The sequence below is a fragment of the Xylanibacter ruminicola Ga6B6 genome (genome assembly GCF_000687715.1).
GTDB classification, from domain to species: domain Bacteria; phylum Bacteroidota; class Bacteroidia; order Bacteroidales; family Bacteroidaceae; genus Prevotella; species Prevotella ruminicola_B.
Genome location: NZ_JHXD01000012.1, coordinates 57,672 through 99,672, shown reverse-complemented (window position 1 = coordinate 99,672; position 42,001 = coordinate 57,672). Strand labels below are relative to the sequence as shown.

General features: G+C 45.0%; 31 protein-coding genes and 2 pseudogenes (1 of these 33 running past the window's edge). 23 read left to right on the top strand and 10 right to left on the bottom strand.

What is annotated here, in order from left to right:
* The first annotated feature begins 281 nt into the window (after positions 1-281).
* The 16 genes from T500_RS0108870 to T500_RS0108790 all read left to right on the top strand — a co-directional run bounded on the left by T500_RS0108870 (position 282) and on the right by T500_RS0108790 (position 22,882).
* Entirely contained in the window at positions 282-1,457 is a 1,176-nt protein-coding gene (locus T500_RS0108870; protein ID WP_028907822.1) for a glycoside hydrolase family 3 protein, read from the top strand.
* Positions 1,458-1,626: 169 nt separating this feature from the next.
* Positions 1,627-3,675, top strand: coding sequence for a hypothetical protein (locus T500_RS0108865; protein WP_028907821.1), 2,049 nt, complete (start codon positions 1,627-1,629; stop codon positions 3,673-3,675).
* 133 nt (positions 3,676-3,808) lie between these two features.
* Positions 3,809-5,479 (top strand): putative transporter, encoded by a 1,671-nt coding sequence (locus tag T500_RS0108860; protein WP_028907820.1) that lies wholly within the window; start codon positions 3,809-3,811, stop codon positions 5,477-5,479.
* A 1,036-nt stretch (positions 5,480-6,515) separates the two neighbouring features.
* Positions 6,516-8,987, top strand: coding sequence for an AIPR family protein (locus tag T500_RS16425; RefSeq protein WP_080694843.1), 2,472 nt, complete (start codon positions 6,516-6,518; stop codon positions 8,985-8,987).
* Positions 8,980-10,644, top strand: coding sequence for a DEAD/DEAH box helicase family protein (locus tag T500_RS15625; protein WP_051611976.1), 1,665 nt, complete (start codon positions 8,980-8,982; stop codon positions 10,642-10,644). The genes T500_RS16425 and T500_RS15625 overlap by 8 nt, the downstream gene beginning before the upstream one ends.
* The gene (locus tag T500_RS0108840) at positions 10,637-11,791 is read left to right on the top strand and encodes a DNA cytosine methyltransferase (protein ID WP_028907818.1); all 1,155 of its coding nucleotides are present in this window, start codon (positions 10,637-10,639) and stop codon (positions 11,789-11,791) included. Before T500_RS15625 ends, T500_RS0108840 begins: the two co-directional genes overlap by 8 nt.
* Positions 11,781-12,956, top strand: coding sequence for a DNA cytosine methyltransferase (locus T500_RS0108835; protein ID WP_028907817.1), 1,176 nt, complete (start codon positions 11,781-11,783; stop codon positions 12,954-12,956). The genes T500_RS0108840 and T500_RS0108835 overlap by 11 nt, the downstream gene beginning before the upstream one ends.
* The gene (locus tag T500_RS0108830; RefSeq protein ID WP_028907816.1) at positions 12,946-13,503 is read left to right on the top strand and encodes a hypothetical protein; all 558 of its coding nucleotides are present in this window, start codon (positions 12,946-12,948) and stop codon (positions 13,501-13,503) included. The genes T500_RS0108835 and T500_RS0108830 overlap by 11 nt, the downstream gene beginning before the upstream one ends.
* 3 nt (positions 13,504-13,506) lie before the next feature.
* A complete protein-coding gene (locus T500_RS16420; protein ID WP_051611975.1) occupies positions 13,507-16,071 on the top strand; it encodes an McrB family protein in 2,565 nt (854 codons plus the stop codon).
* A gap of 21 nt (positions 16,072-16,092) precedes the next feature.
* The gene (locus T500_RS0108820; protein WP_028907815.1) at positions 16,093-16,584 is read left to right on the top strand and encodes a hypothetical protein; all 492 of its coding nucleotides are present in this window, start codon (positions 16,093-16,095) and stop codon (positions 16,582-16,584) included.
* Positions 16,578-18,905: a DUF2357 domain-containing protein gene (locus tag T500_RS0108815; protein ID WP_028907814.1), complete on the top strand. Its 2,328-nt coding sequence runs from the start codon at positions 16,578-16,580 to the stop codon at positions 18,903-18,905. Before T500_RS0108820 ends, T500_RS0108815 begins: the two co-directional genes overlap by 7 nt.
* Before the next feature lie 22 nt (positions 18,906-18,927).
* On the top strand, positions 18,928-19,869 hold the full coding sequence (locus T500_RS0108810) for a hypothetical protein (RefSeq protein WP_028907813.1): 942 nt from the start codon (positions 18,928-18,930) through the stop codon (positions 19,867-19,869).
* A gap of 23 nt (positions 19,870-19,892) precedes the next feature.
* Positions 19,893-20,285: a hypothetical protein gene (locus T500_RS0108805; protein ID WP_028907812.1), complete on the top strand. Its 393-nt coding sequence runs from the start codon at positions 19,893-19,895 to the stop codon at positions 20,283-20,285.
* A 378-nt stretch (positions 20,286-20,663) separates the two neighbouring features.
* Positions 20,664-21,296: an 8-oxo-dGTP diphosphatase MutT gene (mutT, locus tag T500_RS0108800; RefSeq protein WP_230580881.1), complete on the top strand. Its 633-nt coding sequence runs from the start codon at positions 20,664-20,666 to the stop codon at positions 21,294-21,296.
* Between the two features lie 9 nt (positions 21,297-21,305).
* Positions 21,306-21,845 carry a very short patch repair endonuclease gene (locus T500_RS0108795; protein ID WP_028907810.1) on the top strand — a complete coding sequence of 180 codons (540 nt, stop codon included), beginning with the start codon at positions 21,306-21,308 and terminating at the stop codon, positions 21,843-21,845.
* A 233-nt stretch (positions 21,846-22,078) separates the two neighbouring features.
* Positions 22,079-22,882, top strand: a complete 804-nt coding sequence (locus tag T500_RS0108790; protein ID WP_155267493.1) for a hypothetical protein — start codon at positions 22,079-22,081, stop codon at positions 22,880-22,882.
* A 21-nt stretch (positions 22,883-22,903) separates the two neighbouring features.
* Here T500_RS0108790 and T500_RS0108785 read toward each other — a convergent pair whose 3' ends face one another.
* Positions 22,904-23,326 carry a hypothetical protein gene (locus tag T500_RS0108785; protein WP_028907808.1) on the bottom strand — a complete coding sequence of 141 codons (423 nt, stop codon included), beginning with the start codon at positions 23,324-23,326 and terminating at the stop codon, positions 22,904-22,906.
* 141 nt (positions 23,327-23,467) lie between these two features.
* On the opposite strand from T500_RS0108785, the gene T500_RS0108780 reads away from it, so the two are divergent.
* Together T500_RS0108780 and glgP are read left to right on the top strand one after the other, a co-directional pair.
* Positions 23,468-25,132, top strand: a complete 1,665-nt coding sequence (locus T500_RS0108780; RefSeq protein WP_028907807.1) for a glycogen/starch synthase — start codon at positions 23,468-23,470, stop codon at positions 25,130-25,132.
* Between the two features lie 42 nt (positions 25,133-25,174).
* The gene (glgP, locus tag T500_RS0108775; protein WP_028907806.1) at positions 25,175-27,754 is read left to right on the top strand and encodes an alpha-glucan family phosphorylase; all 2,580 of its coding nucleotides are present in this window, start codon (positions 25,175-25,177) and stop codon (positions 27,752-27,754) included.
* 39 nt (positions 27,755-27,793) lie between these two features.
* Here glgP and T500_RS0108770 read toward each other — a convergent pair whose 3' ends face one another.
* The 3 genes from T500_RS0108770 to T500_RS0108760 are packed head-to-tail and all read right to left on the bottom strand — an operon-like array spanning position 27,794 to position 29,952.
* Positions 27,794-28,363 carry a DUF4369 domain-containing protein gene (locus T500_RS0108770; RefSeq protein ID WP_028907805.1) on the bottom strand — a complete coding sequence of 190 codons (570 nt, stop codon included), beginning with the start codon at positions 28,361-28,363 and terminating at the stop codon, positions 27,794-27,796.
* Positions 28,363-29,301 carry a ribose-phosphate pyrophosphokinase gene (locus tag T500_RS0108765; RefSeq protein ID WP_028907804.1) on the bottom strand — a complete coding sequence of 313 codons (939 nt, stop codon included), beginning with the start codon at positions 29,299-29,301 and terminating at the stop codon, positions 28,363-28,365. Before T500_RS0108765 ends, T500_RS0108770 begins: the two co-directional genes overlap by 1 nt.
* A gap of 42 nt (positions 29,302-29,343) precedes the next feature.
* Entirely contained in the window at positions 29,344-29,952 is a 609-nt protein-coding gene (locus T500_RS0108760) for a thiamine phosphate synthase (RefSeq protein ID WP_028907803.1), read from the bottom strand.
* 200 nt (positions 29,953-30,152) lie between these two features.
* Here T500_RS0108760 and fabD point away from each other — a divergent pair, with 200 nt between their 5' ends.
* Positions 30,153-31,043, top strand: a complete 891-nt coding sequence (fabD, locus tag T500_RS0108755) for an ACP S-malonyltransferase (protein WP_028907802.1) — start codon at positions 30,153-30,155, stop codon at positions 31,041-31,043.
* Between the two features lies 1 nt (position 31,044).
* Positions 31,045-32,676 (top strand): annotated as a pseudogene (locus T500_RS0108750) (alpha-amylase family glycosyl hydrolase); the annotation flags it as partial.
* A 50-nt stretch (positions 32,677-32,726) separates the two neighbouring features.
* On the opposite strand, the gene T500_RS16415 reads toward T500_RS0108750, so the two are convergent.
* A complete protein-coding gene (locus T500_RS16415) occupies positions 32,727-33,392 on the bottom strand; it encodes a GIN domain-containing protein (RefSeq protein ID WP_196243494.1) in 666 nt (221 codons plus the stop codon).
* Positions 33,393-33,518: 126 nt separating this feature from the next.
* Here T500_RS16415 and T500_RS0108740 point away from each other — a divergent pair.
* Positions 33,519-33,980 (top strand): annotated as a pseudogene (locus T500_RS0108740) (hypothetical protein); the annotation flags it as partial.
* A 38-nt stretch (positions 33,981-34,018) separates the two neighbouring features.
* Here the strand turns inward: T500_RS0108740 and T500_RS0108735 are convergent.
* The 5 genes from T500_RS0108735 to T500_RS0108710 all read right to left on the bottom strand — a co-directional run bounded on the left by T500_RS0108735 (position 34,019) and on the right by T500_RS0108710 (position 39,778).
* Positions 34,019-35,092: an endonuclease/exonuclease/phosphatase family protein gene (locus T500_RS0108735; protein ID WP_080694842.1), complete on the bottom strand. Its 1,074-nt coding sequence runs from the start codon at positions 35,090-35,092 to the stop codon at positions 34,019-34,021.
* A gap of 35 nt (positions 35,093-35,127) precedes the next feature.
* Positions 35,128-36,357, bottom strand: coding sequence for an ATP-binding protein (locus T500_RS15610; protein WP_196243493.1), 1,230 nt, complete (start codon positions 36,355-36,357; stop codon positions 35,128-35,130).
* Positions 36,358-36,466: 109 nt separating this feature from the next.
* Complete coding sequence (locus T500_RS0108725) at positions 36,467-37,651, bottom strand: glycosyltransferase family 2 protein (RefSeq protein ID WP_028907797.1); 1,185 nt, start codon at positions 37,649-37,651, stop codon at positions 36,467-36,469.
* Positions 37,652-37,674: 23 nt separating this feature from the next.
* On the bottom strand, positions 37,675-39,249 hold the full coding sequence (locus T500_RS0108720) for a ribonuclease E/G (protein ID WP_028907796.1): 1,575 nt from the start codon (positions 39,247-39,249) through the stop codon (positions 37,675-37,677).
* A 253-nt stretch (positions 39,250-39,502) separates the two neighbouring features.
* Positions 39,503-39,778: an HU family DNA-binding protein gene (locus T500_RS0108710; RefSeq protein ID WP_028907795.1), complete on the bottom strand. Its 276-nt coding sequence runs from the start codon at positions 39,776-39,778 to the stop codon at positions 39,503-39,505.
* Positions 39,779-39,971: 193 nt separating this feature from the next.
* On the opposite strand from T500_RS0108710, the gene pyk reads away from it, so the two are divergent.
* Positions 39,972-41,417 (top strand): pyruvate kinase, encoded by a 1,446-nt coding sequence (pyk, locus tag T500_RS0108705; protein WP_028907794.1) that lies wholly within the window; start codon positions 39,972-39,974, stop codon positions 41,415-41,417.
* A 22-nt stretch (positions 41,418-41,439) separates the two neighbouring features.
* Positions 41,440-42,001, top strand: the start of a protein-coding gene (locus T500_RS0108700) for a M3 family metallopeptidase (RefSeq protein WP_028907793.1). Its footprint extends 1,529 nt past the window's final position; the window shows 562 of its 2,091 coding nt (coding positions 1-562); its start codon is at positions 41,440-41,442; its stop codon lies off the right edge, out of view.

Genomic DNA, 42,001 nt, shown 5'->3' with positions numbered 1-42,001 from the left:
GCCAAGTAGACTAAAAATATCGAGAGGGATGAGCTTTGCGGCTCAACCCTCTCTTTGTTTTCGTTGGTATAGAGTTAGTAGAAGTAAAAGTTGTAGTTCCCAATTATTGGTAAAATCATCTTTTCGCCGCAAATGTACGCAATAGTTGCTAATATTTATCGATTAATGTCTAATATTTAACATCTTTTTACCATTTTGTGCCCTATTATTTTGTCGGCTGCCAAAAAATGTTGTATCTTTGCACCCATCTAATTAATCTTTTTGCAATTAAAACTATAGGTATGAAAACTTTTAAAACATGGATTACCGCCGCAGTGCTTTTGGGCGGATTGCTGTTAACAGCTTGTACAAACGATGATAACCCCAGCAGCAGCTCGGCCGGCAGCGTCGAGGAGCAGCTACGAAAGATGACCCTTCGCGAAAAAGTTGGTCAGATGTTCTACGTGCGCCCCGAGGCCCTCGACACCACGATACACTGGAGCAGTTTCGAAGAACTTTCGCCCTACAAACTGCAGCAGATTAACGATTGCATGGCAGGTGTGGTTAAGAACTATCCCATAGGTGGCATGATACTCTATGCCTGGAACATCGAAGACGAAAACCAGCTCTCTGCTTTCATCTCGCAGATACGTGCTCTCAATGGTAGTCCGCTACTGTGTATCGACGAGGAGGGCGGTCGCGTGTCGCGCCTGGCCAACCATCCCAACTTCAATCTGCCCAAATATGCGTCGATGGAGTCGATTGGCGAAACCGGCGATCCTGCCAATGCTTACGAGTGCGCTAACACCATCGGCACCTATCTTACCCGTTATGGTTTCGATATCGATTTTGCCCCAGTGGCCGATGTCAACACCAATCCCGACAATGTTGTGATTGGTCAGCGTGCCTTCAGTAGCGATCCCGCTGTGGCAGCACCCATGGTAACCAGCTATCTGCAGGGTCTGAAAGATGCTGGCATTACAGGTTGTATCAAGCATTTCCCCGGACATGGCGACACCACCGCCGACACCCATTACGGCTATGCCAAATCGATGAAAACCTGGGCAGAGATGATGGATTGCGAGATGGTAACCTTCCGTGCCGGTATCGCCTGGGGCTGTCAGCTGATTATGACTGCCCATATTGCAACCCCCAACGTTACCGGTACTGATGAGCCCGCCACCATGTCGTCCGTCATCCTTAAGGATAAGCTGCGCGGCGAGTTAGGCTATCGTAACATCATCGTTACCGATGCCATCAGCATGGGCGCCATCACCAAGCAGTACACCAATGCCGAGGCCGCTGTGGGCTGTATCAAGGCCGGTGCAGATATCGTGCTCGATCCCCGCAATCTGGTCGAGGCCTTCGATGCCGTGATAGCCGCCGTTAACGATGGCACCCTCAGCGAGGCCCGCATCAACCAGAGCGTCCGCCGCATCCTAACCCTCAAGCAGCAAATCCGCAACCGTACTAAGTAACTTTGGAAATCACATAAAACGAGAAAGAGGAATGAGCATCGCTGCTGATTCCTCTTTATGTTTTTTACAAACCACCAAAATATTTATTATCAAAATTTTGCTGGTTGCGAAAAAAAGTGCTACTTTTGTGGCCGAATTAAACTGAACAGAAAAATTGCAATAAAAAACTATGCTCGAATATACATATAATTATAAGTTGCATATTGCGTTTCAAAAACTGATGGAGGATTATCGCGTGGATGCCTGGAGTGGAATATATAAATTATTCAGCTCTTATAGAGATGTGTTGCCTTGGATATACCGCGATAAGCGTCGTTATAAATTTGAAAACGTTGGTATCAGTTGCCCGGCAGATGTGAGCGATTTTCTACATCAGTTCGGAAAAAAATATAAAGCGTATATCAGCCAACATGCTGTAGATTTTGAAGCCCAATCCGAAAAGGAACTCATCGAAACTGTTAGTATTTTGTTTAGGAATGAGCTCGAAAAGCAACAGCTGTACGACGCTGACGTAATCGATGCACTGCGTGCCATTTACCCAGATTACACCTTGTTTGCACGCGACTTGCTGTACTATCCTTATCAAGTGTGTAATATTATATTTGTATATAACGAGAAATACGCATTAGCCTGTTTGGATATGATATTAAACATCTGTTCAAAGATTAAGGAAACTTTAAAGGATCGTGCCTTATTTCATGGGAATTACGATGATTTTGTTGATGCCGTAAAATGGCTTTCTTATTATCGGAATAATAATAATGTGCGTTTGGTTCATTTTGCCAATATCACCCCCGATAAGGATTCTTTGCTGAGACATGCGTTCGAGGAAACACTGTCTCGATATGATAACAAAACCCAAAGTGTGATTGTAAAAGGTGAGATTGATTATCTTGAGTTCATGTGTTTTCTAAAGAACGAAAATGAATTATTCCGTTTGCCTCGTGTGGGAATAGAGCGTTTTCAGCAATTAAAAAAGTTGTTGGCCGATTTCGAACCTATATATCATAAGATACTCTTTGATAATACAGATAACGTACGTTACAATCTCTGCAAGTACCAGTTCCACTTTCTTAGTAACGATGATGTCGAATTTGTTAGTCAGTTCTACGACAAACATCATCATTATCCTATGTTCTACATCTTGTGTAGGTATTTTAATACCACTACCAATAATAATGCCAAGATTTTTGCATCGTACTGTGGCTTGGGTGATGAGGCTACGCTGGCAGCAGCTCGCAGTAAGTTATCAAGAGAGAGAATTCGACAAATTATTGGAATTAAATCGTTTGCCGACCAGGATTATAAAAACGTGATGAATCCCCAATGGTGGCAGCCGTATAACCTGTCGTTTACTGGTGTGCTAACCCCCAGAATGTCGCAGTTTAAAAATATTTCCCGCCGTGAGCATTTGTCTATCTCGTTTAATACCTATGCCTGCTTGGCTAACCTATTTCAGGATTCGCGAGTATTGCATTTTACAACCCGATATACTGATATAGGTATAGGCAAAATCTCTGCATATATCAATGGGAACCAGCCATTCCATACTTGTATTTACGATGCTAAGTATTTAAACTATAAATTCTTTTCGGCTTTTGAAGATTTCGATATCATGGTACGCAAGTTCCGTAAAAATACCGATAAGATATCATTACGCCCCTTTGTAAGCAATCCCAAATATTGGAGGGAGGGTAAAGTGATTAGTGCCGATAGTGTTGAGCATTTTTTGTATGTGTTCGAGTGTATCATCAAGGATTTCTGGGGTCTCTGTGTCCAGGATCATTATGTGCAGTTGCCTGCCAACCGCATTGATTACGCGGAGATATTCTATAACATTATCAAGGATAACGGTAAGGGAATGTTTGTTAAAGATATCTTTGCCCGCTATAAACAGCTTTATCCCCGAAGTAAATATAAAACCCCTTTACAAATCAAACCCTATCTGTTCAAGGATGAAAGGTTGATAAATATCGGTAAAACAACCATCTACTCGCTGGTCGAGTGGGGCGTTTTTCCTGGTTCATTGTTCGACTTGGTTATAGATGTGGTGGCCCAGTCCGATAGTCCTGTCCGCGTGCGCGATTTGATTAACCAGGTACTCGAGCGCCGCCCCTCATCCACTAAACGTAGTGTAGAAAATGTAATCTATCTTTGTGTAAAAGATGGACGTCTGGTTAGAGTTGGTAAGGCATTGATTGATATTCCTAATAGATAGCAATCGCACCAAATAACTTTGGAAATCACCCTAAATTCCGCGTCACAATCTGATGTAAAAGGAGGTTAAAAAACAAAAAGCACTCGGTCATTCGACATAAAATGACTACCTTTGTAGCCAAATCGTGTGAGACATGGAGTGGATAAACAATCTGCTTTTTAATCCATCGGCTATGCAGACCGTAGTGGTACTGTCGCTGATTTGTGCCTTGGGGCTTGCCTTGGGCAAGATTCGGGTCATGGGTATAAGCCTTGGCGTGGCATTCGTATTTTTTGTTGGTATCCTAGCAGGTCATTTCGGTTTTGAAGTAGATTCCAGGATGCTTGACTATGCCCAAAGTTTCGGTTTGATTCTGTTTGTCTATTGTCTCGGCCTGAGCGTGGGTCCCGGTTTCTTCGGTTCGCTGGCCCACGAGGGTGTTACACTCAACCTGTGGGGGCTGGCCGTCATTCTCATCGGCACGGCGATGGCAGTCTGTCTCTGTCCGCTTACAGGCATCAGTATGCCTGACATGGCGGGACTGCTCTGTGGAGCTACCACCAATACACCTGCACTAGGTGCTGCCCAGCAGACACTGTCACAGCTGGGCATCCCCCACAGTGGGACGGCCCTCGGTTGTGCCGTCACCTATCCGTTGGGTGTGGTAGGTGTCATCCTCGCCATCCTGTTTATGCGCAAATTTTTCGTACGCCCTGCCGACCTGATGCCCAGAAGTATCAGTGAAGAGAACGAGACCTACATTGCCCGGTTCAACGTGGTTAATCCCGCCATCGTTGGCAAGAGTCTGGAAGAGATTGCGACGATGACTCACTTGCGGTTTATCATCTCGCGTATCTGGCGCGGTGACGAAGTCATCGTGCCCAAGTCGACAACCCAACTACAGTTGGACGACCGCCTAATGGTAGTCACCAAAAAGGAAGATGCCTCAATGCTCGAAATCCTAATAGGCCTGCATGTGGAAGAGCCGGAAGACTGGAACAGCGAGAAGGTGGACTGGAATGCACTCGATAACAAGATGGAGAGCCGCGTGGTAGTGCTCACCAAACCGATACTCAACGGCAGGCGACTTGGCAGTCTGAAGATACGCCACACTTACCGTGTCAACATTAGCCGTATCACACGTGGTGACATCAAGTTGCTGGCCACGCCAGACCTGCGGTTGCAGTATGGTGACCGTCTTCACATCGTGGGTGACCCCAAGTCCGTCGATGCCGTTGAGGCTTTCTTCGGCAACAGCGTTCAGAGCCTAAACGAGCCCAACCTGGCCGCTATTTTCATTGGCATCATCCTCGGTCTTGCCCTGGGCAGTCTCCCGCTCCAGTTGCCTGGCATGAGCATTCCGGTCAGGCTGGGCATCGCAGGAGGCCCCATCGTGGTAGGTATCATCGTGGGAGCTTTTGGGCCGCGGTTTCACCTCATCACCTACACTACCCGCAGTGCCTCGCTGATGCTCCGTAAGTTGGGGCTCTCGCTCTATCTGGCCTCTCTTGGTCTGGATAGTGGCGCACAGTTTTTCGAGACGGTCATAAGACCAGAAGGTATCCTCTGGATTTGCATAGGCTTTGCACTCACTGTTGTGCCTGTGCTATTGGTGGGCATGGCTGCCCTGCGGAGCCACAAGTTCGACTACGGCACCATCTGCGGCATCCTTAGCGGAAGTATGGCCAATCCGATGGCTTTGGCATATGTCAACGACACCATTGAGGGCAACAGTCCTTCCGTCAGTTATGCCACGGTCTATCCTTTGGGCATGTTCGCCAGAGTTATTCTCGTGCAGATGTTACTTATGATTGCGGGCGGCTGAATTAAAAGATAGACTCTTCGGTCTCAGAGGTCAGCAGTTCCAGTGCCTTCATGCCCATGACGGAGCTTCCGTGTATAATGTTCGAAACCTAACGACAGAGATAAAAAGATATTTCGAGATGTCATCAGATGCTTCTGAGGTTTTGATATTTACGGGAAGAAAAACAATATCTTTGGGAAGAGCTGGAAACAAAAATCACAGTGGAGCGGTTGGTTAAAACCGTAGAGTGGGATTATCCTAAGTTTCATTTAACTATGCATTGCTTCTGGTGTAGTGTAGTGAGTGGAGCCCTGACGCTTAAAGAGCACGAGGCAGCCCGCTGGCTAACTATAGATCAACTTGATTGTGTAGATTGGTTACCAGCCGATTTGGTGGTAGTTGAGGACATCAAAAAAGGGGAATGAGCAGTCGCTGCTGATTCCTCTCACTATGATTATATAAATTATGAAAAACTAATTTGGCAGCAAAAGTACACGGATTTTTGCAAACCACCAAAAATAATCGTTGTTTTGTTTTGCAGGATGCGAAATTTGTTGTACTTTTGCAGTGCAATCGTTCCGTCTGTGCTTGTGTAAAAAGCAGCACACAGCGGTTCTGGAGTGAACAGGGCTGATACGGCGCGGTGCATATTTTGCTGATTATAAGATACATATCTTATGACTAAGGTTTAAAGTTCAAAATGTCGACCAAACATTGAAGCAAGCCTTGGGAGTAAGGTGTGCCGTTATGGCATACCCTTCCCAATTGTTTTCGCTTCTGGGTCTTCTTGGTCGACTACCCGAACTTTGGAACACGAGGGAATCGGGTATGCTTTTTTATGTTTTGGCGAATAACTAAGAAACAAGAGTAATAATTTCATAAAGTCGACCAACAATATGAGGAATAATATTAGAAATGTAATATAGGCTTTCGAGTCTTGAACATCCTTGATTAGGCTGAAGAAGCAGAATTAGGACCTCGGCAAACGCATCAGTCAGACAAGGCAATGGATGTTCGCGCTCTCAAAATAGGGCGTGGACTGTAGGATTGTTGTCTGATGTGGGTAGTCCTAAACCTTGCTTCATTCAATCGTTCATCTCCACGCCCTTCTCTTCCAAGCGAAGAGGAGGGCATTTTTCGTTTCTCAATGAATAACAAACAAAAAACGAATAAAGGTATGAATCCAAACGAAGAACAATTTGATGATTTCAAAGTTCAAGAAACAGCGCCTTATGTTAACGAAGCTATTGGTAGGGTTTTTGAGAAAGAGCTGACAGAAGTTGAGCAATTTAAAGAGGATCTTGATGACCAACTTTTGATGGCTGATAATCCTAAGGATGAGCTGACAGAAATGGTTATTGGTTATATACAAGGAGCAGGTGATGTAAATCAAGTAAACATCTGTTCATATCGTGCAAAGAACGGTGTGGGTATTGACGCTTGGGGGTTCAACGGTGATGAGGACTTGACAACAGTCGATCTGTTCCTTACGCTTTATGTTGATCCAGATGAAAATATAAAGATATCGGCTAACGAACTTGATCGACGCTTCAACTGGTTGAACCGTTTTTATGACCAGTCAAAAGCTGGAACTATCTATTCCAAAATAAGTGAAGATAAGAGCGACCTTTATCAAGTTGCCCAACTTATTAACGAAACATCCGATATTGACCGTATTCGTTTGTTCTTGCTGACAAATGCAATTATGCCATCCAGTTATGACAAACCAAGTACGGAGTTGGAGTCTGGTACCAGTTGTGAGTTCTATGTATGGGATGCAAAGCGTATTATGCAACAGGATCATATTATTTCTGGCAAAAGTCCAATTATAGTAGATTTCGAAGGTGACTATAATTGTACGCTACCTTGTATTAAAATGCCGGATGTTTCTGATAAGGTGTCATGTTACCTCTGTATTATTCCTGGCATTATATTGCAGTCGGTGTATCATAAATACCATCAGCAGATACTTGAAATGAATGTTCGAACTTTCTTACAGTTCAAGGGTGCATCGAACAAAGGCATTCGTGACACTTTAATTGGTCATAAAGCGACAGCAAGGGAAAAGTTGAAAGGCATTGAGGATTCTGATCCGGAACCCGATATGTTTTTTGCCTATAATAACGGCATTTCCGCAACAGCGTCAGAAATAAAGTTGAATGAAGATGGTAATGCCATTACTCGTATAAAATCATGGCAGATTGTTAATGGTGGTCAGACCACAGCTGCCATTCATGCAGTGATGAGCATGAAAGATGTAGATGTTACCGAGCTGACCAAGGTTTATGTCGCCATGAAAATATCTGTAGTAAAAGATAAAGACGAATTGCCTGTAGTTGTTCCAAGAATATCGCGATTTGCTAATACGCAGTCAGCGGTCAAGAAGTCAGACTTCAATATCAACGAACAATTCCTTGTTGAACTTGAACAGCGTTCTCGTGAGGAGTGGGTTATGGACGTTACAGGTAAGCCTGTTTCAAAATGGTTCTTTGAGCGTACCCGTGGCCAATATCTCGACAAAGCAAAACGAGGTGGTACGAAGGCTGAAAAGGAGTTTTATGCCGAATATCCAAAGACACAGATGTTTGATAAGACGATGTTATCGAAATTTATGATGGCATGGGATCAAAATCCTGCAAGTGTTTGTAAGGGTGGAGAAAACAATTATGGTGTATTCTTTAATCGTATGAAACAGCAAGGCGTACGTTTTGATGCTACCCGATACCATAGAACCATAGCAAAAGCTATACTGTTTAAAGCTGTTGATGCATTATATGGTAAAGATGGTTTAGCATTACCTGGTTATAAATCAAATATGGTAGCATATACTGTATCATTGTTGTCCTATCTGTCAGGTAAAGCGTTGAATTTGGATACCATTTGGAAGGAGCAATGTGTTATTACACCATCAGTCTATAATGAATTGACCATCGACATCTATAGTGTTTATGCAAAATTGTTAGTTGGTGCCGAGCATGTTACTTATAAAGTAAAAGAGAGCTATACCACGACTGAAGGTAAACGAAGAAATAAATATGTTCCCAAGAGTATCCCCGATGAAGACATAAAACTTATAAAAGAAACGATGCTCTTTAAAGTTCTTCAGTATGTTAAGAAGATTGAACCTATTGTTTATAGTCACATCTTCAATATCAACGAAGGAGAAAATGTTAATGAATGGACCAAGAAAACCCAGTGTTGGGATTCTCTTAAGATCAAGGCTTCAAATCAGGGGGATGTTAATATCCCACAAAACTTGTGTTCAGCCACTGGTGATATGGATGTTGAGGTAACAGAAGGTCAACAAAAGTTTATCAATGAAGCGGCCGAGATTGATTCTGAAATATGGTTCAGCATAAATAATTGGTCTAAAGAAAACCCAGGAGAACTCACTCCTAAGGAACAAGCATTCGTTGGTCAGGTTGCTTGGAATATGAAACGCAACAAGCCATTGTCGTATAAGCAGTCAAAGTGGGCATTAGATATATTTGAAAAAGCTAAGGACGCAGGTTGGACCGGAAATGAATGAAAAACTGATACTCGAGTCATATTTGGACCAAGAGGTTGAAATTGTCAAGCCCTTTGATGGTCCTACTATTCGCTTCTCACATATAGAGGCGAATGATGATGGCTTGCGACCGTATCAGTCGGAAATGAAGCACCAAGTCTATAGCCTGTGGGATCGCATTAATAATGTTATGCTACAAATGCCTACAGGAACAGGAAAGACTGTTGTTTTCACTTCCATTGTTCGTGACATCCGCAAATGGTGTCAGTGCAATAGTAAAGAGTCGAAAATCCTGATAATAGCCCACAGAAAAGAATTGATTGAGCAGGCCAGCAATAAGTTGAGAAACTTGCCGCATGGAATCATTCAAAGCGGAAAGCCACAGCAGTTGTTACTTCCTGTTCAGGTTGCTTCTATTCAAACATTCATGAGTCGCAGAAACTATGAAACCATGCGTCTTCAACGCTTTGATTTCATAATTATTGATGAAGCTCATCACTCTATGGCTCCTGGATATCAGAAGTTGTGGGATATGTTCCCAAATAGTAAGAAACTCGGAGTAACTGCCACGCCGTGGCGAATGAGCCATTCTGGGTTTACATCTTTGTTTGGTGACATTGTACTTTCACGAAGTATAGAGTGGTTCGTAAACAACGGCTACCTCTCAAATTACGATTATATCTCTATTGCTCGCAATTCTGAGATACAACATAAGATTAACTCGATTGATCGATATGGTGCTGATGGCGACTACTTGGAGGCAGAATTGAGCAATTTGTTTGATAAAGATAAAATACGTGCGGAACTCTACAAGAGCTATAAGCAATATGCCAAAGGCAAGAAAGGAATCATTTATGCTATCGATCGTAAACATGCAGCAAACATTGCAGAACTATATTCTGTAAATGGAGTAAAAGCATGCATGATTGATGGTACTACACCAGCTAATGAGCGTCAAGAATTAATTGAATCATTCAAGGCTGGTGTTATTGAGGTGATTGTCAATGTAAACATCTTCTCTGAAGGATTTGATTGTCCTGACATCGAATTTATACAGTTGGCGCGCCCTACAAAATCGTTGGCTTTATATTTACAGCAAGTTGGTCGTGCTTTGCGCATATCACCAAATAAAACTAGCTCTATCATCCTTGATAATGTGGGGCTTTACAACCGTTTTGGAACTCCTATGGCAAATCGCCGATGGCATTATCACTTTGTAGGACACGATGAGGGCGAAGGATTCAATGATGGTTCTGGTATTACTCGCGATATCGTTTTCGACCCACAGGAACGTATACCTGATTATAGCGAAGGCAACGAGGCTATGGTGTTGGTAGAGCATACTAATGGTGGAAAGCAGATACGAACAGAAGAGGCAAATAATGCTGTAGCGCTAGGAGAGTATAATATTTTCCGTAAAAATGGCCTTTATGGAATATGCGACCATAAAAACCGAACTTTAGTTCCTCCTGTATACGAGGATATGCATCCTTATTACAGTGGGTATATTCCTTTTAAGCAGAATGGAAAATGGGGCATTATGCTGAAAAATGGAACCATTAAAGTAAAACCGAAGTACTTTTATATAGGTCCATTCATAGAAGGAATTGCAGAAGTACAAAATAGGGAAAACGACCCCATATATCATATTAACGATAAATTAGAAAGAATTGAATAAGAATATACAGGAAACACCTTTAGATTTAGAAGGTTTAAATTGGTCTTTACGGCACTTTTCTTTGCCAAATAAGACGATTCGTCTGGCCACAACATTTAGTGGAATAGGCGCTATTGAGTATGCTTTTAAACGTTTAGGAATAAAGCATAAAATTGTATTTGCTGGCGATATTAATGATAATTGCAAAACGTCATATCTTGCAAATTACGATATTTCTCCAGAAGTATGGCATAGTGATATTCATCAATTGGATGCAAAACCATTTAGGAATAAAGTGGATTTGCTGGTTGGTGGAGCTCCTTGCCAGGCATTTTCAATTGTAGGTAATAGAAAAGGATTTGATGATACAAGAGGAACTCTATTTAGAGAATTTGCCCGCATTATAAGAGAATGTAATCCAAAAGTCTTCATTTTTGAAAACGTCCAAGGGCTTTATAATCACGACAATGGCCAAACTTGGGAGGTTATTAGAAATACATTTAAAGATTATTGTGGGTATCATATTTTCTTCAGGAGATTAAATAGTAAAAATTACGGTATTCCTCAGCATCGAGAAAGATTATATTGTGTTGGTTTTAGAAAACAAACAAAGTTTCTTTTTCCTGCTCCTATAGAATGCCCATATGTCATGTATGATTTTATGGAAGATTATCGTGGTGGAGATTATTATGTGAAGGAATATGATTGTAAAGTTCTTACACCAAATAAGGAACGTCGTGAAATGTTGGCAAAGGGCATTGTTCTGCCAGATTATAACGAATTCGTATTTAGGTGCTCAGATGTAGAAGACAAACACTATTTGTCCCAATCTGTGGCAGACTATGTATTGGCAGGTGGGTCTAAAGGATTTAGAACATCTACAAAAACAGACCTCAAAATAGCAAGGCCTTTGCTTCAGACTATGCACAAAATGCATAGGGCTGGGGTAGACAACTATGTTTCCTATAATAAAAGCAAAGGTATTAACGGTTTGAGAAGACTCACTCCGAAAGAATGCCTTCGTCTAATGGGATTTACAGATGATTTTCACGAAGTGGTATCGAATACATCTTTATATATGCAGGCAGGGAACAGTATCGTTGTTGATGTTTTGATTGCTTTGCTTAAACAGATGGATATAACGAAATACGGAATAGATGAGAAATAAGTACGAATTAATTCAAAATACGCCATATAATATTGATATGGAGAATGATTGGAGGGAGATGGAATTCTCTAATCCATCAAAAGTTCTTCATATTGGCACCTCCTTCAGTGGTATTGGTGCCATTGAACAGGCGCTCAAGCAATTAGGATTGAATTTTAAAATAGAATTTGCAGGTGACATAGATAATGATTGCAAAAAGGCATACTTCGCCAATTATTCTATAAAAGAGGAACAGTGGCACTCTGATGTTCATGACTTTGATGCCTCAAAGTATAAGGGGAAAATTGACTTGTTTGTAGGGGGAGCACCATGCCAGGCATTCTCGCTTAGAGGTAAACATGGAGGCTTTGAGGATACAAGAGGAACTTTGTTCAGAGAGTTCGCGCGTATCGTAAAGGAATGTCAGCCCAAAGTTTTTATCTTTGAAAATGTTAAGGGGATGTTGAGTCATGATAGAGGAAGAACATGGCGCGTAATAAAAAAGACTTTTGAAGATTATTGTGGATATAATGTATATTACCAAGTTCTCAATGGTAAAGATTATGGTATTCCTCAAAGTAGAGAACGAATTTTCTGTATTGGTTTTAGGGAAGAAACTGGTTTTAAATATCCAGCGCCCATACCTCTAGAGAAGACGATTTATGACTTTATGCAAAAAACGTTTGATGTCAAATATCTTTTGAAACAGAAGGGAGTTAATTTCATAACAAGGAGTATTAATTTTCAGAAGAGTTATACTCAGATAAATGGTGATATAATGCTGTGCCAGAAGCGAAACCAACAATTCAATTGGCATGGTGATTTTGTTTATCACCCAAAGTTAAAGACAGATACTTCTACACCCGGGACAGACGTTTTTTTGCATAAAGTATCTGATTATGAAGAAAGCTATTATACGCAAAAACACCCGGAAAAATATGCACTTGTTTACGATGCCGACGAGAAGGCTTGTATGAGGAAGGTGTCAATTAATGATGTTGATGTTAATTATGGTCGATTCAGAAAATTTACTCCGCGAGAATGTCTAAGGCTCATGGGGTTTGATGATTCTTTCAATATAGTTGTTTCTGATACAGAAACCTATAAACAAGCAGGTAATAGTATTATTGTGAATGTGCTTATTGCTATTCTCAAAGAAATGGATATTACGAAATATGCAGAATAACAACTTCCGATATATAAATGACTGGGCCGTTATTAGGCTTGCAGACAGCTTTGTAAAAATAAACAAGGCTGGCACAGGTAATGGTGAGGCCGCTTTATATCTCGGTAGTAAATATGATCCCGACATATTTAGATTTTTTGAGCGCGAGGATTTTGATGCTCATTGTATTATGCTAAGAGAAGATGTTTTAGATTATCTACAGCAGGTAAAAATAGAATATGCCCAAAATTGTCGGTTCTACAGAAACGAAGTAAGTTTAAGAACTTGGAATAAAAACTATGAGGAAGTAAGTTCTCTTCCAGAAGAGCTCTTCTTTGATTTAACCCGAAAAAGGCAATTTGACAAACATGGGAGAGTATATGCTCAAGAACTAACATATAGACGGGCAAAATCCTATTCTCTTGCAACTGAGCACAAAGCATATGTGTATGATTTAATAAGAAGGATTTCAATTCCTGAAGTCTCATTCCTTATGTTGACGAAAATTGAAGATGAAGATCCTGTTGGATTTCATGCAAAACTATATTATGATCCAAATTTTGAATAGCCTATGGCAGATTTGATTTGTAGATGGCGCAACGGAACCCCAAAAAATGTAGTGGAGCTTGCAAACTCTTTACCTCATAAAAAAATGAAGGTAGAAGAGTTTAGAATTCACATGGAATCAAAATGGACAGACTTCTTTACCTCTCCATATCAACTTGCTTGTCAACTGGGATTGTATTGCGAAGCTGATGACGGCTATTATTATCCTAGATTTGATCATGATATAGATGAGAGGGAGGCTACTACCTATCTATACCACTGGTTGCCGAGGTATTATGTACCAAATCCATACGTTGGGAAAGATGGCTTTAAAGATATTGTATGTCCAACATTCGTACTAAAATCATTGTTTGATTACACAAAGGCAAATCCTGGTACAGATTATGCGACAGCCTATAAGGCGATCTTCAAAGAAGATTCCAAAAACAATGATGATATTGTACGAAACTACATTAACAGATATTCTCAAGTCATGGAAATGACCAAGGATGGAAAATTAAAAATAAACGAAAACAAATCACAAAACATATTTGGCTTTATGAACAGAAACGACAAGAAAGCATTCTTTGATAATTTTGCATCAAAGGAAGTTGACCCAATGAAGATGTACCAAGAAGGTAATTTAGACCAACGAAAGGCTATGTTCCGTAAATATTTGGAATCGCTGGGGTTGGCTGTAAGTACAATCAAACAGTATATTCAGTATCATTTAATTTGTGAACCTGTATTGGATGTAATCAAAAGGGAATCTGGAAAAGATAATCTGTACGAAGTCGTTGATTTATTCCAAATAGAAAAAATTTATAAAGGTTGTACTGAATTGGAAGAGAACAAAACTCGTAATAACGTCTATACTGCTTCGGTAACAAATTACAAAAATTTTATAGATTTTTTGGAAACAGATGAAGCTATTTCCTTATACAGCAATGATATTCATTCAAGGCAGTTTAATGATCCATCTAGTACCATGCCTAATCCTCGAGTATGGATTTATGCTCCAGGTGAACAGGCTATGCTTTGGGATGAATGTCAGCAGCAAGGCTTGCTACGATTAGGATGGGATGAATTAGGTGATTACCATCAGTTCGACTCTCGTCAAGCTGTAATAGCAAAGATGAAGGAGGTTTATGAGGTTGACAACAAAAGCAATGATGCATTGGCCGTTTGGCAATTCCTCAATGATATGCAAATTGGAGATGTCATATATGCTAAGAAAGGAACTTATCATATTATAGGTCGTGGCGTTGTTGAAGGAGAATATGTTTATGATGATAGCATAGATGAATATAAGAACGTTCGACGCATAAAATGGACTGATGTTGGTGATTGGGAAGCTCCTTATCGTCTGCCTCAAAAAACTCTGACTCGACTCTATGTTGATGCTCCAGAGATTAAAATGCTGGAACAAACCATAGAGGGAACTTTTAAAGTGGAAATTCCGACAGAACCATTTTCTATTAAAAAGATGATTGATTATATAAAGGGAACGGGGTTGCTATATACTGATTCTTTGGTTAAGCGTTTTGCCTTCTCTTTGATGTCGAAACGATTTCTTATTTTGAGTGGATTGGCGGGTTCGGGTAAGACCCAATTGGTATTGGCCTTTGCTAGTGCTTTGGTAAAGAACAAAGATGAACAAATGTGCGTTGTTAGCGTTGGGGCGGACTGGACGAACCGAGAGCCGCTTTTGGGATTCCCTAATGCACTTCAGCCAGGTAAGTATGTAAAGCCGGAGAACGGTGTACTCGACCTGTTGATAGAGGCAAATCGCGAGGAAAATGCCAACAAACCTTTCTTCCTAATACTGGACGAGATGAATATGAGCTATGTCGAGCGCTACTTCGCTGATTTCCTTTCCGCTATGGAGAGCAAGGAGAAGATAAGTCTTTGGAATAATGATGCAGAAGGTGACGCTGGCATAAAAATAGATGGTGTGCCGCAGCGCATTGATCTTCCAAAGAATTTGTTTATTATTGGAACTATTAATGTGGACGAAACTACTTATATGTTCTCACCAAAAGTGCTTGATCGTGCCAATGTGATAGAATTCAAAATATCGTCAGACGAGATGAGTCGGTTCCTCAAAGGGATACAGGAGATTGATCGCGATAGTATTATCAGCAAGGCTGCTGGAATGGGGACAGACTTCGTCGCAAAAGCTTGCAAAAAAGATTTGGCACAGGATGATACTGTGGTGAAGACACTGCAAGCCTTTTTCAACGAACTAAAAAATGTAAATGCAGAGTTTGGCTATCGTTCGGCAACAGAGATATTCCGATTCATCTGCCAGGCTAAAGCAAATGATGATACGAAAACGAAAATGTCTGATGAGGCAGTCCTGGATGCTGCTATAGTTCAGAAGCTGCTGCCAAAGTTGCATGGCTCTCGCAAAAAGTTGGAACCTGTACTTTCTCAGCTATGGAAACTTTGTTTCACAGGTGCGGGGAAGGATTTGAACATTACGAAAGAGAATGTTGAAAAAGCACAGTTCAAAGAGAGTGCCGACAAAATACGCCGTATGTACGAATCGGCTACGGCTAACGGTTTTACAAGTTTTGCAGAAGCATAAATAATATAATAGGTGATTATTATGAATCAGAATATTAAAGAACTATTTGACAGTATTAATAATTCCTTTAGTCCTGAAGATGAGGAGCGAGAGTATCAAATTCGTAGAAAAATTGCTGAAAATTATTTGTCGTATGAGGAAACTATTTATTCCGGAGAAAGAAGCAAGCAAGATTCGCTTCAGATGATTCATGACTATGCTAAAAATTGGGGATTCGGCAATGCACTAGAAACTTTGGTTGAATATCTACTGCCAGAGCCCGCTTTTGGTGATTATGATGATATAGATGATTCTGAAGGTGAGCAAGATTTGATAACAGGAGAGAATAGGAACAAAGTGTTGGAATTATTCTATGCAAAATTCGATAACGATTACGGGGAAAAAGACTCTCCTAAGAATGAGGTGATGTTTAATTATTTGGTAGATGAACTGCTTGCACAAGAATTGTCCGATCATGATTTAGAGGCATTATCAATAGATATTTGGGAAACCATGTGGGGGAATATATGCTGAAAGAGTGTGAATACCTTGAAATACCAGTTGAAGGGAATGTAAGTGATTTGAAACTGATAATATTCCCTCAATCTTCAAAGGCTAAAGTCTATGAGGAAAGTGAACCTTATGCAGGTGAGTCAAGATATCAATTATTAGAGGGATGTACCTATACTTACGAGTTTTCAAACGTTGCTAATAACTGTCGTTGTCAGTTTGAGAAGCAAAATGAGATAGTAAGGTTCCATCCCAATAAAACTCATCATGCATCTGAGGGAACTCTGACTACAGGTATATATGTTGGCCATTTGACTTTGCAAACAATTAATGTGGACTCGAAGGAGCTTGTGGGTAAGGTCAGCTTGGATATTCAAAGCACTAAGTCGGAATACAGAAAGGATTATCGCTTAATGCTAGACGAGATAGCAGAATACTACACAGATTTGGTTCTTCAGCAAGGCTCGCCTGTTACACAAAAGCTGGAAATAGATCAGTCATGCTCGTCAAAAACACTATACCAGCGATTCTCGTTTGTACGTTCTCTCATTGATAGCGAGGCATTTTCTGAGGCTATTCATAAGATTATTTCCAATCCCGTTAGGAAATGGACTGATGCAAATATAGAACGTGATATAATTGGTGTAAGACGACTAAGCCGCAAGAATATTCGACAGATAGCTTCTAGTACAGATCGTGTTCTGTTACCAATGGGAATGCGTACTGGTATGCCAGAATGTCTGACAAGCGTGCCAAGAAGAATTGAAGTAGAATATAAGCGAGATACTACGGATAATCAAGAAAACCAGTTTGTGAAATTTGTGCTTCGCACTTTTGTTAACTTCTGTTCCGACATAAAAGGTTATGCAAACGCGACAGATCAGTTGAAGGCTGAGGCAAATAAAACAATGGAACGATTGTATGAACATCTAGACAATCAGTTCTTCCGTCAGATTTCTCAACCTACTCACATGAATATGAACAGTCCGGTTCTCCAAAGAAAGGAGGGCTATCGAGAGGTATTGCAGGCTTGGTTGTTATTTGATCTTGCAGCCAAACTAAATTGGACGGGTGGTGATGATGTTTATGATGCTGGCAAGAAAAATGTTGCTACGCTGTATGAATACTGGCTGTTCTTTAAGCTATTGGAGCTGATAAGTGAATTCTTTAATCTAAAACCTGAGGATAAGCAAAAACTGGTGCAGATTGATGCTGATGGTATAAATCTTAGTCTGAGACAAGGCAAAATGAGAATGGTAAGTGGGCAACAAGAAACCTTCTCGCGTATTCTGAATGTTGCTTTCTATTACAATAGAACGTTCAATAGAGTCGCTGATGATAATGATCCCATTCATAAGGCTGGTAGCTGGACTATGACAATGCGTCCGGACTATACGCTATCGTTATGGCCTGGTGATATTTCTGAACAAGAGGCTGAGCGTCAAGAGCTAATTATTCATATACACTTCGATGCAAAATATCGCCTGGATAAGGTTTTGCTAGAAGACAAAGATACTGATAAAGATATCTTCGATGAGCTTGCTGAGGAAAAACAAGACCAAGAATTGAAAATATATAAACGTGGCGACCTTCTGAAAATGCATGCCTATAAGGATGCTATAAGAAGAACAAGTGGTGCTTATGTTCTATATCCAGGTGAAGAAAATCGAGAGATGCGAGGTTTCCATGAAATAGTTCCAGGATTAGGAGCGTTTAGCATTCGACCTGGACATTGGCAGGAGGATTCAGTATACTTAAAACGATTCCTTGCCGAAGTGAAAGCCCATTTGATGGATCGTACATCTGATCGTGAAAAACTGTCGTACTATCAGTATGATGTCCATTTGCAGGCCAACAAGACGATGACAATGGAGAGTTTGCCAGAATCAGAAGGCGAGAATCGTGACTTCCTGCCTGACGAAACAACAGTTCTAATAGGCTACTATAAGAGTCTAGAACATCTTGAGTGGATAAAGAAGAATTGGCTGTATAATGGACGTGCCGGAGAACGTGGCGGATCAATTGCCGTTTCTAAGGAGATTGTGACTGCACGATATATTCTTTTGCAAAATGGCAAAGATGCCACACTATATAAAATAAATGTTGGCGGTCCAAAGATATATGGGTATAAGGAAATGAAAGATCGCGGTTATCCATTTAATCCCCATAAGAATAACGAAGACAATATTTATTTGGTTTTCCGTTTGAATAAGAACGGAATTGAAAAAGAGCTGCAGAAATATGAATGGCGCCCTGAAGACATCCTAAAGCTAAAACTTACACGTTATGGAAAATTCGATGTAATAGGGTTGACAGACTTAATGAAGGTTGCAAGAATTAAATAACACAATAATAACGCTATAAATTATGTCTATCCACGAATGGTGTATTGCCGTCCTTAAAGGAAAAAAATATAACATAAGGTTTGCGGAACTCTACAGTCTCTGTACTAAGTATTATTCGGAGTCGGTTTTTAATACAGAAGAGGAATTACGTTCCGCTTTGGAACCATTCAATGACTATTTCCTCTTTGAGGAATATATGTACGATTATGTGACTTTTGTAGATGATGGACAAATAGACATGCCTATTTTGGAACAGGCCAAAGATGTGCTTCGTTCGCATGATAATCGATATACACTCGAGGTGTTGTGTAGAAGAATTAATGCTCAGAATCTCGGAACTGATGAGGTTGATGATGCTACGCTGAAAAACATGTTGACTGAGCGGAAATGTTTTACTCTAGAGAGTCGCTCTATAACTCTGTTCAAGTTGTCATCGAAGGGGCTGGCGTGTGACGTGGAACCAATGAAGTTCACTAGGGGGAAAGAAACTAAGAACGAGAAACTGCCAAGCGAGGGGAAAAAAGTACTTGCATTAGATATTAAACTTGAAGAATTAACGCTGTCACAATTGCGTCAACTTAAAAGGGCGGTACTTGCAGAGGAACAGAAGAGAAAGAACAATGTTAAAGACCCAAAACTGGTTGAAGAAAGAGAAAACGACCGCATCAATAAACTAAAGAGAATAATCGAATTCTATGAGATTTCTGATTATACAACGATAGAACAGTTATGGCTAAAAAAACTGATATCAAAGAAGGAATATACGAAATGTTTAGGTTGGAAACTATCTTCAGTTGGTGATGTTTATAACTGGGTAACCTCCCATAGTATGCCTATAAATAAAGAAAAATATCATAAGCATACAGTAAACAGGATGATGAAAATTGCTTCTTTTCATGACCCGGAATTGGCCCGATTGATACCAGATGTTAAGTTCTGTGGCATAAGGAAAACTCTGTTGTAATAATGTAATAATTTGGTGAAGATATGGCTGACAGAAAAACAATGCTTGCAAAGGCTTATTTCTATAGATGGTTTGGGCTTAAAGGATTTACTGCGAAAGAGTCTCTTTTAGGTTACGGAATTGCTGCTAAATGCAAAAATTTTAAAGATTTCGAATATGTCTGTTATGCTCCAGATCCTGATGATGATAACTTCTGTATAAGATTTGTTATTAGTGAGATACAGCTGATACAAGCTGTAAGAGCACAAAAAGATCTAGCTGAGTTTCTCCTTGAATTTGGCTTCTTTTTTGATGATTTTGCTCAGATGATTATAACAAATAAGCTCTATTATGTTTGTCAGAGGTATGACGTTATAGCTTTATTATTCTTGAATAATCCGCCCAAATATTTAAGAACGAAGATCAATCTAGTTTGAGTGTATAATAAATCATTAGTTGTTAGTTTGAGCTATAGAATAACAAAAGTTCTATATTATAGCCCCCAAAGAATATGGTTAGACTAACTCAGGGATAGTACTCGAAACTAGATAGTGTGTAAAAAAGAGGAATGAGCATCACTGCCGATTCCTCTATGGTTTACTCAAAAACTAGTTTTCTTTCTCGCATCACTGCGAAAATAGAATTATTATGATAACTTTTGATTATAACTTTAGTTACTTTAAACGATGCAAAGGTACTAAGAATTTAGCAAACGGCCAAAAAAATGAGAAAATATATGGTGGTTATAGAAATACTTTGTATATTTGCCGTAAAATAAAGGTGCACTTCGATGCGCTTTGAGAACAATTAGATATATGTGGAAGATTTTTGCTATATTAATAGGTGGTTCGGGAGTGTCTATCCTGGCTTTGTTTGTATTTGTACTTGCACTTTGTACGATGCCTTGGCCGGCCTGGGTTATTATGGGTGTGGGCTTGGTACTCTATGAGGTTTCAGGCAGTTCAAAAAAAGTTGTTAAAGGTAGGGCAGAACGTAGAAACAAGAAGAAAGCCTTGAAAGCGCTGAGAGTACAGAAGGCAAAGGAAAAGCTACTACGAGAGGCGAATAAGGAGCAGATACAAGTGGTAGCGGCTGTAATACGTGATGATAGAAAGCGGATATTTGCCACCCAGCGCGGCTATGGCGATATGAAGGGAAGATGGGAGTTCCCTGGAGGGAAGATTGAGCCAGGTGAAACGCGTGAGGAGGCACTGAAGCGCGAGATTCGCGAGGAGCTAGCGGCGGAAATAACTATTGAGAAATATCTGGAGAAGGTGGAGTGGAGTTATCCTAAGTTCCGACTCACTATGTATTGCTATCTGTGCAGGCTTGAAGGCGAATACACACTGAAAGAGCACTCGGCAGCAAGATGGCTTAGCCGCAGGGAGAGGATGCATGTGAAGTGGTTACCGGCGGACAGAACTCTGTTTGATAAAGCTGCATTTTGACTAACGTCTATGGACAAACTATCTCCTGAACAACGGCACAAGAATATGGCGGCGATTCGTGGGAAAGACACGAAGCCGGAGATAATTGTGCGAAAAGGGTTGTGGAGTAGGGGATTCCGCTATCGGTTAAACCATAAACGATTGCCTGGAAGGCCGGATATCGTGCTTAGGAAATATCGGACTTGTATTTTTGTGAACGGCTGTTTTTGGCATGGACACAAAGTAGATATGGAGACTATTGAGAATAGTGAGTGCTGTAAGATTCCGAAGAGTAATAGGGAGTTCTGGGTGGCGAAGATTCGCAGAAATAAAGAACGGGATAAGGAGAAACAACGCGAACTGGCCAAGATGGGATGGCACTGCATTACGGTTTGGGAATGTGAGCTAAAACCATCGAAACGGGAAGAAACACTTGACTCATTGGCTTTTACACTGAACCACATTTGGCTTCAAGACCACAGTTTGAAGAATGCGGCTTATCCAACCATCGATGCGGAGAGTAACCATTTGCTAACGGCGGCTGAAGACATAAAAAAAAGAGGGGAATGAGCATCGCTGCTGATTCCTCTGTGATAATTATTACTAATTAAACCCAATTCTTTCTCGCATCACTGCGAAAATAGAATGAACATAATCATTAAAATGAATTTCATAACCATTCATTTAACAATACGCCGCAAAGGTAATAAGAATTTGTCAGAATGCAAAAAAAATGCTAAAATATTTGGAAGATATTGAATTGTTATGTATATTTGCAAACAAACAATTTAATGAAAACCTTTATGAAGCAGATTTTGAACTGGGTGCTCGTCGCCACCCTCATTTGCGGCGCAAGTGTGTTCACATCATGTACATCGAATGACGACAAACCCGTCAAGCTCGACCTTTCAACAAAGTTGATGGGCAAGTGGATGGTGGACGAACTGGACGGTCAGGCGTGTCCTACTAACCTGAAAGCAGTCATTACTTTCTTGTCGCCGACGGAAGCGTATGGTAGTCTTTCTGACTACTATAGCGAGTCGTGGAACAACCATGCGTCGGCTGAGGTTACGATTAAAGGCAAGAATGTAACGCTTAGAGCGAAAGAAAATGAACATACTACGCATGTGACGGAAACAACCATCTACTCCATTACTGATAAGGATATGATGTTGAAGTCTGACTGGAAAGTCTATGTTGACGGTAATGTGGTAATAAATGAGATCTACGACAAAGAGCGCTATATACGTGTGACAAACGACTATGAGAATGATATTATTGGCACATGGGAAGGCAAGGTGACTAGCACTGAGGACGAGCACACCGATGGCGAATTGCACCGTTGGGAGTATAAAGCCGACGGCACTTACGCCTATTATAGTAAGGTGGAGGGGCAATGGCAGTCGGACACTGATTATCTTTCAAACTATTTCGTAGATGGTATCTTGCTCTGCACCCGCTGGAAGAAGACGGCCGACAGTGAAGAGCTTCGCGAGTGGTGGGAGATTGAGAGCATCAAGGATGGCGTGATGAAGTGGACGGCGCTGCGTATGCGTGATGATGGCTCAACCTACACCGCCACCTTCCAGATGACAAAGGTTGAATAACTTACATTAAACGTCAGAAAATTATTTCTGACGTTTAAACTCTATGGTTTTGGGCAGTTTTTGCCATTTACCTTTGAAGGGCACCTTGAGGGCGCTACCTGATTCTTGCTTGAGTATGAATACTGAATCGCCCTTGGCGGTGAGGGTGGCGGTGAGATCCTCGCTGCCGTAATCATTGATCATCTGCAGCGTGGCCTTGTGGCCCTTAACCTCGGCATCGGTGATGACCCAGGCAAACGAGTTGAAACGTTTGCTGAGGTAGCCAGGCACCTGGCCAAACAAATCCTGACCGGGAACGGTAACATCCTGTTGGTAAAAATTAATACGCATCACAATATCAAGTTCCTTATTTATAAGGTTCGCGCGAAAGGGGCCTTGGGTGTTCTGCGCACTGGCCGTAATACTGGCCAAACACAGCAGGGCTGAAACTATTAACTTGTTCATATTACAACACTTATACGTTTTTTAGACCGCAAAGATACTAATCTAAATCATCTTTTAAACGTTTACGTTGAAAAAAATAACAAAAAGATTAGTGATTTAATAATTTTTTAATTATCTTTGCGGCAAATTAGTTAGTATAACATGGCAAAGGAACGATTTACACCTGATTATATTTTTGAGTCGAGTTGGGAGGTTTGCAATAAAGTAGGCGGAATTTATACCGTACTCTCGACACGCGCCCAAACCTTACAGAAGGTTCTGAAAGATAAGATTATCTTTATTGGTCCTGATTTCTGGAAAGAGCAGGAGAGCCCTTACTTTAAGGAGGACTCAAGTTTGCTGGCCGAATGGCAATGGCAGGCTAAAGAGCAGGGCCTGAAGGTGAGGGTGGGAAGATGGACCGTGCCCGGCGAACCGATTGCTATCCTGGTGGATTTTAACCCTTACTTCGAAAAGAAGAACGAGATTTACGGCTGGTTGTGGGAACACTACCAGGTGGACTCGTTGCATGCTTATGGCGACTATGATGAGGCATCGATGTTCTCGTATGCAGCGGCTCTCGTAGTAGAAAGCTTCTACAACCACAGTCTGAAGCCCGAACAGAAGGTGATTTACCACGCTAACGAGTGGATGTGCGGACTGGGACTGCTGTACCTGAACAACAAACTGCCACAGATTGGTACGGTGTTTACTACCCACGCTACCAGCATTGGACGATCGATTGCTGGTAACCAGAAGCCGCTGTACGACTACCTGTTTGCCTATAATGGCGACCAGATGGCGGGCGAGCTGAACATGCAGAGCAAACACAGTATTGAGAAGCAGACTGCCCACTATGCCGACTGCTTTACCACGGTGAGCGACATTACGGCTAAGGAGTGCGTGGAGCTGCTGGACAAGCCAGTGGACGTGGTGCTTCCAAATGGTTTTGATAATAGTTTTGTGCCCAGCACAGCGCAGGCTTTTGCCCGCAAGCGTAAGGCTGCGCGCCAAAAGATGCTGCAGGTGGCTAATGCGCTGCTTGGCGAGGAGCTGGACGACGACACACTGCTGATTTCAACTTCGGGACGCTACGAGTTCCGCAATAAGGGTATCGACGTGTTTGTTGAGGCTATGAACCGACTGCTGCGCGACCGCGACCTGAAAAAGAAGGTGGTGGCATTTATCGAGGTGCCCGGTTGGGTAGGTGAGCCTCGTAAGGACCTGCAGGAGCGTCTGGCCAGCGGTCAGAAGTTCGACACGCCGCTGGATGTGCCACAGGTAACGCACTGGCTGCACAACATGAGTCACGATAACGTGCTGAGCATGCTGAAATACTACGATATGCACAACCGTAAGGACGAGAACGTAAAGGTGATTTTCCTGCCTTGCTATCTGGACGGTAATGATGGTATCGTAAACATGACCTACTACGATGTGGTGCTGGGTAACGACCTGTGCATCTATCCATCGTACTACGAGCCCTGGGGTTATACCCCGCTCGAGGCAATCGCCTTTAAGGTGCCTTGTATCACTACCGATCTGGCTGGTTTCGGACTGTGGGCCAACACGGTGTTCGGTCACGACGGACAGCTGGAAGATGGTGTGAAGGTGATTCACCGCACGGATTACAACTATAGCGAAGTGGCCGATAATATCAAAGATACGGTGGCTGAGTTCTCGAACATGACTAAAAAGCAGATTGAGACTTGCCGCAAGAATGCTGAAGCCCTCTCGGAGAAGGCTCTCTGGACTCACTTTATCGAGTACTACTACGAAGCGTACGATATCGCGCTGCGCAAAGCACAAGATAGAATGGAAAAATAGAAATATTGAAAAGAAAAGATTCAAATAAAAATTTGAGAGATTATGAAAATTAAAGCTGATTATGCAAATGCTCCAATGTGGAAGGATTTGACCGTGAAGTCGAGTCTTCCTGAAGAACTGAAGTGTTTGGACGAGATTGCCCACAATATGTGGTGGGTATGGAACTACGAGGCACGCGACTTGTTCCGCGACCTGGACCCTGAGCTTTATCATGAGGTAAAACACAACCCAGTTATGCTGCTTGAGCGACTGAGTTTTGCCCGTAAAGAGCAAATTGTAAAGGATAAGGCGCTGATGAAGCGCATTAAGAGCGTTTACACCTTGTTCCGTAAGTATATCGATGTTGAACCCGACAAGAAGCGCCCATCGGTGGCTTACTTCTGTATGGAGTACGGTATCCACTCTGCCCTGAAGATTTATTCGGGTGGATTGGGTATGCTGGCCGGCGACTACGTAAAAGAGGCTTCGGACTCGAACGTTGACATGTGTGCCGTAGGTTTCCTGTACCGTTTTGGTTACTTTACACAGAGCCTCTCGATGGAGGGACAGCAGGTAGCCAACTACGAGGCACAGAACTTTAGCCACCTGCCTATCGAGCGTCAGCTGGATAAGGACGGTAACCCACTGGTGATTGATGTACCTTACACCAACTACCAGGTTCACGCTTATGTTTGGCGTGTAAACGTGGGTCGTGTAAAGCTGTACCTGCTGGATACTGATAACGAGATGAACTCGGAGTTTGATAAGCCTATCACCCACAGCCTGTATGGTGGCGACTGGGAGAACCGCCTGAAGCAGGAGATTCTGCTGGGTATCGGTGGTATGCTGCTGCTGAAGAAGCTGGGCATCAAGAAGGATATCTATCACTGTAACGAGGGTCACGCTGCCCTGTGTAACCTGCAGCGCCTGTGCGACTATATCGACGAGGGTATGACCTTTAACCAGGCTCTGGAGCTGGTTCGTGCCAGCGGTCTTTACACCGTTCACACACCAGTACCTGCCGGTCACGACTACTTCGACGAGGGATTGTTCGGCAAGTACATGGGCGGTTACCCACAGAAGCTGGGTATCTCGTGGGATGAGTTCATCGGCATGGGTCGTATCAATCCTAACGACCACAGCGAGCGTTTCTGCATGAGTACATTTGCCTGCAACACCTGTCAGGAGGTTAACGGTGTATCAATGCTGCACGGCTGGGTAAGCCAGAAGATGTTTGCGCCTATCTGGGCCGGCTACTATCCCGAGGAGAACCACGTGGGTTATGTTACCAACGGTGTTCACTTCCCCACATGGTGTGCTACCGAGTGGCGTAAGGTATATGCTAAGTACTTCGACGCTAAGCACATGAGCGACCAGAGTAACGAGGAGATCTGGCACGGTATCTATAACTGTCCTGATGAGGAGGTTTGGGCTACTCGTATGGCTCTGAAGAACAAGCTGTTCGACTATATCAAGGAGCAGTTCCGCGAGAAGTGGCTGAAGAACCAGGGCGATCCTTCGCGTGTGGTTTCGCTGCTCGAGGGTATGAATCCTAACGCACTGGTAATCGGTTTCTGCCGCCGCTTTGCTACTTACAAGCGTGCACACCTGCTGTTTACCAACCTGGAGCGCTTGAGCAAGATTGTGAACGATCCTGAGCATCCAGTTATCTTCCTGTTTGCCGGTAAGGCTCACCCAGCTGATGGTGCCGGTCAGGGCCTGATCCAGCGCATCTACGAGATTTCGCAGCGCGACGAGTTCCTGGGCAAGATTATCTTCCTGGAGGACTACGACTTCCTGCTGGCCCGCCGTTTGGTTTCGGGTGTAGATATCTGGATGAACACACCAACACGTCCGCTGGAGGCATCGGGTACATCGGGCGAGAAGGCCGAGATGAACGGTGTAGTAAACCTCTCAGTAAAAGACGGTTGGTGGCTTGAGGGCTATCGTGAGGGTGCCGGTTGGGCTCTTACCGAGAAGCGTACCTACCAGAACCAGGGCTACCAGGACAACCTGGATGCTGCTACCATCTACCACCTGCTGGAGAACGAGATTATCCCATTGTACTACGATAAGGATAAGAAGACCGGTCTGTCGAAGGGTTGGGTGAAGGTGATCAAGAACTCGATTGCTCAGATTGCTCCTCACTACACCATGAAGCGTCAGCTTGACGACTACTACGAGAAGTTCTACAATAAGCAGGCTAAGCGTTTCAAGGCTCTGAGCAAGGACAACAACAAGCTGGCCAAGGATCTGGCACAGTGGAAGGAGGCCGTAGCTGAGCGCTGGGACGCCATCCACGTGGTTAGCGCCGAGTGGAACTATCCTGCTGCCGGTATCGAGACTGCACAGAAGTACACCATCCGCTACGTGATTGACGAGCAGGGACTGGAGGATGCTGTAGCACTCGAGAAGGTGAACGTACATATTAATAAGGAGGGCGAGGAGCGTATCTTCTCGATCGAGCCTCTGAAGATGGTGGGCCACGAGGGTAACAACTATATCTTTGAGGCTACACTGGCTCCACAGCAGGCCGGACAGTTTAAGAGCGCTATCCGTATGTATCCTAAGCATAAGGATCTGCCTCACCGTCAGGACTTCTGCTACATTAAGTGGCTGGAGCTGCCCGCACACACCGTGTAATAACATTGGTACGAGCATAAAAAAGAACCCGGGTTCAAGTTATTTGAACTCGGGTTTTTTATAATTCTGATTGATGTAGCGACCTAGAACATTCTGACTGTTGCGCTGGCCCGTTTGCACGATGCAATCGCTGATGCGGCGGTGCAGACTGTCGACCTGCTGCTGCAGCTGCTGGCGATGGGCGGCGTTGGTACGGGTAGAGAGCTGGGCCAGACGGATAAGCTGGGTGCCTAGCTTCTGCACGGTATCGTTAAGGGCCTGCCACTGATTGTTGAGCTCGGTACCCGACACACGCGAGGGGCGGGGATGCTGGTTGAGTTCGATGGTGATTTCGCCTGGCTCCAGGAAGAAGCTGCAGCTGGTGAGCTGCTGGCGGTTGAGATAGGCCCGGCAGAACAGCGTGGTATCGGTGGTGCCGGCAAACTTAAAGGTGCCGCCGCTGACGATAGCCTCGCCCAGAACCTTTTGTGGCGGGTCTTCGAAAGCCAGGGTCACGGTGTCGCCTTCCTTGAGCTGGGGAGCGCAACCCTTGATCTGATAAACATCAGACTGGCAGGCGCAAAGCACAAGGCTTGCAACTGCCAGTCCGATAAAACTTTTACGGGTCATTATACTATGTACAAATCGCTAATGCTCTTGTTGTCGATTACACGCTGGATGGCCTCGGCAAACATCTCGGCTACGCTGAGCTGCTTAACCTTTGCACAACGCTGGGTGTAAGGAATAGAGTCGGTGAATACAATCTCCTCGAGGGCCGAAGCCTGTACGCGATCGCTGGCAGGACCACTCATCACGCAGTGGCTGGCGCAAGCGCGAACAGTAAGAGCACCGTTCTCCTTCATCAGGTCGGCTGCCTTGGTAATGGTACCGGCAGTATCAACCATATCGTCGATAATCACTACGTTCTTACCCTGAACATCACCAATAATCTGCATGGATGCTACCACGTTGGCGCGGGCACGGGTCTTGTTACACAATACCAGTGGGCAGCCCAGGTACTTGGCGTAGGTGCTGGCACGCTTTGAACCACCAACATCGGGCGAAGCGATGACCAGCTCGTCGAGCTTAAGCGACTGCAGGTAGGGCAGAATTACGTTTGATGCATACAGATGATCGACAGGAACATCGAAGAAACCCTGAATCTGGTCGGCGTGCAGGTCCATGGTGATTACACGGTTAACACCAGCTGCGCTGAGCAGATCGGCCACCAGCTTGGCACCGATGCTTACACGGGGCTTATCCTTACGGTCCTGGCGGGCCCATCCGAAGTAGGGGATAACGGCATTGATGGTACGGGCCGAAGCGCGCTTAGCTGCATCAATCATCAGCAGCAACTCCATCAAATTGTCGGAACTGGGGAAGGTGCTTTGAACCAGGAAGATGTCGCGACCGCGGATACTTTCCTCGTACGAAACAGCAAACTCTCCATCAGAGAATTTGGTGATTTGTAACTTACCTAACGGGCAACCAAGACTTTGACAGATTCTTTCTGCCAGGTATCTCGTGGCTGTTCCTGAGAATACCAAAAAGGAGCTCTTATCACTCATTGTTAATACCTATTTATATTTTTATATTAGTACTTTAGCATGCTAATCAATTGTTTTGCGTAGTTTTTCGAAGTGGTTAAGTAAGGCCTTGTAGTCGATCTCGTTGTGGATGTTGAAGCGGTTCCATAGGTCGCCGCATATCACCATGCCACCAAAGCCTAAATCCTTAATCTCCTTCACGCGATCGAGATTCATACCTCCCAGGGCGTAAACCTTTTTATCTATCAGGCCCTGCTTGGAGGCTTCGCGTAACTCGTCCATCGTAAACGACTGCTTCTCGTCGGCATTGGTCTGACTGTCGAAGATGGAGTGCAGGAAAACATAGTTCGACTTCTTTTTTGTTTCCTTGAGTTCGCTGATAGCGTGACACGTGCGGCTGATGTTGCCCTTATAGCCAACGGGGGCCTCGGTGAACGCATCGTCGATATGTATGCCGCGCAGGCGATATTCCTCTTTTAAATAGAAGTGGCCGTGAACGGTGATACGGCTGTGATAGTCGTCGCCAAGCAGAGTCAGTAAGCGCTCAGAATACATGGGCGATGCACCTGGTTTGTACAGGTGCAGATTATCCAATCCCTCCTCGAAGAGGTTCGCAAGTATCTTGTCCTCTTCAACGAAGAATGTGGGTTTCGTCATTACAATAAGCTTCATTTTTGCCATCTGTTCTCTTTCTAAGTGCAAAATTACACAGATTTTTCGATATTCTCACCACTTTCAGCAAAAAAATAGTCATTAGGGTGCATTTTTCAGAAAGTTTTAGTAATTTTGCATCCTGAAATGGCCAAAATGGCCAAATTTCAAAATCAGAGAATAAATAGTAAATTGTAAATATTAAAATTGTAAATTTAAAGATGAAAGCATTTGTTTTTCCCGGACAGGGAGCACAGTTTGTAGGAATGGGTAAGGATCTGTACGATACCAACCCCCTGGCAAAGGAACTTTTTGAGAAGGCTAACGAGATTCTTGGCTACCGTATTACCGATATTATGTTTGCCGGTACCGACGAGGAGCTGAAGCAGACTAAGGTTACACAGCCTGCCGTTTTCCTTCACAGCGTTATCTCGGCACTCTGCATGGGCGACGCTTTCGATCCTAAGATGGCTGCTGGTCACTCACTGGGTGAGTTCTCGGCTCTTACAGCTGCTGGTGCCCTGAGTTTCGAGGATGGCTTGAAGCTGGTTTACGCTCGTGCTATGGCTATGCAGAAGGCTTGCGAGGCTCAGCCCTCAACAATGGCTGCTATCATTGCTCTGCCCGATGAGAAGGTAGAGGAGGTTTGCGCCGAGGTTAGCAAGCTGGGTAAGGGTGTAGTAGTAGCCGCTAACTATAACTGCCCCGGACAGCTGGTTATCAGCGGTAACGTTGAGGCTATCGAGGAGGCTTGCGAGCGCCTGAAGGCTGCTGGTGCCAAGCGTGCACTGGTGCTGAAGGTGGGCGGTGCTTTCCACTCGCCACTGATGCAGCCTGCTAAGGATGAGCTGCAGGCAGCTATCGAGGCTACTGAGATTAAGACTCCTAAGTGCCCTGTTTACCAGAATGTTGATGCTAAGCCTCATACCGATCCCGCTGAGATCAAGGCTAACCTGATTGCTCAGCTCACAAGCTCAGTTCGCTGGACTCAGAGCGTACAGAACATGATTGCCGATGGTGCCGACGACTTTACAGAGTGCGGTCCTGGTAAGGCCCTGCAGGGTATGATCGTTAAGATCAACAAAGAGGTTTCAGCCCATGGCATCGAATAAGATGATAATTTATCAGGTTTTTACGCGGCTTTATGGCAATCGCTGCACCAACCGAATGGAAGATGGCACGATCGCCGAGAACGGTTGCGGAAAACTGAACGACTTCACGCCCAAATCCTTGAAAGCTATCAAGGAGATGGGCGTGAGCCATATTTGGTACACAGGTGTTATCCGACATGCATCGCAAACCGATTACACCCAGTACGGCATTCCCAAGCAGCACGCTGCGGTGGTGAAGGGTAAGGCTGGCTCGCCTTACGCCATTACCGACTACTATGATATCGACCCTGATCTGGCCGAGAACGTAGAGCAGCGCATGCAGGAGTTTGAGGCGCTGGTAGAGCGTACACACAAGGCCGGCCTGAAGGTGATTATCGACTTTGTGCCCAACCATGTGGCCCGACAGTATCACTCTATCTGCAAGCCCCAAGGGGTGAAGGATCTGGGCGAGGAGGATAACCCACAGAACGGATTCGACCCGCAGAACAATTTCTATTATTGTCCCGGACAGCGCTTCCATCCTTACTTCGACCTGTATCACGGCGAGACCGAGGAGTATTACGAGGAGCCTGCCAAGGCTACGGGTAACGACTGTTTCCACAACGCCCCAGGCATGAACGACTGGTACGAGACGGTGAAGCTGAACTACGGCGTGGATTATTATGCCGGCGGCGTGGGCCACTTTAATCCTATCCCCAACACGTGGGATAAGATGACCGAGATTTTGCTGTTCTGGGCGGCTAAGGGCGTTGACGGTTTCCGTTGCGACATGGCCGAGATGGTGCCTGCTGCCTTCTGGCATTGGGCCACGGATAAGGTGAAGTACCGCTATCCTGAGTGCGTGTTTATCGGCGAGGTGTATAATCCTGGCGAATATCGCAACTATCTGGGTGCAGGCTTCGACTACCTGTACGACAAGGTGGGCATGTACGATACGGTGCGCAGCGTTATCTGCAACCAGCAGAGTGCCCATGCTATCACGGGTGCCTGGCAGCAGACGGATGATATCAAGCAGCACATGCTGTACTTCCTGGAGAATCACGATGAGCAGCGCGTGGCCAGCGACTTCTTTGCCGGCGACGGTCGCAAGGGTATTCCGGGCTTAGTGGTATCGGCCTTGCTGCAGCAGAACCCGCTGATGATTTACTTCGGACAGGAGTATGGCGAGCGTGGTATGGATAAGGAGGGCTTTAGCGGCTGTGACGGACGAACCACCATCTTTGATTACTGGAGCGTGGACACCATGGTGCGTGCAGCTAACCGCAAATACACCATTCGCGAAAAGTACATCTACGATATGTATCGCAAGGTGATGACGCTGGCACAACAGGAGAAGGCCATCACGCAGGGCGAGATGTTCGACCTGATGTATGCCAACGGCCATCTGCAGCGTCAGTATGCCTTCTTACGCAAACACGGCACCGAGGCTATCCTGGTGATTGCCAACTTTGCCGACCAGGCTACCACCTTAAACGTAAATATTCCCGCCCACGCCTTCGACTACTTGGGCTTGAGCGAGAAAAATGCGCAGGTAACGGATTTGCTTACCGACACTAAATCGCGCCTGCACTTTAAGCGCGACGAAGCTGTTCAGGTTGAAGTACCAAGCAATGGAGCTGTTATCCTAAAATTCCGCGCGTAAAATTTATTAGGCACGGATTACATGTAATCCGTGCCTAAAAATTAGATTTCACTGATGCTGCCGACGCCGGAGCGGTGGGTATCCTTCTTCTTGGGATGGCCGCCGTACTCTAATGAGCCTACACCCGACACGCGGCCTTCGATGCTTTCGGAAGCATAACACTTGATGCTGCCCACACCTGATACGCTGGCTGTTACGTTCAGTGCCTTTAGGTTGCCAGCCTCGATACTGCCAACACCGCTATTGCGCAGCTCAACATCGTCGGCAATACCGCTGACTGCAATCTCACCAACACCACTATTGGTAATCTCTAATTTATCGGTATCCAGACTGTCCATCTTAATGTTAGAGGCACCGCTATTGGTAACCTTGGTAAGGTCGGCAGTATAAACCTTGATTTTTACCTCTTGTGTGTTCAGATTGAGATTTTTCTGTGTGAACTTAATGTTCAGTGCATCGTTGGCACTTTCGAACTTGTAGTATTCAATATAATTGTCGGGAGCAGTGAGCTCGATGGTGCCGCTCTTTTTCACGTTCTGCACGATCTCTACGTGGCCCACGCAACTCATGTTTACTTCCTCGAAAGTATCAACCTTATAGGTCTTGGTTACGATGTTGTCGCTGGGGGTTACCTTGTTGATACCCAAATCTAACTTACACGATGTGAGCGACAAAGCACATACCATCAAAAATAATACCTTTTTCATATTCATTTATTTATTTAATTGTTTTATTTTATTCTTTTGACGCACAAAGGTAGGAAAAAGTTGCAGGAAACTTGCTTTTTTTAGTTAAAATTCGTATTTTTGTGCCATAATTTTAAAGATATGGCCGATTTTGTATTAAACGAGCACAACAAGGAGGAGTTTCCACCAGCCCATACAGCCGAGCATCTGCTGAACCAGACGATGATCAGGATGTTTGACTGCGGACGATCGTATAATGCGCATGTGGAGCGTAAGAAGAGTAAGATGAGTTTCCATCTGGTCCAGAAACCGTCGCGCGCCGAAGAACGTGAGATTGAGGAGCGCATGAACGACCTGATAGCACAGGACTTGCCTGTGACGTTTGAGTTTGTGACCCGCGACACGATACCCGATGATGTAACGCTTGACCGACTGCCCGACGACGCATCGGAGACTATCCGTCTGGTGCGCATAGGTGATTACGATGTGTGTCCCTGTATTGGTAAGCACGTGAGGAGCACCAGTCAGATAGGGCGCTTTGAACTGCTGGGTACCAACTGGGACGAACAGGAACGCTCGTTCCGCGTAAGGTTTAAGATTGTACAATAAAAAAATCCCGCTCAACCGGCGGGATTCTTTATGTGATATTATTGCTGACTCTGAGGAATCTGAATCTTTGAGAACACGGGGTTGTGGTCGGAATAACTCAACTCGCGCTTGTAATACGACAGACCTAAGAAGGTCTTGTCGTGGAAAATATAGTCGATGCGCACCTTTTTGTTACCACCGCGGAAGGTGTACATAAAGCCGCTGCCGCACTCCTTAAAGCCGTCGACCTTATCGCCCAGCATGGTGTTGTAAACGTAAGAGTAGGGCACATCGTTGAAGTCGCCGCAGACGATGATGGGGCGCTCGCAATCGCGCATGTCCATTGCCAGCACATTAGCCTGGCCCGAACGGGCAATCATACCTAAGGTATAGTTGCCGTAGAAGGCACGTATCAGGGCGTTACTCTCGATATCCATTCCCTGATTCATCAGCTTGCCGGCCTTGTGCAGGGTGGTGTTGATACCGGTGGTTTCCAAGTGGGCGTTATACACGCGGACAATGGTACCCTTGTAGTTTATCTCGGCCCACATGGCGCTGTTGTTGGTCATCTCGAAGTTCATGTTCTTCGACTTGATGATGGGGTAGCGACTATAGATAACCATATCGCTCTCGCCCTGGGCCATATAGGGGAAGTAATCCTTATACGAGTCGCTGTTCTTCTTGTCGCCGCTCTGGTCGTTATACTCCTGGAAACAGGCCACATCAACCTTCTGCTTCTTCATCTCGCTCAGAATATCCTGGGCAATAAAGCCTGAGGTCTCACGACCGAACATGGCTACGTTGTAAGAAGCAATCTTGATACCGGGCTTGCTGTCGGCATGCTCATCGGGCGAACTGAACTGATAGATGGTGCCCGAGTAGGGAATGCAGCAGATAATGGCGATGAGGGGGATAAAGGCCCAGTGAAAACGGCGCATGATAACCCAATAAAGAAACAGCACCACATTGACTGCTATCAGCACGGGCAGGGCATACACCAGCATGGCGCGGGCGGTATTACCTGCAGGCTGAACGTCACCGCCGTAGAGACCTACGATGGTGAATATCATGACGAGTACGGTGAAAATAAGAATGGAGAATGAAAAGTACTTTTGTACAGCTAATTTTCCCATAATGTGTGATAATAAAAAAATATGTGTAGTTATGCTTAGTCGAGGTACTTGCCAACCATCTCGATCAGGTTCTCGACCTTGAATGGCTTGGCCATGAACTCATCGCAGCCAGCATCCTTGGCATCGCGGATGTTCTCCTCGAAAGCATAGGCGCTCAGAGCGATAACGGGGGTGTCGGAGTCGATCTCCTTAATGATGCGGGTTGCATCAAGACCGTTCATCTCGGGCATACGAATATCCATGAGTATCAGATCGGGGCGCTCTTCCTCGTTCATGGTTACAGCCTCGATACCGTTATGGGCACGAATAAGGCGGTAACGCTTGTGGAGCACAATTTTTACCAGTTCGTAGTTGCTGTCCTCGTCCTCGGCTACCAGGATGGTCTTCTTGTTCTTATCGTCGGGGCGACCGCTTACACGGATGGTGCGAACGTTCGAGGTGGTGGTGTTGCGGGCTGGTGCTAGGCCGCCAATGGTACCCTCGAAGGGCAGCACAAAATGGAACAACGAACCCTCGCCAAGCTTCGACTCAACATAGATCTTACCGCCCAGCTTCTCAACAATAATCTTACACAGAGCCAAACCAAGGCCGTAGCCGTTGTTGTTGGTCTCGGCATCGCGAGAAACGTAGGTGTTAAAGATATGCTGAAGATCCTCGGGGGCAATACCCGTACCGGTGTCTTGCACAAAAAATTCGATGTTTGAGCCTTCGTCGAGCATGCGGTAACCATAGGTGATGCTGCCGGCCGAAGTATGTTTCAAGGCGTTGCTGATAAGGTTTGAGAATACCTGTGTGATACGGTTGGCGTCAGTATTGAAGGTAACGGCCATATTGGGCTTCTTCCAACTGAGCTTTACCGTCTCGGGGCAACGGAACTTAAACAGATTCTTGATACTGTCACAGAGCTGGTTGAGGTCGGTGCTCGACTTCTTCATCACGATCTCGCCCGACTCTACACGTGACAGGTCGAGAATCTCGTTTACCAGGCTCATCAAACGGTTGTTGTTGCTTTCAATGATTTCGAAGAACTTCATGCGGTCGTCCTGTGAATCGGTCTCGACCAAGACGCGAGAAAAGCCCTCGATGGCATTCAAGGGGGTACGGATTTCGTGGCTCATATTGGCCAGAAAAAGCGACTTCATCTTGCTTGCTTTTTCTGCCTTTTGGGCCTTTTCTTCGTATTCTTTCAGCTTCTGTGTAGCGATGGCCAGCTGTTCTTGCGCAAGGGATAATTTGCGGTTGGCCTCGGCGTACTTCTGAAGCATTAATTCCTTCTCGCTATATTCCATTTGTCGTCAAAAATCACTATTTGGCTACAAAGGTAATGCTTTTTTTGTAAACACAAAAGAAAAATGCAAGAAAATAACAAAAATTTCAACTTCTTTTTGCTTTTTCCCACGCACCACTGTGATTATGGCTGCGGAGGTAGGCCATTCCGCGAAAAACATTGAGGTTCATAAACACAAAGTAGTAGGCGGTGTAAAGCAGCTTGTTCTTAACGCCGTGACGGGCCAAAACCCAGCCGGCAAAGGCGCCCAGATAGAACAGAATCTGAGCCGCTAACATCAAATCATAGAATAAACCTGCGCGCATTATGGAAAGCAACACGCTGATACCCAGTAAGATAACCATCGCAATTGGAGTAATGCTCCAACGGAGCACGCGGTGACTGATGTACTGGAAGCTTACCAGTGGGTATTTGATGGGGTTGAGCAAGCTGCGCAACCACCAGATGCTTTGAAGTCCGCCGGCAGCGATACGGCGCTTGCGCTTGCTCTCTTCAAAAATGTTGGCAGAGCCGTATTCCTGAGCGTAAGCGTCGGGGGTGTAGGCGATGCGCTTGCCGTCCTGTACGACGTACATCGACATCATGAAATCGTCTAACAGTGCATTATCAGGCACCTCGCGTACCAGCTGGGGATCCATGGCGTAAAGCTCGCCTGCGGCGCCCATGGCCGAGAAGAGTTCGCTGTCCCAACGTTTCAAGGTGCTCTCGTAACGCCAGTAAAGTCCTTCGCCCTCGGCGGCCATCTGACCCTCCTTGCGGGCGGCTACACGTTTCTCGCCCGATACGCAGCCCACGGTGGGGTCGGTAAACAGACGGGCAATCTCCTTCATGGCGCCTGGGTTAATCATGGTATTGGCATCGGTAAAGGCCACATAGCGGGTCTTCAGTGCCTGCAAGCCGTGCTTGAGGGCTGCCGACTTACCGCGGCGCTCGGGGCTGAACACGATATCAACCTCGGGGTAGGCCTTGAGCAGTTCGTTGGTGCCGTCGGTGCTACCATCTGTTACCCACATGATACGGAACTTTTCGCGGGGGTAATCGATAGCCAGGGTGTTGGTCATCTTCTCGGCCACCACTTCTTCTTCGTTATAAGCACAAATAAGCAGGGTGATGGTGGGCAGCTGTTCATCGGCAGGCACGACGGCCTTGCGGGGAGCGCCCGCAAAAAGCCGTTTTAGCCTGAGGATGATGTATAATAGAATTCCATAACCTAAATAGGTGTAGAATACTATGAGCAACATGGCCCAGAATAGGATTTTTAGTGTGAGCATAGATTTTCGATATAAGAGTTTTATTACTTTGTTTCGATTTCTTCCTTCATGTCTATGAATTGCTTGTCGGCATCATAGAACTCGTACTGAAGGAACGCCAGCTTCTGCGAGGGGATGACCCGTATGCCCAGTCCGTACTTCATTTGCCACTTCATCTTGAGGCTGAACAGGCCTTGGTTAATGTAGGCGGCAACGTAGGGGTGAACATGCAGATAGAACTTGCGCATACCTATCTTATTTACTAGGGTGTCAATCTTACTCTCGAGGGTATCAGTGAACAGGATGCTCGACTTGATAGTGCCTTTACCGAAACAAGTGGGGCAGGTTTCCTCGACGTTCACATTCATAGCAGGGCGAACGCGCTGACGGGTAATCTGCATAAGGCCGAACTTAGAAAGGGGCAGGATATTGTGCTTGGCTCTATCCTTCTGCATGTTCTTACACATGCGCTCGTAGAGCAGCTGGCGGTCCTCGGGTAACTTCATGTCGATAAAGTCGACAATGATGATACCACCCATATCGCGGAGTCGCAGCTGGCGTGCCAGCTCATCGGCAGCTCCGAGGTTGGTTTCGAGGGCGTTGGCCTCCTGGTTGTTCTCTTTCTTGATTCGCGTACCGCTGTTAACATCCACTACATGCATGGCCTCTGTGTGTTCGATAATCAGATAAGCACCATGTTTGTAGTTTACCGTTTTTCCAAAGCCCGACTTGAGTTGCTTGGTTACATCGAAATTGTCGAAAATGGGTACCGTGCCGTTATAGAGCTTCACGATTTCCTTCTTTTCGGGTGCGATGAGTCCCAGATAGTTCTTGATTTCGTCGTAGATGCCGCTGTCGTTTACATGGATGCCGTCGTAAGTGGGATTGAAGAGATCGCGCAACAGTGCTACGGCCCTGCTTTCCTCCTCGAAGCAGAGTTGTGGTCGCTCTGTAGTCTTCTGTACTTTGCTAATCACGTCTTCCCAACGCTTCAACAGGATCTTCAGCTCGGCATCAAGTTCAGCTGCGCGCTTTCCCTCGGCTACTGTACGTACAATAACACCGAAATTCTTTGGCTTGATGCTCTGAATAAGCTGTTTCAGTCGGCTACGTTCTTCGCCCTTCTTGATTTTGGTCGAAACAGAAACACCGTCCTCGAAAGGAATGAGCACCAGATAACGGCCAGCAAAACTCAACTCGCAGGTGAGGCGTGGACCCTTGGTGTTAATAGGTTCCTTTACAATTTGTACCAGTATTTCCTGACCAACCTTCAAGGTGTTGGCAATGCTGCCATCCTTTTTAAGTTCTGGCTGGATGTGGGCTTTCTGGATAGGGTAGAGCTTCTTGCGGTCGCTCACTACCTGTTTCAGATATTTCTCGTAAGAGTTAAATTGAGTTCCCAGATCAAGATAATGCAGGAATGCAACACGTTCGGCTCCGACATCAACGAAACAAGCGTTAAGTCCTGGCATCAGTTTCTTGACCTTTGCCACATAAATGTTGCCCACCGAGAACGATGCGGTGCGCTGCTCCTGCTGGTATTCTACCAGCTGCTTATCCTCGAGCAGGGCAATGCTTATGTCCTTTGGCTGAACATCAATGATAACTTCACTTGTCATTGTCTTTCTCCTTAATTGTTTTCCGTTTTTCTTCTTGAGGGAATGTCTCGTTTGCACTAAAAAGGGTGTGCCGCTATCCTTGGGGATTAGCAAGACACACTCCTTTCATTTCTTTACTATTGGTCACAGAGGATCAAGATTTACTTGCTCTTATGACGATTCTTGCGCAGGCGCTTCTTACGCTTGTGAGTAGCCATCTTGTGGCCCTTCTTTTTCTTTCCGTTTGGCATAATACTTAAATTTATAATGTTAATTACTTCATTTTTTCAATAAAGCTCTTCGAAGGCTTGAAGGCTGGATAGTCGTGAGCCTCGATTACCAATGTGGTATTCTTAGAGATGTTGCGGGCGGTCTTCTGAGCACGACGCTTAACTACGAAAGTACCGAAGCCACGCAGATATACATTCTCCTTCTCATCAGCGAGACTCTCGCGGATGCACTCCATGAATGCCTCTACTGAGATGGCTACATCTTTCTTAGCCAGGCCGGTCTCTTCAGCAATTCTGTTGATGATTTCTGCCTTTGTCATTTCTTATCTGTTTCTTTTCTCTTTATATATTAATAATGTGTAAACTCGAAATTCTTCGATTTCGGACTGCAAAGTTACTAATTTTCAGCCGATTACGAAAATATTTCTCGTTTTTTTTTCAAAAAATCACAAAAATCACCACTTTTTGGCCGTTTTTTTGTATCTTTGCACCACAAAATGAAGGAAAAATAACATGAAGCAGACAAAAATTGTAGCTAGCATTAGTGACAGAAGATGTGATCAGGATTTCATCCGCAGTCTCTTCGAGGCAGGCATGAATGTAGTGAGAATGAACACGGCGCATGCCGATGAACAGGGTATTAAAAACATTATTAATAATGTGCGTAGCGTGAGCCACCACATTGGTATCTTGATCGATACCAAGGGTCCGGAGGTGCGTACCACCGGATGCGCTGAGCCCATCCCCTATAAAACAGGTGATGTGGTGAAGATTTTCGGTCGCCCGGAAATGGATACCACGCACGACATCATTAACCTGTCGTATGCCGACTTTGCTGCCGACGTACACGAGGGTTGTCATATCCTGTTCGACGACGGTGCACTCGACATGCAGGTGATCGGTATCAACGGTCCAGCTGTGATCGCTCAGGTACTGAACGACGGTGTGCTGGGTTCGCACAAGAGCGTGAACGTACCTGGTGTTCACATCGCACTGCCTACGCTGACCGAGAAGGACCGCAAGAACATCAAACTGGCCATCGACCAGGACATCGACTTTATTGCTCACAGCTTTGTGCGCTCGGCTGCCGATGTGCGTGCCGTGCAGGCTATCCTGGATGCCTACAACAGCGACATCAAGATTATCTCGAAGATCGAGAATCAGGAGGGTGTGGACAATATCGACGAGATTATCGAGGCTTCGTACGGTATCATGATTGCCCGTGGCGACCTGGGTATCGAGGTGCCCATCGAGCGTATTCCTGGTATCCAGCGACAGATTATCCGCAAGTGCGTACGCGCTAAGAAGCCCGTAATCGTTGCTACACAGATGCTGCACACCATGATTAATAACCCACGTCCCACACGCGCTGAGGTTACTGATATTGCTAATGCTATCTACTATCGCACCGATGCACTGATGCTTTCGGGCGAGACTGCCAGCGGAAAATATCCTGTAGAGGCCGTTCGCACCATGGCCGCTATCGCCGAACAGGCTGAGAAGGACAAGATGCGCGAGAACGACATCGAGGTGCCCCTGTCGGCCAACTGCGACATCCGCGAGTTTATGGCGCACTCGGCTATCGAGGCTACCGAAAAACTGGGTGTAAAGGGTATCATCACCGATGCTAGCTCGGGCGACACCGCTCGTAACCTGGCTGCCTTCCGTGGACCTAACCCCGTGCTGGCTATCTGCTACAATGATAAACTGCAGCGTCTGCTGAATCTTTCATACGGTGTTATCCCTGTATTCCAGAAGGAGCACATCGACAACGAGGTGCTGTTCCATGCGGCTGTACGCATGCTGCGCCAGAAGGGTTACGTACAGGATGCTGATAAGATTGCCTACCTGAGCGGAAACGTAGGCGAGGGCGGCGGTACCAAGTTCCTGGAGATTAACACCGTGAAGGAGGTGATGACTAATCAGTATAAGTTCCACCTGCCACACTCAAATAAATAGACTTTACTTTAAACTAGCATTAATGAATATGGATTTTAAGAGAACGCTCATGACGATGAGTATCGCAGCTGTGATGCTGCCCACCTTTGCCGCTGACGGACTGCCTAAGGGCGCGCCCGATTTCAGCAAGATTAAAGAAACCGATTACCTGCCTGCTATCGAGAAGGCTGTCAAGCTGAAGCGACAGGAGATCAACAAGATTGTAAGCAACAAGCAGAAGCCTACCTTCAAGAACACCATTCTGGCGTTGGAGAAGAGCGGACTGGAGTTGGACAAATGGCTGAACGTAGCCGAGGGGCTGGCCAGCGCACATAAGACGCCCGCCATTGCCGAGGCCGAAAAGAAGTCAACACCGCTGCTGACTGAGCTGGAGAACGAGATCTCGTTCAACAAGGCTTTGTTTAAGCGCGTGAAATATGTTTACGACAACGAGTACAAGAACCTGAAGGGTGAGGACAAGCGCCTGACCGAGGTGGTTTATAAGGACTTTGTACGTTCGGGTGCGCTGCTGGACGATGCCAAGATGGAGCGCATGATGCAGATTAACATGCGTATCTCGGAGCTGCAGCAGCAGTGGGGCGACA

Bases quoted from the DNA above. Each gene is read 5' to 3' on its own strand.
- T500_RS0108860 (WP_028907820.1), top strand. From the start codon at position 3,809: ATGGAGTGGATAAACAATCTGCTTTTTAATCCATCGGCTATGCAGACC.
- T500_RS15610 (WP_196243493.1), bottom strand. From the start codon at position 36,357: ATGCTTCAGAAGTACGCCGAGGCCAACCGCAAATTATCCCTTGCGCAA.
- T500_RS15625 (WP_051611976.1), top strand. From the start codon at position 8,980: ATGAATGAAAAACTGATACTCGAGTCATATTTGGACCAAGAGGTTGAA.
- T500_RS0108795 (WP_028907810.1), top strand. From the start codon at position 21,306: ATGGACAAACTATCTCCTGAACAACGGCACAAGAATATGGCGGCGATT.
- glgP (WP_028907806.1), top strand. From the start codon at position 25,175: ATGAAAATTAAAGCTGATTATGCAAATGCTCCAATGTGGAAGGATTTG.
- T500_RS0108780 (WP_028907807.1), top strand. From the start codon at position 23,468: ATGGCAAAGGAACGATTTACACCTGATTATATTTTTGAGTCGAGTTGG.
- T500_RS0108760 (WP_028907803.1), bottom strand. From the start codon at position 29,952: ATGAAGCTTATTGTAATGACGAAACCCACATTCTTCGTTGAAGAGGAC.
- T500_RS16420 (WP_051611975.1), top strand. From the start codon at position 13,507: ATGGCAGATTTGATTTGTAGATGGCGCAACGGAACCCCAAAAAATGTA.
- T500_RS0108820 (WP_028907815.1), top strand. From the start codon at position 16,093: ATGAATCAGAATATTAAAGAACTATTTGACAGTATTAATAATTCCTTT.
- T500_RS0108870 (WP_028907822.1), top strand. From the start codon at position 282: ATGAAAACTTTTAAAACATGGATTACCGCCGCAGTGCTTTTGGGCGGA.
- T500_RS0108790 (WP_155267493.1), top strand. From the start codon at position 22,079: ATGAAGCAGATTTTGAACTGGGTGCTCGTCGCCACCCTCATTTGCGGC.
- T500_RS0108865 (WP_028907821.1), top strand. From the start codon at position 1,627: ATGCTCGAATATACATATAATTATAAGTTGCATATTGCGTTTCAAAAA.
- T500_RS16415 (WP_196243494.1), bottom strand. From the start codon at position 33,392: ATGAAAAAGGTATTATTTTTGATGGTATGTGCTTTGTCGCTCACATCG.
- T500_RS0108735 (WP_080694842.1), bottom strand. From the start codon at position 35,092: ATGGGAAAATTAGCTGTACAAAAGTACTTTTCATTCTCCATTCTTATT.
- mutT (WP_230580881.1), top strand. From the start codon at position 20,664: ATGTGGAAGATTTTTGCTATATTAATAGGTGGTTCGGGAGTGTCTATC.
- T500_RS0108725 (WP_028907797.1), bottom strand. From the start codon at position 37,651: ATGCTCACACTAAAAATCCTATTCTGGGCCATGTTGCTCATAGTATTC.
- T500_RS0108785 (WP_028907808.1), bottom strand. From the start codon at position 23,326: ATGAACAAGTTAATAGTTTCAGCCCTGCTGTGTTTGGCCAGTATTACG.
- pyk (WP_028907794.1), top strand. From the start codon at position 39,972: ATGAAGCAGACAAAAATTGTAGCTAGCATTAGTGACAGAAGATGTGAT.
- T500_RS0108835 (WP_028907817.1), top strand. From the start codon at position 11,781: ATGAGAAATAAGTACGAATTAATTCAAAATACGCCATATAATATTGAT.
- T500_RS0108815 (WP_028907814.1), top strand. From the start codon at position 16,578: ATGCTGAAAGAGTGTGAATACCTTGAAATACCAGTTGAAGGGAATGTA.
- T500_RS16425 (WP_080694843.1), top strand. From the start codon at position 6,516: ATGTGGGTAGTCCTAAACCTTGCTTCATTCAATCGTTCATCTCCACGC.
- T500_RS0108805 (WP_028907812.1), top strand. From the start codon at position 19,893: ATGGCTGACAGAAAAACAATGCTTGCAAAGGCTTATTTCTATAGATGG.
- T500_RS0108830 (WP_028907816.1), top strand. From the start codon at position 12,946: ATGCAGAATAACAACTTCCGATATATAAATGACTGGGCCGTTATTAGG.
- T500_RS0108770 (WP_028907805.1), bottom strand. From the start codon at position 28,363: ATGACCCGTAAAAGTTTTATCGGACTGGCAGTTGCAAGCCTTGTGCTT.
- T500_RS0108810 (WP_028907813.1), top strand. From the start codon at position 18,928: ATGTCTATCCACGAATGGTGTATTGCCGTCCTTAAAGGAAAAAAATAT.
- T500_RS0108720 (WP_028907796.1), bottom strand. From the start codon at position 39,249: ATGACAAGTGAAGTTATCATTGATGTTCAGCCAAAGGACATAAGCATT.
- fabD (WP_028907802.1), top strand. From the start codon at position 30,153: ATGAAAGCATTTGTTTTTCCCGGACAGGGAGCACAGTTTGTAGGAATG.
- T500_RS0108765 (WP_028907804.1), bottom strand. From the start codon at position 29,301: ATGAGTGATAAGAGCTCCTTTTTGGTATTCTCAGGAACAGCCACGAGA.
- T500_RS0108710 (WP_028907795.1), bottom strand. From the start codon at position 39,778: ATGACAAAGGCAGAAATCATCAACAGAATTGCTGAAGAGACCGGCCTG.